The organism is Salinivibrio sp. VGrn1, from assembly GCF_009377995.1.
GTDB classification, from domain to species: domain Bacteria; phylum Pseudomonadota; class Gammaproteobacteria; order Enterobacterales; family Vibrionaceae; genus Salinivibrio; species Salinivibrio siamensis.
Map to the genome: position 1 here is coordinate 1 of NZ_SATA01000014.1, position 57,671 is coordinate 57,671.

The window sequence follows — 57,671 nt, forward strand, 5'->3', positions numbered from 1 at the left end:
CGGCGAGTGGAGCGTGGACGTGGCCGGCAGCGACCTGGCGGCGGACACCGAGTTCGAGGTGGTCGTGAGCTCGTCGGATGACGCGGGCAATACGGTAGACAGCACCGCGACCTCCACGCACACGGTTAACTCAGCACCTAATTCAGACGACATACCTGTGTCGACAGATGAAGATGTCGAATTAACGGGTAATGTGCTAAACGACGGTAATGCAACAGATAGCGATGGGGATTCGCTCACCGTCACTTCCTTCACCATTGCTGGTCAAAGCGAAACCCACGCCGCTGGTGAGCCAGTCATCACGATTGCTGATGTCGGTAAAATTACCATTGGCGAGAATGGAGATTATACCTTTACACCAGCAGAGCATTGGAGTGGTGACGTACCGGCTATCACCTACGTCGTTCAAGATGAATACGGCGATACCACGGAGGCAACGCTCGATATCAGTGTGACGCCGGTGGCTGATGACCCTGAGCTCTCACTGAGTACACTTGAGCTGGACTTTGTGTCCACGAATCTTAATGTCTCAACCTGGAATTCAGTTGACGTTGGCACGCCAAATGGGAACGGGAACGGTGTCGATGCTGAAACGCTATTGAATGCGATGAACAGTGCTGGGGAAGCAGACACTACATCGACAACCGAAGATGTCGCCGTTGATACCGAATCTGGCTTAGGCGGTGGTGAGGCGATGCTGACTTCAGGATTAATCTATCTAGAGGCAGGCAAAAGCTATAGCTTTGGCGGCTATGCGGATGATAGTGCTGCCATCGTCATTGGTGGAGAAGTGGTTGCCGAGGGTCGCTGGGGTAGTCAAGGTACCTCTCCAGGTGGTGCAAAAGGATGGGGGGAATTCAGCGGCGAATTTACGCCATCAGAAAGTGGCTACTATTCGTTAGACGTTTATACCCACAACCAGAATGGCCCTGGTGGCTTTGACATTGAGGTCGCCGTAGGCAATGGCGCGGCTATTGACCTAAACGCGAGCAACTTTAATCTCGCGCCAAATGCCGATGCGTTGGAAGATGGTGGCTTAGGTGTTAAGGGGTATCAAGGTGATGGAGACGGGGGTTATTACACCCTCAATGCTCCAGGAGAAGGGCAGGCGGGTGAGCCTATTAAGTTACCTGTCATCAGTGCCAGCCTTGTGGATCAAGATGGCTCTGAGGAGCTGACTCTCACGTTAGATAGTATTCCTGCGGGATCAACATTGTCCGACGGCAATCAAGAGATGGTTGTCGACAGTGGCTCTATCTCTCTTGAGGGATGGGACTTGTCTAACCTTTCTATTTCGGTGCCTGAGCAATTTGAGGGCGAGGTTAACCTTAAAGTCACGGCAACCAGCACAGAGACTGGAAATAGTGACACGGCGAGTGTGACGGAAGATATTCCAATTTCTGTACTGCCGATCTCGAACGGTTTGTCGGTGTCTGCTTCCTTGTCTGAATTTGCCGGCGGTTCTCATCCAGCGGATGGATTAATTGATTATGCTAAGGAGCATGACGGTGGAGCATCTGAAAAATACGCCCAAATCGTTATTGACACTGGCATCGGAGGTGGCTCTGTAACACTTACCGGTGGCGAAGGTAACGACCTGATTGTCGCAGGAACGGCAAATGGCGCTTATGTCTTATATGGATACGCAGGGATCCCTTCATCTAGCGGTGATAACGTCTTTGTGTCGCGCAACCCTAATGCGACAACAGCATATTATGGTGGAGATGGAAATGATGTCGCCTATCTACAAGGTAGATATGACGATTATCAACTGCTACTGCCGCAAAATAATGCTGTCTTGAGCTTGAAATACCAGGATAATTTAGGCTCGAGTCATAACTTTTATTCCGTGGAAACCATCTACTTTGCCGATGGTAAATATCAAGTAGATAACGGCGAGTTGACCAAAGTTGCAGATATTGTCCAACTGGATGTTGATGTGACGTTGAACGACAACGACGGTTCTGAACAAGTTACATCAGTGGTTATATCGGGCATCCCTGAAGGGGGGAGCGTACCAGGTGGCGAGCAGCTTGATTCGGGTGATTGGCAAGTGCCGATTGATGCACTGCAGCCAAATTCTGGCTCAGATGCTGGTTTCTCTGTCACGCTTGAGTTGCCTGAAGGAAGTGCGCCTGATTTATCAGTGACTGTTGGTGCGACAGAAGTCGATGAAAACGGCGATCCTGTCGATTTGCCTGAGTATGCCACTACCCAGCCGGGTATGACGAGCTTGCCGGCATCCTCTCCGAATGCTGATAACCAAGTGAGTGGTGGCTCTGGCGATGATGTCGTGATGGGAGATACCGGTGGCTTCACCATTGAAACGGTGCCAGGTCAAGCTTATAACATTGCCTTGATTATCGACCGCTCAGGGAGTATGGATGAATCGATCACCGGTAATGGTTACAGCGATCCAAGCCGCCTCGATGTAGTAAAAGAGTCACTGACGAAATTAGTGGATTTACTAGCGAACCATGATGGCCCGGTCAATGTGAACCTTGTTGCGTTTAACGGTGAGGCAACGGGTAACAGTTTTAATTTAGAATCCGACAGTGTTGATGAATTAAAGGCGCAAATTGCGCAAATGTGGGCAAAGGGTAACACCCATTATGATGAGGGCTTTAAAGAAGCGTCTGGATGGTTTGAAAGTGTCAGCCAGGCTAACACTGAAAACCTCGCCTTCTTCCTGACTGATGGTGAACCCAATAGCGATCCGTCAAACAACGCAGCGGCATTTAAGACACTCGCCAACTTGGCTAGTGTGAACGCCATAGGTATTGGCGATGGGATTTCGGCGACAACTCTAGAGCAGTTTGATAATACCTTGGCTGAGCCGGAAAAAGTGATATTTGACTTTAGCGATGGTTTAAATGGAACCTGGTCAGGTGATAACCGAGACGAAGTTAAAATATCGGGCGATCGTTTAAAGCTGGTCGATGATGATTATTCTTTGCGCGATAAAGGCAATCCTTACTGGGACAGCAACGACTTTTCGGCAACGCAAAACAGCACGATTACGTTTGATGTTGATATTGAACAATGGCCTTTGGGTGGAGCGAAAGGGTCACTCAGATGGCATATCCTCAATCGTGACACAGGAGAATGGGAACAGTCTGGGGTAGTTGATAGCACCCAAGAGACGGTTAGGATCGATGTAGAGCCAGGTGACTACAAACTACGGGTTGAGTATATCGACGCAGATGGGCCGTTCGAGTCCCATGCGACGATTAGCAATGTTGTATTCTCAGGCGTTGATATCGTCCACTCTGGCGACGAATTAGATATTGCGTTGCAAGGCGGAGAAACTATTCGTCATATTGCCGGTATGGGGAGTGACCAAGTCACTGGAAATGAAGGCGATGATGTGCTCTTTGGTGATTCGGTGAATACCGACAACTTACCGTGGGGGATTGACGGAAATCCAGAAAGACCTGCTGACCTACCCGATGGCGCGGGACTTGAGGGGCTGAAAGTCTTCCTTGAAGCGTCGCAGGGGCATGAGCCTTCTGACATCGAGCTGTATCAGTACATTAAAGATAACCACGCGTTATTTAATGTCGATGGGGATACCCGAGGTGGCGACGATACTCTCGAAGGCGGAGAGGGTAATGATATCCTCTACGGCCAAGGCGGTGATGACACCCTCATTGGTGGGCGAGGTGAAGACACATTAATCGGTGGTACCGGTAGCGATAAATTCCAGTGGTCTCTCGAGGATATGCCATCTTCTGCCGACGGAGATGAGTCAGAAACCGATGTGATCATTGATTTTGACAACCAAGGTGATTCACAAGATACCCTCGCGTTTGTCGATGATTTAACCCAGCTCATTAAAGATGGCCAGGTATCTATTTCATGGCAAACCACAGACAGTGGTGAGGCTGAGGGCACGTTAACTATCGGTATTGATGCCGACGGCGATAGCCAAATGGATCAACATATTGATATTGAAAGCCTGAGCGTCGTCACCAACGGTGGTCAACAAGAAGTCGTGATCAACACCTTGATTGGTGGTCAAGAAGGAGAGCTACGATTGACGCAAGGTGATGATCATGCTGAACTTTCAGTAGGAGACAGCCAAGACCTCGAAATCAAAGTGGATACGGCGGACTGGTAATTGCCATCAGGCAGCGGCTATCATGTCGCTGCCTGTTATTTTTCGGTCAAAAGAGAGACGTAAGTGACTGACCAATCAAGTAATAATCAATCCGTGCAATGGAAGATAGCCGCGGGTGAGCAGCCTACCGACGATCCCTTGCTGGATTGCTTGGTATTGCTTACCGAACACTATGGCACACCCTGCTCGGGCGATGCGTTAGTCGCGGGCTTGCCGATGACCAATGCGTTACTCACTCCGGATATGTTTCCGCAAGCGGCGGGTCGTGCGGGCCTTGCTGCGCGTTTGTCACGCCGTAATTTGGATAATTTAGGGCCACTGCTCTTACCCTGTGTGCTCTTGCTCGCCGATCAAAAAGCTTGTGTATTACGAGAGATCGATAATGAAGCGGGTACCGCGTTGATTCAGTTACCAGAAAATGGTGGCGAACAAACCATGCGGCTCGAGGCGCTCGAGTCGATGTATGTGGGTTACTGCTTTTTGATTAAGCGGCAATATCGCGGCGATCAATCGGTCGACTTGCACCTTCATGACAATAAAATCCACTGGTTTTGGCAAACGGTCAAAGACGCAGCACCTATCTATCGCGATGCGTTATTAGCCTCTGTGCTAGTGAACCTATTCGCGCTGGTCTCGCCGTTGTTCGTGATGAACGTCTACGACAAAATCGTCCCCAATTTGGCGTTTGAGTCCTTGTGGGTGTTAGCCAGTGGCGCGACGCTTGCATATTGTTTTGACTTTTTAATGCGCAAGCTTCGTTCGTATATGATTGATATGGCGGGTAAGAAAGTCGATATTATCGTCTCCTCTCGCCTGTTCGCGCGGCTGATGGGCACACCGCTTGTCAATCGAGGAAGCAGTGTCGGTGCAACCGCAAAGCAATTGGGTGAATTCGACTCAGTGCGCGATATGCTGACGTCAGCGACCATCACGACCTTGGTGGACCTCCCGTTTGCCGTCTTTTTTGTTGCCATTATCTATTTGGTGGCCGGGGATCTTGCGATCGTCCCTGTCGTGGCGGGTCTATTGATCTTAGGGTATACCGTCTCGGTGCAGCCTAAACTACGTGCGGCCATTGAAGAGAGTAACAAGTACGCGTCCGAACGCCATGGCCATTTGATCGAAAGCCTCTCGGCACTAGAGGGCGTTAAAGCCAGTGGTGCGGAAGGGATTGTGCAGCGTAGTTGGCAACAAATGACCGCGCATACAGCTAATTGGAACTTTAAAGTTAAACAAATCACCAATAATGTCTCTTACATTGCTACCTTTATCACCCAAATGATGGCAATCGCTGTGGTGATCCTGGGGGTATACCGGGTGGCGGACGGGGATATCTCCATGGGCGGGATCATCGCTGCAGTGATGCTTTCCAGCCGGGCGGTGTCACCGATGGCGCAAATGGCCAGCTTGCTCAATCGTTGGAATCAAACCAGTACGTCACTGCGGCAGCTAAATGCGATGATGGAGCAAGAGGACGAATTTGCTGACAAAGGACACTTGGTCAGTCGCAAGCGCTTAAAAGGCGAGCTCAGTGCGGATAATCTGGCTTTTAACTATCCAGAGACAGAAAAGCCTGCCCTATATCCGCTTAACTTTCGGATTCAACCGGGAGAGGTGATTGCCATCTTGGGGAAGAATGGCTCAGGAAAAACGACCTTACTGAAGCTGTTAGCGGGGCTTTTTCAACCTAACCAAGGTAGCTTACGGTTTGATGGTGTGGATAGTCGCCAGATACATCCATCAGACCTGCGTCGCAACGTGGGCTATTTGGCCCAAGATGTGACGCTGTTCCACGGCACTATTCGCGAAAACATCATGTTTGGAACACGCCAAGTGACCGAACACCAACTGATGCGTGCGGTTCAGCTGTCAGGCGTGAGTTTGTTTACTGCGCAAGATCATGAAGGTTTAGACAAACAAGTTGGGGAGCGCGGTGAAAGACTGTCTCGCGGCCAACGGCAAGCGGTTTCCTTGGCGCGAGCATTACTTAACGAGCCCCCCATGCTCGTCATGGATGAGCCGACGGCCAGCCTAGATGCACATGCCGAAAACCAGTTTATTAAAGCGATGGAAGTCGCGGCGAAGTCGCGCACCTTGGTCATGGTGACACACAATATGGCCCTCCTTAACATGGCGCAGCGTGTGATTGTGATGGATAAAGGTCGAATTGTAATGGATGGCCCGCGCGATAAGGTATTGAGCAAGCTCAATAAAGGAAGTGTGTAATGGGCAAAATGGTTAAAAAAACGAGTCAACCCACAGATCTCGACATGGTTGATGACGTTTATGGCGCCATGATGACAGACACGCCGCTCAAGTACAGAGCCGTCGTTTGGGTGGCTTTGCTCCTTATCGTCAGTTTTATTGTTTGGGCCGCTTTTGCTGAGCTTGATCGTGTGACGCGCGGCAATGGCAAGGTGATTCCGCCGTCTCATGTTCAGCTTATTCAGAGCTTAGATGGTGGCATCTTACAAGCCATGTATGTGGATGAAGGTCAACTGGTTGAAAAAGGGATGCCCTTGGCGCGTATTGATGATACGCGCTTTCGCTCTGATCTTGCCCAGCAAGAGCAAGAGGTGGATAGCCTACGCGCGTCAGTCACCCGCATGTATCATGAGCTTGAGAGTGTCACACTGCAACCTGCGAGCAAACCTTGGCAACAGCAAATCGATATTAGCATTCGTCCGATGACGTTTCCGGACACATTGACAAGCAGAAAGCCCAATTTGGTTGCACGGCAAAAATCGGAATACCGTAGCCGGCTTGAGAGTCTTAGTAACCAATTAGAAATCCAAGCTCGTCAAATTGTACAAAAAAAACAAGAGCTGGAAGAGGTCGCCTCTAAAATAAAGACCTTGACCAACTCGATGTCAATTATGCAGCGTGAGATCAATATCACACGTCCTTTAGTGGAAAAGAAGATTGTCTCAGAAGTGGAACTTCTCAAACTAGAAAGACAGATCAATGATATGGACGGTGAGCTAACCAACTTAAAGCTTTCGCGGCCAAAGATAAAAGCCTCATTGGATGAAGCGATATTAAAACGCCGAGAAGCGGCTTTGCAATTTATCAGTGAAACACGGGCTAAACTGAGTGAAACAGAGGCACGTTTATCACGATTAACAGAAGCGAAAGTGGGTGCTCAAGACAAGGTGAATAAAGCGGTTATCACCTCTCCGGTTGATGGTACGGTGAAAACAATACATATCAATACCCTCGGTGGGGTCGTTGAGCCGGGCGAAGATGTGATTGAAATTGTGCCAACAGAAGATCAGCTGCTCGTCGAAGTGAAAATTTTGCCAAAAGATATCGCCTTTCTTCATCCTGGCTTACCAGCGGTGGTGAAAGTAACCGCCTATGACTTTACTCGTTACGGCGGCCTGGACGGTACCGTCGAGCACATCAGTGCGGATACGACGCAGGATGAAGAAGGCAATAGCTTTTATTTAGTACGGATTAGAACGGAATCATCACACTTAACCAGGGAAGATGGCACGCCTATGCCGATTATACCCGGCATGCTGACGTCGGTGGATATCATTACCGGCAAGCGGACTGTGCTGGAATACTTACTTAATCCTATCTTACGGGCAAAAGAAAACGCATTGCGTGAGCGCTGAGAAATAGACTAATAGGAGCAATAACGTGCTGAATTTCTCGCATGTGGTCAAAAAAAAGCGTGTTGCGACGCTTATCCTGGCAATGAGCTTAAGCTCGCCGGCAGCCATGTCGCAAACCTTAGAGCAAGCGGTAGCGCGCTCTTTGGAATCTCATCCGCAGATCCGTCAAGCGTTTGCAAGGTATAAAGCCAGAGAACAGGCTATCGAGCAAGCCGAAGCCGGCTATTATCCCACACTGGATGCAACGGCAGGCGTGGGCTGGGAGCGCACCGATACCCCCGCGACACGTCGTGACACGACCACCGACGATGAGGTTGATTTGACGCGCCGTGAGCTGGGCGTGTCGTTGCGTCAGGTACTTTTTGATGGCTTTCGCACACAAAACGAGGTCTCTCGCACCGAGAATGAAGCTACTGCTGAACAGTGGGCACTGATAGCGACTGCTGAAGACAAGGCGTTGGAAGTGGCACGAGTGTATTTAGATGTACTTGTGGCTGATGAAGTGGTGACGTTGGCGGAGAAAAACTTGGAGAATCACCAAGAGATTTACGATGCCATTAAAGAGAGCAACGAAGGTGGATTTGCTAAAGCCAGTGATTTATCGCAGGTAACAGGGCGTTTAGCGCGAGCTAACGCTAATTTAATGTCTGCACGTAATAATTTAGCGGACGCGCGCAGTGCGTTCACTAAAATGGTGGGTGTAGCCCCTGAAGATCTTCACCTGCCGAGGCCTGATGAATCCATGTTGCCTTCGTCATTAGATGCGTTGCTGGCGCGCGCACTCGAGACACATCCAAGGCTACGCTCGGCACAAGCGGATATTGCGGCGGCGAATGCGGCTCGTGACGGCTCGCGTGCGGCTTACTTGCCTGAGTTCAATTTAGAAGTAGACGCTAACTGGAACGATAATGTGGGGGGAGAAGACGGTGCCGGCCCGCCAGATGTTGGCGGAGAGAATAACAATATCCAGGCAATGGTGCGTATGCGTTACAACTTGTTCAACGGTGGCGCTGACCGAGCGCGTGAACGACAAACGGCCTATCAAACCATTGAGGCGCGTGAAATCAATGAAATGGCGCATCGTGATGTTATTGAGGGCGCAAAGTTGGCTTGGAATGCTCGTACCTATCTTGAACAGCAACGCGATTTTATGCGTCAACATGTCGAGGCGGCGACCGATACGCGTGATGCCTATCGCGAAGAATTTCGCTTGAACGCCCGTACTTTGTTGGATGTGCTGGATTCGCAAAATGAGCTGTTTGAAACACGCCGAGAGTATCTGAGCAAAGAAGCGGACGAACGTTATGCGCAGTATCGTATTTTGAACGCAACAGGACAGCTTTTAGCCTCCTTACGGGTCGATGTGCCTGCAAGTTGGGATACAGAGTCTTTGACGGGCCAGGAGCGTGAACAATGAAACAGCTAAGCATCGTTTTAATCACTGGACTATTGCTTGGTGGCTGTGCCCCGCAAACTGTTGAACCTATGGAAGACACTGTGACGCAAACTCGTGATCTAACGGATAGCGATAAAGACGGCGTGATTGCCGCTCGCGATCAATGTGGTGACAGTGTTGAACAAGCCAAGGTGAACAATGAGGGTTGCCCAAGTCAGCGAATCGAGCAAGAGTCGTTTGAACTCAACGTTCAGTTTGCGACTGCGTCTGCTCAAGTTCGCGAAGATCAGTATGCAGATATTCGCCGTCTTGCTGACTTTATGCGTCGCTATCCCCAAGCAACCGTGACGATAGAGGGTCATGCGAGCAAGGTGGGCAATGCGTCTTACAATATGCAGCTGTCTCAACGCCGAGCGGAAGCCATTGCCAATGTGTTAGTGACACAGTTCTATATTGATAAAAACCGCGTAGATGCGCAGGGATTTGGGGAAACGCAACCGCTGATTGATGACGAGAGTGACCGAGCGAATGAACAAAATCGCCGTGTGATAGCGTCTGTGTCAGGCGAACATGGGGTAACAGAGAAACGATGGACTATATATTCGTCAGAAGAGCAATAGTTCAGCGAGATAACCTAAACATGAAAAGAGGCGTGGAATGACGCTCCATCAACGTGTGCTCTCGTTTGTCATCACCACTGCCGTGGTCATCCTTTTGGTGACCACGGCAGTGGTCTTTCATTTTGGTGTCGAACAGATAGAGCGAGAGCAGCAACAACACTCAGGTTTATTAAGCCAGTCACTCGCAGAGGCGTTACCTGTGGTGCTAGAGCAGGGCGATACGCAAAGGCTCAATAAACTGGTTTCTCACTTTATCACGATGCCTCAGGTGGAGAAGATTATTGTCAAACCTATGCTCTCGGGAGACCGTCAAGTGTGGGAGTCTGACTCACCGAGCCTGGACGCACCGGGATGGTTTACCCAACTGACGGGGCTCACAACCCGTACCCGCTCAGTCTCAGTGACTAATGGTTGGACTCAGTTAGCGCAATTGACCATAGCGATAGGGCCACAGCGAAACATTGAGACCCTGTGGAGTCGGCTTTTACAGCTGGTCCTAGGGTTAATGGCAGTGAGTGTACTGATAAGCTTAGGGGCGTCGGTCATGTTCCTTAGCGTGACTGCACCGCTGGGTGAGCTACGAAAACGGTTGAAAGCATTAGGTCATGGTGATTTTCATCCCGCGCGGGCTAGGACGCGTGTCAATGATTTGGTGGCCTTACAAAGTGCGTTTAACCTTGCCGGTCAGCAAGTTGTCAAACTTCAGCAATCGCAGCAAGAAGAATTGGCACGCTTGCGCGATAAATTGATGGTTGATCCTGTCTCAAGATTACCTAACCGAGGCTACTTCCAGCATCAGTTACAAAGTTACATAAAAGACGGCGTGGGTTGTACGCTTGTGCTCATCGAAGTCTCTTGGTTATCGCGACTGCGCGCACGTTATGGTTACCAATATCGTGATCAGTGTTGGCGCTTGCTGGGAGAAGCGTTAACACAAGGGGAGCTGGCACAAAGCCATCAATTAGTGGCGCGTCTAAGTCATAACGAGATCGCGATACTGCTGACGATTGATGAAGAGCGCATAGTGCGTCGCTACTTGAGGCAACTATTGCGCGCCATAAACCAAGAGCTGGAGCATATTGCTTTGCCTGCTAACCAAGGGTTTCATCTTGGTTTAGCGCAAACCCGTACGGATGATACGGCCAGCCTGATGGCCAAAGCGGATAATGCTTTACAACAAGCTAAGCGCCAAGGTGACGTCTATTTCTGGCCCTCTGACGAACAAGCTGACAGTCGTACTCGAGAGCAATGGCGGCAGATATTACTTGATGCGCTGAATAAAAATCCACTCGCGCTTTATGCCCAGCCGGTTCGCCATCGCGATAATCAACATAACTGGCACCAAGAGGTGTATGCGCATCTTTGGGTTGATGAGAGTTGGCTGGCCGCGGGGCAATTGTTGAACCGTATCTCGATGTACGCACTGGGTGAAGAGTTTGATAAGCATGTGTTGGCTCGGGTCGATGAATACGTAAAAGCCAACCCTGTTACGGATAAGTTAGCGGTCAACCTAACGTTAGAAAGTGTTAAAAGCCAAGCCTTCCATGATTGGCTGCAAAACTTTTTGTTGAAAACCTACTTGGCCAATAAATTGACATTTGAGGTGGCAGAAAGGACAGTGCATCAAGACCTAGAAGCTTGCCAGGCGTTGTTTCAACTCATTCGTGATCAAGGCTTTGAGGTCGGCGTGGACCACTTTGGGCGCGATATGGATAACGTCGAATACATAAAAAATGTTGAGCCTGACTACGTGAAGCTCGATATTGGTTTTGGCCAGCCGTCGAGTGATGTTGACGATGTGTTTATTCGTATGTTGGTGAATATTGCCGCGTCTCGGGAAATAAAGGTGATTGCCACGGGAATCGAGCAGTCAGAGCAGCATCAGTATTTTCATCAGTTGGGCTGCCAAGGGTACCAGGGATATATTCTTCCCCCCCTTCGCCTTGATAATGAGCACGAGTGTCGCGACTAAGTCAGTCGCTTTTCCATTATCCAAGCATCTTCACGGTGACCGTCGGCACAGCGGTAATATTGTTGCCGGCGGTGAACTACTTGGAAACCATGCTTTTGATAAAGTGCTTTGGCAGGTATGTTACTCTCTCGTACTTCTAGCCAAATACTGTCCGCCCCAACATGACGTAGTGTCGTTATCATCCCGTTTAAAAGTACCCATCCCCATCCTTGCCCCTGATAATCAGGATCGATGGCGATATTCAACAGCTCTCCCTCACCCGCGATACAACGTGCATAAAAATAACCGATGATGGTTGAGGGCGTAGTGGCCAAGCGCAGCACGTAGTGATAGTCAAACTGGCGAGGCGAAACCGCCAATTGTGACGCAGACCATGGAAAGAGGTGGGCGCGCTGCTCGATAGCGCTGATCCTCTCAATATCGTCATGATCGAGTGGGGTAATCTGGTAATCACTCATACTGACAAATCTGACGCCAAAGATCGCGCTTAGCCATCGGGTTATCGTGCATCTGCGCTAAAGGAAGTGAATACAAGCTCTTGACGCCATCGACAATGATCTCGGGCGAGTCAATATACCAACACCAGCTAAGATGATGATCACCCAACGCAGCCAAGGCGGCATGGGGGAGTTGACGAGCTTGATCAGCGCTTAGTTTGATACTTTTGAGAATATTGCCAAATAGCCATGCGTCTTGATCAGTGAGTACGTGATCGCAGACCAACAATAATTGGCAGTGGTCAGGCAATTGAGTCACCTCTTGCTCTCGGCCGTAGATTTCTGGGTGTCGCAATTGCCACACATCGAGATCCATGGCTTGTAAACGTTGGATATCCGTTAACATGGTTTGGTGACTCTTACGTTGAAGTCGCGGCGGCGAGTTGTTTATACCACCAAGTATCATCCGGGTTTAAGGGGGCAAATTCTGCCTTTTCGGCAACGTCACTGGGCGCAATTTTTAACAGGCTATAGCCCAGTTCAAACAAAGTAGACTCAGCCTCGTCTAACAGTGGCATCACCAAGTTTGCATCTGGGCTATGCCATAACGTAATTTCTTGGGTGTTATTGGCGGTTTGAGCGTCGGTGATGGCAATGTGCCCTAATATCTCTCCCATATCATCAGTTGCAAGGAGAGAAAGCGAGATCTGCCCCGTTTCGCGCAGCTGTTGGAGCTGATCGGCTTGCATGGGGCGCATTAGCGTCTCTCGCCACCAACCGTCTAGTCGAACCAGGTCGGCGGGCGCTTCTGTACGTATCATCATCACAGAGGTAGTGGTTATTAAATGGTGTAGCCAGAATAACGGATTCCCGATCCCGTGCAAGAGGAGACTGTCGTTTGTGTTTGATGCTTACGCAGCTAAATGCATAAATAGTCAGCAAATTGTGCAATATGGCGACACAGTCTCCCCTGTTTGCTGATTTTGAGTCCTTTATCTATTTTTACAGTAAAATATGCGGTATATAGTGAGAAAAGCTTGAACCCATGACGCGTGCCTCATAAAGTGCTACTGACAACAAAGTTAAAAGTGTCTAATATATGAGACGCTTGTCTCGACAATGAGATGGTCGAGAGTGATTCCCAGATGTGAGCTTTTCATGCCAATATCGTCGTTAAATGATTGGTTCTACTGCTTAACCGATAACAGTCCGTTTCTTTTTGCCATTCTCGACAGCAATGATTGCTATCTTTACGCCAACCAACGCTACAGCGAGCTGTCTGGCCTGGCCTTGCCGTCGTTAAAAGGGTTATCCGATATCGATACCCTAGGTGAGGCGTTTTATCAGTCGGTCAAACCGCATTATGACAAAGCCAGACGGGGTGAATGCGCCGAGGGAGAGGTGCTTCTTACTGACAACTACCATAGTGCTAGCTTTCACTTCAGTGTTGCACCATTACCAAATGTCGCTGATGAAAGTGGTAAGCCCTGCGTGATCTTTCATGCCGCAGATACATCCGAACGCCAAGTATTAGCCAGTGCGCTCGAAGAGGCGGAGGAAAAATACCACCATCTTAGTCAACTTATCGATGACGGCTGCTGCGTGGTTGAAGATGGCTGTATCTTATCAGCGAACCCTGCGGCGGCTGGGCTACTGGGCGTCGGTAGTATCGACGCGCTGATGGGTGAACCTTTATCAGACTATCTTGTGGTGGCAGAGGCAACGACCACCACTATTGACAGCCTATTGCGTGCGCCCCATGGGCAAGGTGTGTCGGTGGTGAGTGCAAAAAACAGCGCGCCGCTGACCGTGTGCCAATCACCGATCCATCTTTTGGGCAAAAAAGCGCATATGCTGCGCCTACAGCCGACAATCACTGACTCGTCGGTTAAGCGCTTAAAGCCCACCGAAAAAGAGGATGTCAGCAAAGTCGGTGAGCAACAATCCGCTTATACGGATGCATTAACAGGTCTTTATAACCGCTACGGGTTCAGTCGAGAGCTGGATAGGCTGATCAAGGCACAAACGCCATTGGCCATGTTGTACCTTGATGTCGATAATTTTAAAAATATCAATGATTCTCTCGGACACCATGTCGGCGATCGTGTGCTTCAGGATATTGCTCAGCGCTTACGCGCCTTGCTCTCGGCAGATACTATCATTGGCCACTTAGGCGGTGACGAGTTTGCGGTGTTGCTTCCTAAGCCTGCAACGAAAGATGCACCTGATCAGTTGGCTGACAAAGTGGTCGGGGCCATTAGTCAGCCTTTTGAATTGCATTATTTTAGTAAGTACTTGGCGTGTTCAGTGGGGATGGTGCGTTATCCCGACGATGGTAAAGACGCCCGCCAGCTGCTGCAAAATGCGGATACCGCGATGTATGAGGCCAAAGAGCAAGGTCGAAACCGTGTGGTCGCCTATCATGACAGCATGAGTAAAGAGGCACGGATGCGGCTGTGGTTGGAAATCGAGCTACAAAAGGCCTTACAAAATAACGGCCTGGAAGTGTGGTATCAACCTAAGGTCAGTGCCAGTGATTATCGTATCAACGGTGCTGAAGCCTTAGTGCGTTGGAAACACCCCGTTGAGGGCTATATCAGTCCTGGGCGTTTTATTCCGGTCGCAGAGCGCTGCGGACTGATTGAAGCGCTCGGCCGTCATGTGATGCGCGAGGTCTTCCAAAACGTGCGTCGCTGGCGTCAACAAGGCATATTGCCGGGACGGGTAGCGATTAACTTATCGCCAGAGCAATTTAGCAGCCCCAAGCTAACTGAGCACATGGAAAAGCTGATTAAAGCCACGGGGGCGAAACCAGAGAATATTACTTTTGAGTTAACGGAAAGCGCGGTGATGAAAAACGATGAGCATGCGCTTAATATGCTCAATGCGATAAAATCACTGGGCTTTGCCCTCTCGATTGACGACTTTGGCACCGGCTACTCATCCTTGTCTTACCTTGCCCGTTTTCCGCTTGATGAGCTTAAAATTGACCGCGCGTTTATTCACGATATGGATGCTTTGAGTAAACAGGTGACGCTGGTGGAAAGCATTATTCATCTCGGCCGAGCCATGGAAATGACCGTGGTGGCAGAGGGGGTCGAAACCCGCCAGCAGGCGTCAGTGCTCACTAACCTGCACTGTGACACGATTCAAGGGTATTATTTTCACTCGCCCATGCCTAAGCATGAGTTTGAAAAGCTATTGCTGAAAAGTAAGCCGAACAAGCAACCGCCACAGGCCTTGGCGCCCAGTGCGCAGACAAGCTAACCGGATACCTGTTGGTATTACTCAAGCATAAAAATAGAGCAGTGAGCCTGCTCTATTTTTATGCTTGAGGCGCTATCGAGTGAGGCGCTATGGTCGACGGTAGGCGAGTCGGTTGAGCTCAAGTAACGCATAGCGGTGTTCGACAAACTCATACACGTTGCCCGACATGGCAAGCTTATACAATGCCACGGCGCGATCGTTGTCGCCCTGGAATTGATAGCGTTTAGCAAGGTAAAAGTAAGCTTCACATAAACGTTCTGCTAGCAGTTCATTGTCTTCACCTTGCGAGGCAAGTTGCTCCAGCAGCTCACGTTCACTGAGCTTACCGAGGTACATATCGACAAGCTGCCAGCCCCAACCCGAAGCTTCTGCATTCGCTTTTCGCGTTGCCAGCGCTTGTTGTGCCTTGGTTTCCCCCTTCCAATCGCGTTCCACCAAATAAAGCCAAATGAGGCGATAAGGATCGTCGCGATCTTCTTGGTAGTGATGGAGTAAGTCTTGATGGGCCAGGCGATAGCGACCGCCGTAGTACAAGGCGATCCCACGATTACGCGCGGCATAGCTGTGGCTATTATCCAGCTCTAACGTTGAGTCAAAGGCCTCGTAGGCAGCATCATAGTGGCCGTTTTGAGTAAAATAGACCCCAAGAATATTGAACACATCAGGTTGATCCGGCTTTAGTGAGAGAGACTGGTTAAAGTCCAATCGTGCCAAATCGCGCATCCCCAAGCTGTCGTGCATCAGTCCACGCTCATAATGCAATTGGGCGCGTGCGTCGTCACTCAAATCATTGCGCGCAAGCAGCTGATCAATCCGTGCTAGGTGCACTTCCTGCTGCAGGGTAGGCTGTAAAGGGACGGCCATAGGAGGAAATGTCCACTGGCTGGTGCAGCCTGTTAATAGTAACAGCGCCAGTATCGCCAGAGGCTTGTAAAACACCGCCCGTGGCTGAATAAAAAAGGTCATGAAGGCGCATCTCCGTGTAAAAAAAAGGGGGCCTCAGCCCCCTTTATACCATGAATGACGATATGACTCTAAGCGTCAGTGCTTGGTGCTTCTTCTGCTGGCGCAGCATCAGCAGCGGGGGCTTTTTCTGCCGCCGCTTCTTTCATGCTCAAGCGGATACGACCTTGACGGTCAACTTCCAGCACTTTCACGTCCACTTCTTGGCCGATTTCGAGATAATCAGACACCTTCTCAACGCGTTGATCAGCGATTTGAGAAATGTGAACCAGACCATCTTTGCCGCCAATCACTGAGACGAAGGCACCGAAGTCAACGATACGCTGAACCTTACCGGTATAGATACGGCCCACTTCGACTTCTGCAGTGAGTGCTTCGATGCGTGAAATGGCATCTTTGGCGGCTTCACCGTCGGTGGCCGCAATTTTCACTGTGCCGTTGTCGTCGATTTCAATGGTGGTGCCAGTTTCTTCGGTAAGCTGACGGATCACGGCGCCACCTTTACCAATGACATCGCGGATCTTATCTGGGTTGATGCTCATGGTGTGGATACGAGGCGCGAACTCAGAGATATCGTCGCGTGCCGAGCCGATGGCTTGGTCCATCACATCCAGGATGTGTAAACGTGCGCCTTTAGCTTGGTTCAATGCGATTTGCATGATCTCTTTAGTGATCCCTTCGATTTTGATGTCCATCTGCAACGCAGTGACACCGTCATCCGTCCCAGCCACTTTAAAGTCCATGTCACCTAAGTGATCTTCATCACCCAAGATGTCAGAAAGCACAACGAAATCGTTGTCTTCTTTCACCAGACCCATGGCGATACCGGCCACTGATTTTTTCACCGGTACACCGGCATCCATCAGCGCCAAGGAGGTGCCGCAGACAGAAGCCATTGAGGAAGAGCCGTTGGATTCTGTGATCTCAGATACCACACGCAGTGTGTATGGGAATTCATCTTGGCTTGGTAGAACCGCTGCAATACCGCGCTTCGCTAGGCGACCATGGCCGATTTCGCGGCGCTTTGGTGAGCCAACAAAACCGGTTTCACCGACACAGTAAGGAGGGAAGTTGTAGTGCAGCATGAAGCCTTCTTGGCGTTCACCCATGATCGAGTCGATGGTTTGCGCGTCACGCTGAGTACCGAGTGTGGCGGTGACCAATGCTTGTGTTTCACCACGGGTAAACAAGGCGCTGCCGTGAGTACGTGGTAATACGCCCGTACGCACGTCGAGGGCACGAACCATGTCTTTTTCACGGCCATCAATACGGGGTTCACCCGCAATGATACGGCTACGCACGACTTTCTTTTCCAGGTCGCCAAGCATGCCTAGGATTTCACGCTCATCCAAGGTCTCGTCTTCGCCGAGTAGTGCAGCCACCACTTCCTGCTTCACCTGACCAATTTGCTCGTAACGGGCCATTTTTTCAGTGATTTGGTATGCTTGAGCCAGTGGACCTTGTGCCATTTCAGCCACACGGGTTTGTAGCGCAGCGTTAACTTCCGGCGCTTGCCAATCCCAAGTAGGCGTTCCCACTTCGGCGGCAAATTCTTTGATTGCGTTGATCGCGGTTTGCTGTTGCTCATGACCAAACATCACCGCTTGCAGCATTTGCTCTTCGCTTAGGCGGTCAGCTTCAGACTCTACCATCAGCACCGCACCTTCAGTCCCGGCCACAACGAGGTCAAGTTTACTCTCGTCTAGCTCTGCTGGGCTTGGGTTAAGCACGAGTTCATCATTGATGTAGCCGACGCGTGCAGAGCCGATAGGGCCGTTGAATGGGATGCCTGAGATGGCCAGTGCTGCCGAGGTACCTAGCATGGCAACGATATCAGGGCTAACCGCTGGGTTAACAGATACGACGGTTGCGATGACCTGTACTTCGTTTTTGAACGAGTCCGGGAATAGCGGACGGATAGGGCGGTCAATCAGACGTGCGGTCAGTGTTTCTGACTCAGAAGGGCGGCCTTCGCGCTTGAAAAAACCACCTGGGATTTTACCCGCGGCGTAGGTACGCTCTTGGTAGTTGACCGTCAATGGGAAGAAGCTTTGGCCTTCAGCCGCTTCTTTTTTACCGACGACAGAAACGAATACCGAGGTATCGTCCATGCTGACCATGACAGCACCATTGGCCTGACGTGCCATCACGCCTGTTTCCAATGTCACTGTATGATTGCCGTATTGGAATGTTTTTACGATTGGATTCACAGATTATTTCCTTGTTGCTAAGGGATAAACCCGTTGGTTTATCTCACTAAGTGTTGGCTTTCAGCTGCTCACCATCGCGACTAATGACAGCACGCTGCGCGGCTGTTTGGCCTTCGTGGGCGGTATGCTGTCAATAGTCGCGACCTTATGGTCGACGTTGTTGACTGTGTTACAGCTGAAAGTGGCGCTAATTATACACGTGCTTGGCCGATAACGACACCACGAGGCGGTCAAATGGCAACATTTGTGATGTGTTTGGCAAGCAATATTGACCCTAAAGGATGCAGATAACACGGCGAAGTCAGATTTGTGAATTGAAGCTGACTACAAGATCAGCGAAAATACGCCACCTTTGTGAATGACCTCCTCAGCTGGCGCCTGATTGCCGCCTGAAGCCAACAAGAAGATAACCTGCTATGTCAAATACACTGCTGCAACAGGAAGTTGATAAACGCCGCACGTTTGCGATTATCTCGCACCCAGATGCGGGTAAAACCACCATCACCGAGAAGGTGCTGTTATTCGGACGTGCCATTCAAACGGCAGGCACCGTGAAAGGGCGTGGCTCTAACCAACATGCGAAGTCTGATTGGATGGACATGGAAAAAGAGCGTGGTATCTCTGTCACCACCTCGGTGATGCAATTTCCTTACAACGACTGCTTAGTGAACCTGCTTGATACCCCAGGGCACGAAGACTTTTCGGAAGATACGTACCGGACACTGACTGCTGTCGATTCGTGTTTAATGGTGATTGATGCGGCGAAAGGTGTCGAGGATCGTACCCGTAAGCTGATGGAAGTCACCCGTTTACGTGATACACCGATCATCACCTTCATGAACAAACTTGACCGTGATATCCGCGACCCAATGGAGCTGCTTGATGAAGTAGAAAGTGAGCTCAATATTGCGTGTGCGCCGGTATCTTGGCCGATTGGTTGCGGGAAAGGTTTCCAAGGTGTGTATCACATTCATCGTGACGAAAGCATTCTATATCAGTCTGGTCAAGGCCATACCATCCAGGAAGCACGTATCATCAAAGGCTTGGATAATCCTGAATTGGATGATGCGATCGGTGCAGACATTGCGCAAGATTTGCGTGACGAGCTGGAACTAGTGATGGGCGCGTCTCATGCGTTCGACCATGAGCTGTTTTTAAGCGGTGAACTCACGCCTGTTTTCTTCGGTACCGCACTGGGTAACTTTGGTGTGGATCATATGCTGGATGGCTTGACTGAGTGGGCACCCAAGCCCATGGCGCGCCCGACCCATGACCGTGAGGTCAAGGCTGACGAGGAGAAGTTCTCGGGATTTGTGTTTAAAATTCAAGCCAATATGGACCCACGTCACCGTGACCGGATCGCGTTTATGCGCATTGTTTCCGGCAAGTATCAGCAAGGAATGAAACTGCGCCATGTACGTTTAGGTAAGCAAGTGAATATTTCCGATGCGGTGACCTTTATGGCAGGGGATCGGTCACGGGCTGAAGATGCGTTTGCTGGCGACATTATTGGCTTGCACAACCATGGCACCATTCAAATTGGTGATACCTTTACGCAAGGAGAAGATCTGAAATTTGCGGGGATCCCGAATTTTGCCCCAGAGCTTTTCCGTCGGATCCGCCTCAAAGATCCATTGCGTCAAAAGCAGCTGCTTAAAGGTTTGATTCAGCTGTCTGAGGAAGGTGCGGTACAGGTGTTCCGTCCGTTGCAATCGAACGACTTAATTGTCGGAGCGGTTGGTGTCCTCCAGTTCGATATGGTGGTAGCTCGCTTGAAAGCTGAATACAACGTGGATGCCTTGTATGAGCCGATTAATGTGGCCACCGCGCGTTGGGTGGAGTGCAAGGATGAGAAGAAGCTGGACGAATTTCAGCGTAAAAACCAAGCGAACTTGGCTTTGGATGGTGGCGACAACTTGACGTACATTGCGCCGACCATGGTTAACCTGAACCTTACGCAAGAGCGCTTCCCGGATATTGATCTCAGAGCGACCCGCGAACACTAATCGGTAAAGGGCGAAGACTGAGTCACCCCCGTGTGGCGAAAAACACGCATAAGGGAAAGATAACGCTCTCCAAGTTCGCCCCCATGCTATACTGCCGTCTGTGACCAGACGGCTTTTTAATGGCAAAAGGTTTACAAAGCAAGGATGCCAATAATGATGATTGCGCGTATTAAACGTTGGGTGGCAGGTTACGATGCCTGGTGTCAGCGAATGGGGCTGGGCGAGGATAACCGCCGAAGCTGTGTGCCTATCAAGCGTTCAGAAAATACGCCCCCCACACAAACGTCTCAGCATGATTGATACCCATTGCCATTTTGACTTTTCTCCGTTTCGAGACGCCCCGGAGCGATACTGGCAGGCGGCACGCGAAAGCGGTGTGATGCGGATGGTGGTCCCCGGTGTTAGCGAGAGTAACTGGTCAGCAGTGCTGTCGTTGACTGAACGCTTACAAGGCGTTTACGCGGGGCTAGGGCTGCACCCATGTTTTCTCGATGTTCACACTGACACCAGCCTAGATAAACTTGATCAGGCACTGGCCGCGCGTCCTGCGCGCTGTGTCGCTGTCGGAGAAGCCGGGCTCGACTTTTTTGTCGCGAACCAGGATGCCGCTCAGCAGCGCCAGCAAGCGCTATTGGAGGGGCAGCTTTGGCTCGCACGCCACTATGATCTCCCCATTATTCTGCATAGCCGCAAAGCGCATAACCAATTATTACGCACCGTTAAAGCCTACCCAGGCGTACGCGGGGTGTTACATGCGTTCAGTGGCAGTGAACAGCAGGGTAAACAGTTTATTGATGCGGGTTTGATGCTCGGGGTTGGCGGCACCGTCACCTATTCTCGCGCGCAAAAGACTCGCCGCGCCATTGCACAGCTACCTTTAGAGCACCTCGTCCTTGAAACCGATGCCCCCGACATGCCTTTGGCAGGATTTCAAGGAAAACCGAACACACCCTCTCAGGTATCACGGGTTGCTGATGTGGTGGCAGCGTTAAAAAGCTGTGACAGAGATCACCTGGTGGCTGAAACATCAGACAACGCTGAAAGATTGTTTGGCTTTGATTGAGCGGGAACGGGCAAAAGACAAACGTTTGCGGTTGCATAAGCTCACAAAACTAGATCAAAGTCATACTTATTGATGCATTACAAAATAGTTTTACAGCGAACTGTGATTGGAATATTACTTTAATGTGACTGTGATGCGTATAATCTCTCCCGGAAACCAAATTCCACTTTGTCGAGACGCCAACTTTTTACTTTGAGGATGCCAATACTATGAGCCTGCTGATGAGCGTGATCGGGATGGTTGTACTGCTAGGGATAGCTGTTCTTCTTTCCGATAACCGCAAAGCCATTAACCTCCGTACCGTGGGTGGCGCATTCGCTATCCAACTCTTTTTCGGTGCTTTCGTACTGTATGTCGATGTCGGACGCGACATTCTGTACGGCGCATCACAATACGTTGCTAACGTCATCGCATACGGTGACGAAGGGATCAGCTTCATCTTTGGTGGGCTGGTTTCTGACAAAATGTTTGAACTGTTCGGCGGTGGCGGTTTCGTCTTCGCACTGAAAGTTCTGCCAGTTATTGTCTTCTTCTCATCACTGATCAGCGTGCTTTACTACCTGGGTATTATGCAGGTTGTGATCAACGTGCTCGGTGGTGGTCTACAAAAAGCACTGGGTACCTCACGTGCCGAGTCTATGTCAGCAACCGCTAACATCTTTGTCGGACAAACCGAAGCGCCATTGGTGATCCGTCCATTCGTACCTCGCATGACACAGTCAGAGCTGTTCGCGGTCATGTGTGGTGGTCTGGCGTCGGTTGCTGGTGGCGTACTGGCCGGTTATGCCTCTATGGGTGTTCCGCTTGAGTACTTGATTGCGGCATCATTCATGGCCGCACCTGGTGGTCTACTGTTTGCGAAAATCATCAAACCTGAAACCGACGAGCCGGTCGAGCAGATGGCTGACGCGACCGCTGAAGGCGCAGAGAAGCCAGCGAACGTGATTGATGCAGCCGCAGGCGGCGCTTCATCAGGTATGCAACTGGCGCTTAACGTTGGTGCTATGCTACTTGCCTTCATTGGTTTGATTGCCCTGATTAACGGCATGCTAGGCGGTATCGGTGGCTGGTTCGGTTACCCAGACATCACGCTGGAGCTGATCTTGGGTTACCTGTTCGCCCCGTTTGCATTCCTTATCGGTGTGCCATGGGAAGAAGCGGTGGTCGCAGGCTCTTTCATCGGTCAGAAGATCGTGGTTAACGAATTCGTGGCTTACCTGAACTTCACGCAATACCTTGGTGAAGGTGCGCAAGTTGTTGCAGCAACAGGTATGGAAATGACAGAGAAAACCAAAGCGATTATCTCCTTTGCTCTGTGTGGTTTCGCTAACTTGTCGTCTGTGGCTATCTTGCTAGGTGGCTTGGGTGGTCTCGCGCCAAACCGTCGTCCAGAAATTGCACGCTTCGGTGTGAAAGCGGTGATCGCCGGTACCTTGTCTAACTTGATGGCAGCGACCATTGCGGGTCTATTTGTTACCTTAACCTTGGCGGGCTAATCGTCTTATCGCGATAGCACATCATGTTAATCAAAACGCCACACAGGCTGCCTGTGTGGCGTTTTTTATTGGGCTTACGTTATGAGTATGCTTCAACCACCCGTCCTTGCTGAGGGGTGTATACTCAGAGGTAGATACGAGCGAACAAAAAAGGTAACGATATGCAGGAAGTCCTTCTCGCCTTGGTGGCTGGTTTTTTGGTTGGCGTACTGTTTAGCGCGATAAAACTCCCCATACCCGCACCGCCTGTTTTATCCGGTGTGATGGGCATCGTCGGGGTGTATTTGGGCGGCGTCGGCTATCAGTGGATTGTGGCGCGTTTTTTCAGTTAGAAAGATTGGTTCCACCGCGCAACAGTGTATTTTTCAACATAAACGGTAAAATCTAGTTTTGCTGAAACGGCGTTGGTAAAATAAGTGAACGCCGTCAAAGTTTGCTGGCGCCACAATCCTTATTTTCCTCTCATGGTTAGCAACAAGGTGTGGCTAGCCCCAATCGGAAACGTCCAACGGCGGAACCGCAAGCACATGGGTGTTTGCACGCGGCAACAAGGATGGTTGGTTGAAGGCGGCGCGATGTCCAGCCTCAAACTTCATGGAGCCAAGTCCGCTGAGCAATGACCGGAAAACAGAACCGGTTGTTAATACAGTGGCCAACCCTATACCTGTTTGGCAAAAGAATGAGGACTGGAGATAACCAATGAACGAATTACAAACCGCGGCCCTACGCGCACTAAAACTGATGGATCTGACCACACTGAACGATGATGATACCGATGAAAAGGTGATCAGCCTGTGTCAGAACGCGAAAACCGCCGTTGGTAATACTGCAGCGATTTGCATCTATCCGCGCTTTATCCCTATCGCCAAGAAAACACTGCGCGAACAAGGCACGCCAGAGGTGCGTATCGCCACCGTGACGAACTTCCCTCACGGTAATGATGATATTGATATTGCGGTGGCAGAAACGAAGGCAGCCGTCGCTTACGGCGCCGATGAGGTTGATGTGGTGTTCCCGTATCGCGCGCTGATTGCAGGTGATGAACAAGTAGGTGCTGAGCTGGTCAAACAATGTAAAGCCGCGTGTGGCAGTGATGTATTGCTTAAAGTGATCATCGAAACCGGTGAACTCAAAAGCGAAGCACTGATCAAACGCGCCTCTGAGATTGCCATTGATGCAGGCGCTGACTTTATCAAAACCTCCACGGGGAAAGTGGCGGTGAATGCCACCCCAGAAGCGGCGGAGATCATGCTCAACGTGATTAACGATAAAGGCGTGGCTGAGACTGTTGGCTTTAAACCTGCGGGCGGTGTACGTACCGCTGAAGACGCACAGCAATACTTGGCAATGGCTGACCGTATTCTTGGTGAACAATGGGCTGATAGCCGTCACTACCGTTTTGGTGCTTCTAGCTTACTGGCAAACCTGCTGCACACCTTGGGCGAAGGTGAAAAAGCAGCTGAAGGCGGTTATTAACTGTCGATTGTCAATCGATACCCAGGGCAAGGTAGGCCTTGCCCATTTGCCGGTAAGGAGGAAGCATGATCTTACCTCAAGAGATTATTCGTAAAAAACGTGACAACCTTGCGTTGAGCAAACAAGAAATCTACGCGTTTATTCAAGGTGTCGCCGATGAGTCGGTCTCAGAAGGGCAAATTGCCGCGTTTGCGATGGCGATTTACTTTAATGACATGACCATGGATGAGCGAGTGGCACTGACCTGTGCGATGCGCGACTCTGGCATGACCTTAGATTGGTCTCACATGCAATTTGATGGCCCTGTGGTTGATAAGCATTCAACTGGTGGGGTGGGCGATGTCACCTCACTGATGCTGGGGCCCATGGTTGCTGCCTGTGGGGGATATGTGCCGATGATCTCAGGTCGCGGTTTGGGCCACACTGGCGGCACGCTGGACAAACTGGAATCCATTCCCGGTTATAACATCATGCCAAGCAACCAAGTGTTTGGTGATGTGACCCGCGATGCCGGTGTGGCGATCATTGGGCAAACCGGCTCATTAGCGCCTGCGGATAAACGTGTGTATGCCACCCGCGATGTAACGGCCACGGTCGACAACATATCTCTGATCACCGCGTCGATTCTGTCGAAAAAGCTGGCCGCAGGCCTGGATGCTTTGGTGATGGACGTCAAGGTTGGATCGGGTGCGTTCATGCCGACGTATGAAGACTCAGAGGCATTGGCCAAATCGATTGTAGGTGTGGCAAACGGTGCCGGCACTAAAACCAGTGCGTTGTTGACGGACATGAACCAAGTATTAGCATCGTCGGCCGGCAACGCATTAGAAGTCAAAGAAGCCGTTGACTTTTTGACCGGTCGTTACCGTAACCCACGTTTGTACAATGTGACTATGGCGCTATGCGCCGACATGTTGGTGGTCAGTGGATTGGCAACCGATGTGAATCAAGCAAAACAAAAACTGGATCAGGCACTGGATAGCGGTCGTGCTGCCGAGTGTTTTGCCAAGATGATCGCAGGACTAGGTGGCCCGGCAGATTTTGTTGAGTCGCCGGATCAATACCTCGCGACTGCATCTGTGATCAAACCTGTCTATGCCGAGCAATCAGGCATTGCCAGTGCCATGGATACACGGGCATTGGGCATGGCTATTATAGAAATAGGTGGCGGCCGTCGGGTTGCCAGCGATAAAATTGATTATGCCGTTGGGTTGAACGAAATGATTCGTCTGGGGCAACAAGTGGATGAGCACACCCCGCTCGCCATGCTCCATGCTCAGACTGAAGAGCAATGGCAACAAGCGGCGAATGCGGTGCGAGCCGCAGTGAAAGTCGCTGATGAGGCGCCGAGTGCAACACCAGACGTTTATCGTCGCATCAGCTTACAAGACGTCTAATGGAGGCGATCATGAAACGCGCAATTGTATTAGTTTTAGACTCATTTGGTATTGGCGCCACTGAAGACGCCGTCAAATTCGGTGACCAAGGTGCAAACACCTTGGGCCACATTGCTCAAGCGTGTGCGAAAGGCGAAGCGGATAATGCGGATCGTCAAGGCCCCTTGTCTTTGCCTAACATGACCAAGTTGGGCTTGGGTAAAGCGTGTGAAGAGTCGTCAGGTTACTTCCCAGAAGGCTTAGACTCACATGCAGAGATTATCGGTGCCTATGCGCACGCCAAAGAGCTATCTTCTGGTAAAGACACCCCATCTGGCCACTGGGAAATTGCTGGTGTGCCTGTGTTGTTTGACTGGGGCTACTTCTCAGACTTAACCAACAGCTTCCCGCAAGATCTGCTTGATCGCATTGTTGAGCGAGCGGGTGTACCTGGCTATCTTGGTAACTGCCATGCGTCGGGCACTCAAGTGCTGGACGATCTGGGCGAAGAGCATATGAAAACTGGGAAGCCGATTTTCTACACCTCGGCGGACTCGGTGTTCCAAATTGCGTGCCATGAGGAAACCTACGGGCTCGATAACCTGTATGAGTTGTGCCAGATCGTGCGCGAAGAGCTGGAAGACTATAACATTGGTCGCGTGATCGCCCGTCCTTTCATCGGGCCAGCGAAAGGCCAGTTTGAGCGCACCGGTAACCGCCGTGACTTGTCTGTCGAGCCACCTTCTCCTACCGTGCTCCAAAAGCTGGTGGACGAAAAAGGTGGTGATGTGATCTCGATTGGTAAGATTGCGGACATTTACGCGCACTGCGGTATCACCAAGAAAATCAAAGCCACAGGCTTAGAAGCGCTGTTTGATGCAACCAAAGACGCCATCAAAGAAGCAGGTAACAACAGCTTGGTGTTCACCAACTTTGTCGACTTTGACTCGGCGTACGGCCATCGCCGCAACGTAGCTGGCTATGCCGCGGCGTTGGAATACTTTGACCGTCGCCTACCTGAAATCATGGACATGCTTGAAGAAGACGATGTGTTATTGCTAACGGCTGACCATGGTTGCGATCCAACCTGGCCTGGCACTGATCACACCCGTGAGCATATCCCTGCACTGGTCTACGGCAAAAAAGTGCCAGCGGGCTCACTCGGTCGCCGCGAAACGTTCGCGGATATTGGTCAGTCCTTAGCGGAATACTTTGATGTATCACCAATGGATTACGGGAAGTCGTTCCTGTAACGCGTTGACCACTTCCCTAGATAAAAAGAGATGGCGAACTGCCATCTCTTTTTTTATCTCGGTTTATTGCCCTGATCGCCGTGTCTTTGCCGTTTTACCAATTTGCCGTTTTACCAAGATAAACGCGCAGAACGACGAGTGAGTATTGCCATCAATAGCGCCCCCAATAGGAGTGCGAGGCCGATGAGGAAGCGAAATTCGGTCATGTTCGATTGCAGCTGCTTTTTGGCTTCATTGATAACGGAGTGATGTTCAACGGTGAGGCGGAGAAAACCGACAATGTCGCCATCACGGCTGATTGGTGTCATCAGTTGCTGTCGTCCTTGGCTTTCCAACCCCAGCGGAGTGGTCAACCCAACGGCTGTTTCCAACGGTAAGGCGTTGGTTGAGCGCACGACAGGGCTGCCGTTGAGCTGATAGAAACTGGCATCGCGAATTAACGGCTCGGTTGCCAGCTCATCAGCCATGGCTTGTAAAGGCTGATAATTCTTATCCACTAAGGCATCATAGGCTTGCACACCCACTTGGCGGGTCATTAGCTGGGCTAATTGGTCCGTTTGCTGGTATAGCGCTTGGTACTGACGCTGGCTGAGTGTGGTGCTGTAAAGCATCAAAGTGGCAATAGTCCCCATGGTCATGAGCAAAAGACTCCACCAAGTCACCCGCCGTAGTGTTTTGCGCGAAATTGAAAACATACCTTCCTCAAAGCCAGATAAACAGAGTCAATTAGCACTGGAGCTTACTACGGTTTTTATGGTATCACAGCCTCATTGTGATTGATTCATTCACCAAGCTTGCTTGGAAACCGAAAGGAAAACATTGACCATGGATAAGGCCAAACCGTTGGCAATTCACCGTTCACCGCAACTCTACCGTCGCTTTCCTTCCATCACCACGCCGTTTTTCTCTCGCCACCGGCATGGCGGGTGGATTGTGTTTGCTAAAGCCATCGACCCCCGTCAGCTTGACGATATCCGTTTTTTTACTGGGGAGGCGCTAGAGGTCGTCGATGGATGGCGTGTCGGGCCGTATGAGGTGTTATTGATCCGCGGTGAATTGACGGCTGAACATCGCACCGTGATTGAGGCGCTCGAGCTCGACTGCGCGGACTTACAGGCCCTACCGGATTTAAGCAAACCTGGTTTGGCGGTGTTTGACATGGACTCCACCGCGATAGAAATAGAATGTATTGATGAGATTGCGGCACTCGCTGGGGTTGGAGACGCGGTGTCTGCGGTCACCGAGCGCGCCATGTTGGGCGAACTTGATTTTGAGGCAAGCTTACGTCAACGCGTGGCGGCGTTGAAAGGCGCTGACGCGGCGATACTTGAGACAGTGAAAGCGCAGTTGCCGTTGATGCCAGAAATGGCGAGCTTAGTGGCCAGTTTAAAAGCCCACGGCTGGTATGTGGCGATTGCCTCTGGCGGTTTCACCCATTTTTCTGATCATCTTCAACAGCAATTAGGCTTGGATTATGCCGTGTCGAACCAGCTTGGATGCCGTGATGGTCAACTCACCGGCGAGGTAGACGGGGCAGTGGTGGATGCGCAACGCAAAGCGGATGTGTTAACCATGTTGGCACAAAAGTACGATATCGCGCCAGAGAACACGTTGGCTGTAGGCGATGGCGCCAATGACTTGGCGATGATGGACGCTGCGGGTCTCGGCATTGCGTATCATGCGAAACCCAAAGTGAATGCGAAAGCGCAAGCTGTGGTCAAACATGCGTGGTTGGGGGGTGTGTTGTGCGTGCTCTCTGCCAGTATTCGAAATCGCATTAGTTGGCAGCCACGCTAATAGGGTAAAGGGTGTGGCACCCACTTGGTGTGGCACCCACTTGGTGTGGCACTCACTCGGTGTGGTACCCACTGGGTGCCATCCTCTCTTTGCTGTTGCCCCGGTCGATATCGTGCCGATTCATTCGTATGTCGCCTGCGGTTATCGTCCCAGGCGCATTAGCACTTCATCGGTCACATCGACCAACTCACCGTAGGCACACAAGGCAACAAATTCGTCTTCTAGCTGGCGTGCTTTGTGGGTATCGCGTTTGAGTAACGTGGATAACTGCGTGGCATCAATATCTTGTTCAGCATGGGCTAGCGGTGTCATCCGATTGCGTAGCACCGCGAATGCGCCGCCTTTTTGCGCCAACTGGATGAACTTACGCCTTGCGTCGTCTGATTCAAATTCACTATCGGCAAAGGTATGGACGGCGCGCACCTTATCATCTTGCATGTCTATCCAGACAAAGTATTCGCGCACCAGCTCTTTAAGAGGTTGCGAGGGGCGAGTGACTTCATGAGTGCGGGTGAGAATCTTGTCCCCGAACACCGGATAAAAAGACAGTTGGCGACCGCCGCCTGCGCGCTCGAGAAAACGGTGCAAACGGCTGGGTGGCAGGTTGATACCCACTGCGGGCACTGAGAGTACACCGTTGTCGCGCCGAATAAAGTAGGGTTGTACGGTTAAGCGCGTAAGCAATAATTGGTGCATGGCCCAAACCAAGGGAGGGTCGGGTAAACGCTCATCCAGCACGGTCAGTTTGTCGAGGTTGTGTTCAATCAAGCGGCGAAGGTACTGGCGACGACGGGTGTTGGGCGCTTCAGTGGTAAGCTTGAGTTGGATATTGTCTCGTTTGGGACTCACTCGAATGACTTGATACGGCATATCGACGAGAGGCGCACGAGGGTCAATATTGACAAACGCATCGAGTGATACAGACACCAAGTCATCTTTCGCACCTTGAAAAGGCTGCGCCAGTTTCAGGTTCAACCCACCCGAGGAAAAATCGACCAGTTTTCCCTTCAGCGCTCCTTGTTCTGAATGCACCAGTGATACCTCAGAGCGATAGGCATAACGTGGTTCACGACGTTGTGGTTGACGGTCAGAAGAGATGAGTTGGGCAAGACAAACTGGATTACGTTGGTGCAAAAAGCGTCGCAAGGCTTGACTGGATAACGACGGTTTGGGGTGGGTTAAATAACTCTCCTTGCTTTCGGTATGAGTCACATCTTGCACCAACGCGACATGAGTCAGGGTTTTGAGCGTATTCAGCCAATCAGGCGACACATCTTGTAGCCGTTCAATGTCACCCGCGTTAATGGCTGACATGGTCACCTTAAACACCCGCCATGAATGGCGCTTGGCACCCAGTTGCCAGAACAGGTGGCGCTCATCTTCGCTCATTTCGCTGGGCGAAGCGGAATAGAAAAAACGCTGTTTGTTTTTCTCTACATAAAAGCAATATAACAATAGCTGGCTGGTTGACGCCCCTTCCACTTGCAGCAGTGACAAGCGCTGTGCATCGAAAATATGATTAATGACAGGTTGATTGCGGCTGTCGTGCCAGTAATCCCATAGCTCTCGATTTTGCCGCGTTTGTAATACGTACTCTAACTTGTCTTGCGCAAAGTAAAGCGGTAGCACGCTGGTGTGATGCAAGAAGGATTGTTCATAGCTTTGCAGCTTGAGAGTGAGTAGCTTGTCCTCCCCATCTTGTTTGCCACGAAAGTCGGGCGAGGCCATTTCTGCATCGAGGGCCTGCTTAATCGCATCACTGCTGGTGTCAAGCCGTAAGCGTAGCCAAGCACTGCTGGTGGACTCTTTGTTTTGATCGACACCAATAATGCGATAACTCAGCCCTTGTTCCAGATCGGGGTCTTGATACTTTTGCGCCAGTGCTGTGAACCGAACGATGACTTCAGCGCTAGGCGGGTAATCGAATGCCGCGGGGACACGTACTCGGCAGCCTGAGTTAGACAAGTCGCTGGTGACCCCATGTACCTCATAGCCGGTATTCAGTGTTATTAATACTTGGGTAGCAAAATGGATGCGGCTTTCACTACGCGCTAAATAACGTCCAAAGGTGAGTTTCTCGGGTAATAATGCCGCCTGGGCGCTATCACTGACTGGGCCTTTTCCTTGTTGCTGCGTCTGCTTTTCTTGTTCGTGTTTGACGCGAAAGTTATTAGGGGTATTGTGCAAATCTTCCCACAACCCTTGAGTCATTTGCCCGTTGTATAAAGGCAAACGCTCGTAATAGCGGTTAATCGCGACATCATCCAGCCAATGCTTTTTGCCGTTGAGCTCGTATTGATGACACTCACCATCCACTTTGCCACGCAGGTCGATGGTACGGTTGCATGGCGTCATCAAACGTCTGATCTCCATTTTGATCAGAAGTTTGGCAGAGCTTGGCTCGTTGGCGGTTAGCTTATCGAGCAGCACCTCAAATTTTGGGGTTTGGGACATCGGAAGCAGTTGCTCAATCAGTCCCTGGTAATCATCCTGCTTCATGGCAAAGTCTGGTAAAGTATTGTCCTTGTATATTAACGGCACGCGTCGGAAAAAGTGTCGGAATAATTAATAAGATAGCAATCATTTTGTGAATTAGCTGACATCATACGTCTTGGAGAGCGAATGGCAAAAACAAAACGAGCCTACGTATGTAACGACTGTGGCGCGGATTTTCCCCGTTGGCAAGGGCAGTGCTCAGCCTGTGGCGCGTGGAATACCATTACAGAAGTAAGACTGGCAGCATCGCCCCAGGTCGCGCGCAATGAAAAGTATGCCGGGTATGCAGGTAGCGCAGAAGGACAAGTACAAACCCTGCAGGATATCGATTTACAAGAAGTGCCACGCCTGAGCAGTGGTTTTAAAGAGCTGGATCGTGTGCTCGGCGGGGGGATCGTCCCTGGTGCCGCTATTTTGATTGGTGGTAACCCAGGCGCGGGGAAAAGTACCTTGCTGTTGCAAACCATGGTGGGGCTCGCGCACCATTTGCCGACCTTGTACATCACAGGGGAAGAGTCATTACAGCAAGTGGCGATGCGCGCTGATCGGTTGGGGCTTGCCAAAGACCGCTTGAAGCTGTTGTCAGAAACGGGCGTAGAAACCATCTGCCAGGTGGCCAAAAAAGAACAACCGAAAATCATGGTGATTGACTCGATACAGGTGATGCATGTCGCGGATGTGCAATCCGCGCCCGGTAGCGTGTCGCAGGTGCGGGAATCTGCCGCAGCCTTGACCCGTTATGCCAAGCAACACAATGTGGCGATTTTCATGGTGGGGCATGTGACGAAAGATGGCACACTGGCTGGCCCCAAGGTGCTGGAGCACTGTATTGATTGTTCGATTTTGCTCGATGGCTCCAGTGATAGCCGTTTTCGTACGCTGCGCAGCCATAAAAACCGCTTTGGTGCGGTCAACGAACTTGGCGTGTTCGCGATGACTGGGCAGGGTTTAAAAGAGGTCAGTAACCCCTCCGCTATTTTCCTTTCACGTGGTGAGGAGCAAACCTCCGGTAGCTCGGTAATGGTGGTGTGGGAAGGCACTCGCCCTCTATTGGTAGAGTTACAAGCCTTGGTCGACTATTCACAATTGGCCAATCCACGCCGGGTGGCGGTGGGGCTAGAGCAAAACCGTCTTGCCTTACTTCTGGCCGTTTTACACAAACACGGCGGGCTGCAAATGTCTGACCAAGATGTGTTTGTTAATGTGGTTGGTGGGGTTAAAGTCACCGAAACCAGTGCCGATCTTGCCCTGCTGTTAGCGCTGATATCGAGCTTTAGGGATCGCCCGCTGCCGAGAGAGCTGGTGGTCTTTGGTGAAGTCGGCTTAGCCGGGGAGATCCGCCCTGTTCCAAGTGGGCAAGAACGTCTGATGGAAGCGGCAAAACATGGCTTTAAAAAAGCAGTCGTGCCCAAAGCAAACTTGCCGAAACAGCGTATTGAAGGGATGACGGTTTATGGCGTTAGCAAACTCTCCGATGCCCTGGATGTGTTAGAAGACTTGTAGTCGAGCGCAAGTACCATTGGCGAAGTGGTGGGCGATGGTACGGCCAGTTAACCGAACAAAGACGCTCGGTTTTATCATCGCGCGATGGCCTCCATTACATGGAGGCTTTCGTCGGTGTGGTTTGCACATCGGTCTCACGCTGCTGCGCGGTGCTCAGTGGCGGCTCAGCGTCTGGCATATTGGCGACTTGTACCTGAGTTTCGACCAAGTTTTCCACCACCGCGACTAAATGTCCCCAACTGACGCGCTTCTCGTTTTCGAGCAAGGTATCAAACTGCTCAGCACTCCACTTAATAAACCGGCGCGGGTTAAGCGCCCGTCCTAAAAAACGCACTTCGTAATGCAAATGAGGGCCAGTGGATAAACCTGTGTTGCCTGACCAAGCAATCAAGTCCCCTTTTTTCACGAATTGCCCACTGCGTACGTTGAACTTATCAAGGTGGGCGTAGAGGGTCATAAAGCCAAAGGCATGGTCTATTTTTACAAAGTTGCCATAGCCTTTGCGACGGCTGGGTCTGACATATTCCACCACGCCATCTGCGGGCGCATAAACTGGCGTACCAATGTCTGCGGTTAAGTCTAACCCCATATGGAATTTTTCTTTGCCAGTGACCGGATGCGTCCGTGAGCCATAACCGGAGGAGCGCCGATAACTCTGGATGGGTTTACCATTGGGGATGAGCTGTAGCATGGTATAGCGCACGGCAGAATTGATCGCCGCCACATCAAGCCGATGGGTCAGCGAGGCATCTTTGGCGACCGATTGTAGCCCTAACATATCTTCTACCGTCACAACGCGTTGGGTGAGAGCGGTTAGCTCGACATCTTTGTTTTCGATGGTTTGTGACAGCTCATCGCGTTTTTGTTGCAGCATGGCCACTTCGTTATTCAATGCAGCACGCTCTTCACGTAAACGGTTAACCGCGGCTTCAGCTTCAGTAGAACGCTCGGAGAGTAAATAGAGGCTGGCGAAGGTCACGGTGAGAACGGCCAGCAATACCAACGCCAACGTCTGCACTACCTTTTTGCGGGTAGGGCAAAGCGTATAATGCTTCACACCGTTTGGGTGTGAGATGGCGATGTGGATGTGATCTGTCATGACTGGTTACTGCTGGCCTGCGTTTGGTACCGCCCATGACGACACGGAACTAAGACTCGGGCTCCGTCATAGGGTCGGTCAACTGCGCTAGCTCGCGATGAAGGAGCTCATCGTTGCCAACGTTAAGTTCAACAAGCCTTTTTAAATGACTGGCACTATCAATGTCAATGTGATCAATATAAAGATGGAGGTAATTCTCGCAGTTATTGACGAGAATGCAGTCCATGTCTAATTCTACGTCAGAGTCATGCAGATAAAAGATCAGCGAAAACGTTGTCTGTTGTGGGTTGGCTTGCCAATTATCTGGGCGAGACAAAAGCACCCCTTTCAAAGAAAGGTCGAGTACATGTGCGTGCCACGACTGTTCATTTTGCTTGAGTATCGCGGGGGCACGATACATCACGCGGGAAAATTTTCTACGCTCTGGCATGATCGCATCTCCTCATTCCTTTGCTTAAAGTGTAGGCGATGCATGGCGGGCGACCTAATAATCTGTGTGGGCGTATCGATTCTGAAACATTTTTTGATGTCTTGGCGTTATTAAACGGATGGAATGCGGTTTGTGAGTGGGGAAGTTGGCCATATGACTGCGAGGGCGTGAGGCGCCTATTACATCGCCCCGAAAGAAAAAGGGCAGCGTTGGCTGCCCTCATGGGTGCGGCGTTACTTGGCAACGCGCTTGTATTTGATGCGGTGTGGCTCAGCCGCTTGTGCGCCCAGCGTTTTCTTCAACCAATCAGTGTATTCGGCAAAGTTACCTTCGAAGAAGTTCACTTGGCCTTCATCACGATAGTCAAGAATGTGGGTGGCGATACGGTCAAGGAACCAGCGGTCGTGCGAGATAACCATCGCGCAGCCTGGGAACTCAAGCAGAGCTTCTTCCAAGGCGCGTAGGGTTTCAACGTCCAGATCGTTGGTTGGCTCATCGAGAAGCAGTACGTTTCCGCCTGCTTTCAATAGCTTAGCCAGGTGGACGCGGTTGCGTTCACCGCCGGACAAATCGCCGATACGTTTTTGTTGATCGCTTCCTTTGAAGTTAAAGCGAGAGACATAAGCACGCGCAGGCAATTCAAAGTTATTGATGCGAATGATATCGGCACCTTCCGAGATCTCATCGTAAACGGTTTTGTTGTCGTCCATACTGTCACGGAACTGATCCACCGAGGCCAATTGCACGGTGTCACCAACCTCTACTGTGCCCGCATCCGGTGTTTCGGTACCACTGAGCATTTTGAACAGTGTTGATTTACCCGCACCATTGGGGCCAACGATACCGACGATAGCGCCTTTTGGAACGCTAAACGACAGATCGTCAATCAAGACGCGATCACCAAACGACTTGGTTAGGTTGTTAACTTCAATGACTTTATCACCAAGGCGTGGGCCCGGTGGGATAAATAGTTCATTGGTCTCGTTACGGCGTTGGTAATCGGAGGTGTTAAGCTCTTCAAAGCGTGCCATACGCGCTTTTGATTTGGCTTGACGGCCTTTCGGGTTTTGACGTACCCACTCAAGCTCTTTCTCAATGGTTTTCTGGCGGGCTTTTTCTTGTGAGGCTTCTTGCTTCAAGCGGACATCTTTTTGCTCAAGCCACGATGAGTAGTTGCCTTCCCAAGGGATGCCTTCACCACGGTCAAGCTCAAGGATCCAACCAGCAGCGTTATCGAGGAAGTAGCGATCGTGCGTAATCGCCACAACCGTGCCGGTATAGTCGACCAAGAAACGCTCTAGCCATGCCACTGATTCGGCATCCAAGTGGTTGGTTGGCTCATCGAGTAGCAGCATATCGGGCTTCTCGAGTAGCAAACGACAAATCGCCACACGGCGGCGCTCGCCCCCAGACAGGTTTTTGATTTGTGCATCCCACTCGGGCAGACGCAGGGCATCGGCCGCACGCTCTAACGCATTATCAAGGTTATGGCCATCTTTGGCTTGTATCAGTGCTTCAAGCTCACCTTGCTCTTGCGCCAAGGCGTCGAAGTCGGCGTCAGGATCGGCATAGGCCGCATAGACAGCGTCGAGACGCGTCAATGCATCCTTCACATCCGAGACCGCTTCTTCAACGGTTTCACGCACGGTTTTGTCTTCGTCTAGCGCAGGCTCTTGCGGGAGGTAGCCAATTTTAATGCCTGGTTGCACACGGGCTTCACCCTCAATCTCGGTATCGATACCGGCCATGATGCGCAATAGACTCGATTTACCGGCCCCGTTGAGGCCTAGCACCCCAATTTTGGCGCCTGGGAAGAAACACAAAGAAATATCTTTAAGAATTTGGCGCTTAGGTGGCACGATCTTGCTCACCCGCGACATGGTATATACGTACTCAGCCATTTCTGCTCACGCTAATTGTTGTGGTGTAAAAGACGCTATTCTAACGTTAACTTTGCCAAGTTTAACAGTGATTGTCATATTCGCTGGGTAATATAGCCCATGGGCGGCAAACCATTTGCCACAGCGCGAGGGAATTTGCTGATGGGATTGTTGTCTATTCGTTGTCACACAGTTTGGATGTGACACATTCGTCACGGTGTTAATTGATTAGGAGCGACCTTTAACATGGAACGATTCATCGCTTTGTCCGGGCCTTTGCGCAATGCATCTTACGCAGCGCGTCGTGGTGTCCGTGCCTTCTCCCGTTCACTGCGACCCGTACTTATTCTATGGGTTCTAGGGGCCGCTTTTTCTCCTTCTCTCACGCTGGCGTCGGCCAGTCCAGACAGTGGGCAAATGACGCCTGCACAGCGTCAATATGAGGCGGCCATTGATGCGATTGAGCGTGGTGAATTACGTCAATTTCGCCGCCTCAAAGCCAAGTTGCGCGATTATCCACTTTATCCATATTTAGATTATCGTGATTTTACTCGCAACCTTGCAGAAAAGTCGCATGACTCGGTGACGAACTTTATTCAGCGTTACACCACTATGCCGTTTGCTAATAGTTTGCGCGCCGATTACCTCACACTATTAGCAGATCGAAAAGATTGGGCAACCTTGGTCGCTTTCCAACCCGATGTGCCAAGGGGAGAGCGTTATCAATGTCAGTATTACTATGCTCACAGCCAAGTTGGTAACCGTGCGTTGGCGCGCAGTGGTGCCAAGTCTCTGTACTTATCCGGTCAATCGGTCGACAGTGCATGTGACCCCTTGTTTGATTACCTCTCCGAGCAAAAGCAACTCACTGGTGATTTAATCTTACAGCGGATGTTGCTGACCTTTGAAGGGCGCAATCGCAGTTTAATGCGTTACCTACAAGGACAACTTCCCGACACCCACCAAGCGACGGGAAAGCAAATCATTGATCTTTACGACAAGCCTGATCAAGTCGCTGACTTTTCCAAGCGAAGCAAAGTGACCCCCTTTAACCAAACGCTTACTCGTCTCGCGTTTGAGCGACTGGCGCGCAAAGACGAAGCACAAGCCATTCGTCATTTCCGCCGCACCGTAGAAGGGCAACATTACGATAAGGATGAACGACAAGCCATTGCCGATTATCTTATTGGCCAATTGATGAATGACGATGAGCCTGCATTGGCTGCGTGGCGCGATCGTATGCTGAGACAAAGCGACGATGATGGTCTGCTCGAGCGACGGTTTCGCTTGGCGCTGGTGGAGGGTGATTGGCACGTATTGAATCAATGGCTTTCACTGCTCAGTGATGAGGCGAAACAGTCATTAAAATGGCGATATTGGCAGGCGCGAATTCAATTAGAGCTTGGCGACAGTCACGCGGCGAACCAGGCGTTTGAAACCATGTTGGGTGAGCGTAATTTTTACAGTGTGGCTGCCGCTCAGCACCTGGAAAAGCCGATTCATATCCCTTCGCGTACCGCCGTGTTAAAAGAGGCGGGACTGATGCCTGTCAATGATGTGCTGGCGCGAGTCGATGAGCTGATTGCGCTTGATAAAATCTACGCGGCTAAGCGCGAGTGGTATTATGTGTTGCAGCGCGCCAGTGATGAGCAAATTGCGCTACTGGCCGCCTATGCCAATAAACAGCATTGGTATCATCTCGCGGTACAAGCCACCATCGCTGGAAAAATGTGGGATCACTTGTCGTTGCGTTTTCCGCTTGCCCATCAGTGGTGGTTTGAATTTTTCAGTCGCGAGCGCGGGGTGGATAAAACCACATTGATGGCGCTATCACGCCAAGAAAGTGCTTTTTTCACTCGTGCGGTCTCTCACGTGGGTGCAAGAGGATTAATGCAATTGATGCCGCGTACGGCACGTGAAACCTCTCGTCGATTAGGGTTCGATTATCAAGGGCCGGCCAGTCTTAGCGATCCTGGCGTGAATATTCGCTTGGGCAGTGGCTACTTGAAAATGATGCTTGATCGCTTCGATAGCAATCGCGTTCTCGCTTTTGCGGCATACAATGCCGGACCACATCGAGTGAGTCGTTGGCTGGCACGTTCGAAAGGGCACATGGATGCCATTGCCTTTATCGAGTCGATCCCGTTTTATGAAACGCGCCATTATGTGCAGAACGTGTTGATGTTCGATATTTACTATCGCCAACTTTTAGGTGAGCCCGTGCAATTTTTGCGAGCCCACGAGTTGGCACAGCGTTATTAATGTTACAATCGCGACCATCACGTAAAGAGCGAGAGGAACCCATGTCGCAATCGCCTGCATTTTCTGGTTGGCAAGATGTTATCGCGCTAGTGCGCCGTGCTGGACAAGATGATAATGATGATGCCTTGTTGACGGCGTTACTGACCCCCGATGAGCGAGATACCTTGGTGGCCCGGATTAATATCTTGCATGAGTTGTTAGAAGGAAGAATGAGTCAGCGCCAGTTGAGTCAATTGCTAGGCGTGGGGATCGCGACCGTGACACGCGGCTCTAATGAGTTAAAGCGGATGGATGACGAAACCAAAAACTGGCTGGCTGATTTATTGAAACGTGAAGCTGAACAGTCCACCTCATCGACCTAATCAACAAAGCCTTAAATAGACAAACAACGGCGCCACAGGGCGCCGTTGTTATTGGTGTTAGCGATACAAGTGTGGGTGCATAAACGGAATCAGCGCCATGATTAGCGCTTGATGGTAAACGCTTGAACGTGTAAGCCGATGCCCGGTGAGCATGCCAATGGCTCCCCCTTTTTGTTTTACATTTTCAGTGGCAAACATTCTGTCCATCACATCGCCAAGCTCTTCGCCTTGATGGAGAGCGTCTAACGCCTCTTGCGGCAGAGGCAGTGAGGCTGAGCACGCCTCGCCTTGCGTTGTCCCATCATCTATCACCATCCAAGCAAAGGTATGTTGGCCGTCTAAGCCGGCTTCTACTCCGACGTAAAAGTCTCCGTCATACTCCGCTTTGGCGTGACGAACGCGGTTACAGGCACCGGCATAGGTCTCTTGCGCGGTCATTGGTTGCTCTGCGACACCACTGGCAACGGAAACGCCCGTAAAGGTGAAAAGGGTATCGGGAAAAGCGTCACGAAAGGCGGCTTCAACGGCGGATAGTTTCGCGGGATTTTTGGATGTGACGATCACCTGGTTCATGCGCCCAGCGCTCCTTTTTATTCTGATAGGCGCGCTGCAGTATACGCCAACGGAGAGGTAAACGCAGCATTCCCCAAACACGACTAGCGTCCGTCGCTTGGCCGACTTCGTTTAGACCAATTCGCATGCCTTGATGCCCTTTACGTGGCTGTGGCACATAGCTATTAAACCAGCGATCCCAGCACGATAAATTAAAGCCGTAGTTAGCGTTACACTCATGAAACCGGGTGGAGTGATGCACGCGGTGCATATCTGGCGTGACGATAACGCGACGCAGCCAAGCGTCTAGACGCTTGGGGAGGCGCACATTACTGTGATTGAACATTGCCATCCCGCTGAGTAGCGTTTCAAACACGATCACGGCGACAACAGGTGCACCCAGTAGCGCGACTAACACGCACTTAATGGCCATCGACAGCCAAATTTCCACCGTGTGGAATCGCGCGCCTGTCGTGACATCAATGTCCATATCGGCATGATGGACTAGGTGCAGCCGCCACAACCATGGTATCTGGTGGAAGAGTTTGTGTTGGTACCAAATCGCCATATCCATCACAACTAATGTGACGAGAACCGCGATCCATTCAGGGAGCGAAAACTGATTAAAAATACCAAAACCAGAGGCGGCGGCAAGACTGGCCGCGCCCACCGCAGAAACCGGGGCGAGTACACGTAGCGTAAGAGTATTAAATACAGTCAGTAAGATATTACCGGACCAGCGTTCTCGCCGCGTCCGAGTCAGTTTGCGTTTTGGCCAGCGCCACTCGGCGACAAGCATCACCACAAGGACGGCAACGAAAAGGCTGAGTCTAAAGCCGGCTTCGTGCGCTTCAATCCAATTCATAAGTACTCCTTATCCGCTTGTAGTTTACGCGATAAGTACGTGTAACGTTTCATTTCACGGCGAAAATAGTGGGTTGGATCCTCAGCGATTGGGCAACTAATCTGTTTACTAGCCGTGCTGTATTTCTCCGCGCTAACTGACCAAGCAACGCGAACTAGGAGGGAGTGTGTCACCGAGCTTGCATGATGTATACCTTGCCCGCCAAGCGATACAAGCCGTGGCGGCGCGCACACCGCTTGTTTATTCCCCGATGCTGTCTCAGCGTTATCATGCCCAAATCTGGCTCAAGCTCGAAACAAGTCAGCCGACGGGTGCGTTTAAGTTACGAGGCGCGACCTATGCATTGAGTCGGTTGCCCAAGGCGCTGCGTGAGCGTGGTGTGATCACCTGCTCGACAGGCAACCATGGCCGTGCACTTGCCTATGCGGCCAAGCAGCTTGGGATCCCGGCGACCGTATGTCTCTCTTCGTTGGTGCCTAACAATAAAGTGGACGCTGTTAAAGCAATGGGCGCGCGAGTGTGGGTAGTGGGTCGCTCGCAGGATGAAGCCGAACAAGCCGCGCTTGAGGCCGTTTCGCGTGATGGTTTGTGCTATATCCCTCCCTTTGACCATCCCGATATTATTGCCGGCCAAGGGACCATTGGGCTTGAGATCCTCGAAGATGCGCCAGATGTTGATGTGATTGCTGCGGGCTTGTCGGGGGGCGGCTTGGTGGGAGGAATTGGCTTAGCGGCGCGTACCATCGCCCCATATATCGACCTGATTGGCATTTCCATTCGAGACGGGGCCGCAATGCATGAAAGCATCATAGCGGGGAAGCCAGTAGCTGTGCCTGAATCTGAATCGTTGGCAGATAGCCTCGGGGGAGGCATTGGCCTTAATAACCAATATACCTTTGCCCTGGTGCCCCAAGTGATGACGCAACATTATCAAGTGGATGAAGCGTATATCGCCCGTGCAATGATCGATATGTGGCAGTGCGAAAATAGGTGGGTAGAAGGTGCCGCGGTAGTGGGATTGGCCGCTGCGCGTCAACACCAGTTAGATTGGCAGGACAAGAAAGTGGTGATCGTGGTCAGTGGAAACAATGTGTCAACCGACACCCTAGCAGCGGTCACAGCATTAAGTGAGCAGGTGTGTCCTTAGCTCGTCGTTGAATCTTGATGCGTGTCAAAGGAGCCCGTATGCAGTTATATCACCGTCAGCAAATCGAATCTGTCGCCACGTTTAATCGGCACAGTCTCAGCGTGATTGAAAATGCGTTCAGTGCTTTAGGGCGTGGCGAGGTAACTATGCCACCAGTGTTAAGCATGGCCATTCACGAGCACAACGGCGAAGTTGATGTGAAAACCGCTCACATTCAAGGTGCTGAGCGGTTTGCGATTAAAGTCAGTCCCGGCTTTTTCGACAATCCGTCGATAGGTTTGCCGAGCCTCAATGGTTTAATGGTGGTTTTCTCGGCGTCTACCGGTGTAGTGGACGCCGTGCTGTTTGATGAAGGGTATCTCACGGATGTACGCACGGCACTCGCGGGGGCGTTAGGTGCCAAGTATTGCGCGCGTGATAATGCCAAAACGGTCACTGTATTAGGCGCGGGCACGCAAGCAAGGTTGCAAGTGGTCGCGCTGAAACTGGTTAGAGAAATAGACACGGTTCATGTTTGGGCGCGAGACAGTGCACAAGCAAAGCGGTATCAAGCGGAGGTTGAAGCTCAGCTGGGGGTGCGAGTGCTCCTCCACCAAGATGTGGCGCAGGCTTGTCAACAGGCCGATATTATTGTTACCACGACGCCGGCTAAACAGCCGATTTTGCATTGGCAAGATATTCCTCAGGGTGCCCATGTCACGGCAATGGGCTCGGATAGCGCAGAGAAGCGCGAGCTTGATCCTCATATTTTACACAATGCGGATTGGGTGCTGGTGGATAGACGTGCTCAGTCGGAGGTGCTGGGTGAGCTTAAAGGGCTGGCACTGTCACGATGTGTGGAAGAATTAGGAAACACAGTGGCATCGGGGCGTCCCATTGCGCGAAGTGATGCGGCGATCACCGTGTGCGATTTAACAGGGACAGGGGTACAGGATACCGCGATTGCAAATTATGTGGTCAGTGAATTGTGTAAGACGGAGGGGTGACCCAGTGATTGATGCTGTCTTATAAAACAAAAAGGTATAACTTATTACATAATAAGTGTTTTCCACTTCACATTCCTTGCATGCCTATGTAACAAAGAGGTTAATTTTTGCAGGTTTTGTTCAACTAATCAGATCTTGTGCTCTAAAAATTAGGCATAAGATCACGTTTCTTGTAATAGCCTGTTTCTATTGAGGTTGTTTCTTTTTACTAATGATGGGTCTCTCATAATTGAGACACGTCTAGTTAGTGTAAAAAGGAATGATAAATGCACAAACACAGCTCTCTTGCGCTGATTATCGGCGCACTATTTCATACCTCAGGGGTATGGGCGATGGCCCAAGTGCCAGATCCTGTCGATCCTCCTACCGATCCAGACCCACAAGCTTGTGTCTCACTGGTTGGCAATAATAGCATCGATGGCAGCCGTACCAGTGAAGAGCGTTGCTTGCCCGGTGACGATCCCTTTACGGCCGAACAATGGCATTTGCTTAACCGTGGTCAAAATGCCTTTGCTCGCGAAGGAGGCCAACCTGGCAATGACCTCAACGTATGGTTAGCCCATCGTCAAGAAGTGCTTGGACAAAACGTTAACGTCGCCGTCGTCGATGATGGGTTAGAAATTGCGCATCCCGATCTGGCCGCTAACGTCCGCGCTGGAAAGTCCTATGACTTTGTAGAGCGTGATGATGATCCTACACCGGAGGGGTGGAGCAGTCGCAATACTGCCCATGGTACGTCGGTCGCGGGGATTATCGCGGCGGTTCGTGATAATGGTATTGGTGGGATGGGGGTTGCACCGCTTGCTAACCTGCAAGGCTATAACTATCTCGAATACCAAAGCCAGAATGCGTGGGAAATCAGCCATGGTCGCGAAGGCTACTCGGATGATGTCCGCGTGTTTAACCAAAGCTATGGCGGCTCTGGTATCCGTAGTTATCCTTACAGTGATGATCCGATGAGTTATGATGGCCGTCAAAACGCCCAGTACAAAAAAATGAGCACGGAAGCCTTTGGCGGACTTGGCGCAGTTTTCATCAAATCAGCGGGAAATGGTTATAAGCGTACCTCATTTAATCGTGAGCGCTTCCGTCCAGCGGACGATAACCATGGGTTACCGTGGCAAAACAGCAACCAATCATCCAGTAATGCGAATTACTGGAACGTGACGGTGAGTGCGTTGAATGCCGATGGTGAGCGTTCATCCTATTCCTCAGTAGGCAGCAGCGTCTTCTTGACCGCGCCGGGGGGCGAGTATGGGACCGATAAACCGGCGCATATCACCACAGATTTGACCGGTTGTACCATGGGCTATAACCGCGACGATCGTATTCCTTATGATTCACACGATCTACACGGTGGGACAGAGATAGACAACACCTGTGATTTCAACAGTGTGATGAATGGTACGTCTTCTGCAGCGCCAAATACCTCAGGGGCATTTGCGTTGATGATGTCAGCCTATCCAAATCTGTCGCAGCGCGATATTCGCCACTTATTGGCGACAACCGCGACACGCGTGGATGCAGACGATGCCGATGTTCTTTTAACCTATCAAACGGCACTTGGTGGCGAGCGCACGGTGACTGGCCTAGAAGGTTGGAAGCAAAATGCCGCGGGGCGCTGGTATAGCCCAACCTATGGATTTGGTTTGATTGATGTTAATGCGGCACTCGAAGCCGCGAAGACATATCAGCCACTTCCTGCACAAGTGTTCACCGATTGGGCGTGGTCATATCACAACCAAGAGGGTGATACCGGGTTAGCGATTGCGGATGCCGGGTCGGTGGCGACAGCAGACAGTGTGCAAGTCGCTGATAACCTCACTATCGAGGCGGTACAAGTGCGGACTTCGATCGAACACAGCCGTATGTCTGATCTGCTCATCGAGTTAGAGTCGCCCGCAGGGACTCGGAGTGTATTGATGTCTCCACGCAATAGCATGCTATCGAATACGCTAGATAGCACCTACCCAGAAGGCTTTACTGACCACTTGATGCTCAGCCATAAGTTCAATGGTGAAGTATCGCAAGGGCAATGGACACTCTACGTCACAGATACAGACGGCAAGACGCGTCAATACAGCCTAGGGGGTGAGGTGAAGTCGATGGCGAATAACAGCGTGAATGGTAAATTGACGCAATGGTCACTGCGTGTCATTGGTCACCGTGGTTAATAGGAGACGAAGTATGAAAAAATTAATGATAGCCCTCGCCGTCATGGGTATCAGCCTTGGTGTAAGCGCAGGCACGGTACAGCTAAATGGCAAAGATTATGTGGTCGTCGAAACCGACAGCAACGCGCGTAATATGAGTGGCGAGCAAATGGGTGTCATGGTCGGCGATAAAGTCGCTGTATCGGCACAAAGCACACCATTAACGGTCACTGGCTCGATTTTGGTCAAAGTCAGTGAGGCAAGCGCTAGCCAGCTCGCACAAAAATACGGCCTCGACTTTGTCAGTTACCTTGATGGCGTGGCGTTGCTGGAAGCGACCCCAGGCACCAATGTTGCTGAGTTAGAAAAAGCGTTGAACCAAGAGTTAGAGACCCCTGTTAACCTTGAGCTCAATCCGCAAAATCAGCGTCCCCAATAAGCAAAAATAGTGCTTATCAACAAGCCCGTCTTTTTAGGCGGGCTTTTTATCATTGTCTGTCCCCATTTTGTAGCGAAAAGTGTGGCCAAACTTTCCAACCAACCATTTTGTTACTAGATATTCCAGATTGTTCATAATTTTTACATGAGCCCAGTCTGACAGCTTGGTATGCTTTATCGCTTCTTGGCGCCAAAAAAATAGACAAATCATCATTATGCAGCTGCAATGCTGCCAGTAGGGAAAAGACAATGTGGAAAACCCTTAGACATTCTTTGCCATTGCAAATTGCGGTGGCGGCCGCACTAGCTTGGCTGGTGGGCACGGTATTCGGCCCCATTGAAAACGCAGAGCAGACCACTTGGTATCCACTGCTTATGCTCGCCAAGGTCAGTTATATCGGTCTACTCAAAGCCGTGGTCGGTGTGATGGTATTGCTCTCGCTACTGGAAGGGATCAGTAATATTGGCAATGTGGTTCGCCTTAAGCGCCTTGGTGGTGCAACACTTTTGTTTTACGGTTTTACCACTACCATCGCGATCACCATTGGTCTTGGCGCAGCGCTGATGATGCCCGAGTGGCAACCGCTCACCAATGCACCGCCTGTGGATGAGAGCATTAGCTTTATCAACCAAGAGGCTGCGGGAGCCGGAGCCATTGCCACCAAACTTATCAATATGGCGTTGGTGAATCCATTTGCCGCGGTGACTCAGGGTAACCTTTTGGCGATTGTGGTGTTCACCATTTTGTTCGGCATTTCGCTGATTGTCGCACTGCCAGAGTCGCACCCATTATTCGAGACCATTCGCGGGCTGAATAAAGGCATTAACACTATGGTGGCAGGGATTATCAAGCTGGCGCCGTTTGCGGTGTTTGCAATTGTTTTCCAATTCTCCCATCAAGGGGATAACGATCTATTTGGCCAGTTATTCAGTTTCGCCGCCCTGGTGTTTGGACTTACGATGGTTCATGCAGTGATCGTGTTGCCGCTTATTGCACGCGTTGCTGGTGGCATTGGCTTTGTGAGCCTGTTTCGCGCCATTTCTGCACCGCTGGCGATGGCGTTTGCCACCTCATCCAGTGCTGCGACACTGCCCGTCTCGATGCAGGCTGCCAAAGACGAGCTCAAGGTTACCCCGTCGACCGCGAGCATGGTCTTGCCGTTAGGCGCGGTGATGAACATGGATGGCACCGCGTTATTTGAAGGCATTGCTGCAGTGTTCTTGGCACAACTGTTCGGGATTGATCTGTCAATGACCGGCATTGTGATGATCTTCATTATGGCGATGGTTTCGTCGGTAGGCGCGCCGGGCATGCCGTCAGGCTCGATGTCGGGTATGCAGTTGGTGTTGCTGGCTGCGGGTATTCCACTGGAAGCCATTGCTATTTTGCTGATCATTGAGCGCCCACTCGACACCTTCCGTACTGCGGTCAATGTGCAAGGCGATTTGATTGGTGCCACGGTGATTGATAAGTGGCAAAAGCGTGCGAGTTAATCTTGCGGTTGTGTAAACACTGCAGGCAAAAGGCAGTGAATTTGCCTGCAGTGTATCGCGCTTACTTGATGGTGAAGCCTAAATAAGCTTCGAACTCATTATTGTCAAACGCGTTACGATCTTTAGCTGTACCTTTGGCATCCGTATAATTCCAACTTAATACCTCATAGGTTACCCCAGCATGCCAAGAGAAGTTATCATTAACTTGCTTTTTAAACTCGAGCTGAGGTTGGATGTGTACATCTGCCGTCGTTAGGTCTCTTTCTGGGAGATGATCGGCGTAAAGCATCGTCTCAACATTAAATGACACGTTGTCGGCAAGAGGAAGAGAGTAAGTCAAATAATCCTCGGTGCCAATTTGATATTGATATTCGTCGGCAGGTTCGTGGTAATAGTTGAAGTTATACCAAGCGAGTTCGAGGTTCCAGTGCTCAGACAGATCGCCGAATAGGTAAAAGTTGGTTTCGACGCCACTTTTATTTTTCAAACTCTCATCATTATTATTGCCAAGCTGTGCCCATAATTCGATGCCGAATGAAAAATCTTTTCCACCAAGAATAATATCTTTACTAAAATAAGGCTGAAGGACATATTTCTTTGTATCCGAAGAGTCAGAGCCATTGCTGGCTTGCCATGATGCATCATAATAAAAAATGTAGTTCATTAATGCGTCAAAACTTCCCAGGGGGCTTATCCCTTGCGCAACGGCAAACTTTGTATCCCAACCCTCTTTCCTTGCTTCTCCTTCTTTTCTAATGAAATCTTTATCTACGTCAAAAACAAAGCGGTAGTTATCACTGAGTTTATAAGCCCCTTTACCGATCGTGACTTCAGTATAAGTGTTACCATTTTCAAAATCATTAATCTTGACTTCACTGGTCAGTGAACCCAATTCACCGGCAAAGCCAGTGGTGCTGGCAAGCATGATTGCAGCGGCAATCGCTGTTTTTTGGATAGTATTACTCACTTTAAAGTATCCCTTCTTTAAAAAAACATCTGAGTACTGTCGCGTTTTAATTATTCCTCGTGCACGCATTACGCCATTGAACATAACGATATACGTATCGGCTTTTTTATCCGATAAAAAACACTTAGCGACAGTCTATTCCTTGACGTTCGCTTATCTATTAGCGATGTAAGCGTCATCCACTTGTGTCGAGTGAATGTGGATTTATGCTAGCAATGCGTCAGTAACATGACAACGGTGTTAATAATGAGTTAAGTGTCAATTAGTATTTTTGCTCTATTTTTTCTGCTGGAAGTCGCACCAATCACCATTCAGGTTTTGTTCAGCTCGAATAAATGACCAATATAAGGGATAAAAAAAGTACTAACCCCTATGTGATTGAATTTTTAGTAATCGATTACTCGACAAGTGCTCTTTTTAGTAGTGATAAGCATCGTTTGTGAATTTTTATTCATTTATAGCAGTAAAGAGAGTAGGCGGGTCTCTTTATAGTTAGGAGTTATATAAAAATGGAAAGCATAATTATCCAGGGATTAATCAGGCCATAGTGGAAGCAGGCTGAAGAGTAAGAGTGGTGATATTGTGTAGTTATCACTTCACGCGGATGAGGAGGGAGCCAAGAATTTGCTGCCTACGGTATCCATGGCACCTGCCCCGTCACTCGCACCGGTAACAAGTATCGTCCCGTCTATCGGTTGGGCATCAAGTAAGGCTTGGACACAGAGCATGGCGGTTAAGCCAGTGGTACCTAACATCATGACTTGCTTGAGAGTAACGACGTACCACTTTCCCAGTTTGTATCACAGGTATGTAGCTCACTGGCATACAAAGCGCTTAACGCTCAAGCTATAAACTTAAAAAAGGCCGGTAAATCAGAGATTTACCGGCCTTTTCCAAACGTTTGGTGGAGCTGGCGGGAGTTGAACCCGCGTCCAGAATCAGTCTAACCAATGGCGCTACATGCTTAGTTTGTCTTTAATCTCGTCAGTGTGCTGCGGACAAACACGCCACACAAAGACATACCCAACTTAGTTTTAACGCTTCAGCTCTTGGGTCAAAGCATCCACGCGATCCTGTTTGGTTTTGACTATCCTGAATCCCCGTCCTACAGGCGGAGGCTAGGGAGGATAGGCACTCAACAGGTTATTAAGCTGCTAGTGCGTAGTTTTCGTCGTTTGCGACTATTTTTTTGCGGCTTTTTACGAGGCCAACCGCCCCTCGGCATGCTCCACGGGCCTTCTCAATCCTGTCGAATCCTGAATCAGCCCCAGAGTGTGAGCGGCAGAGTCTAACAGATTGATCTGCCGCGTCAACGATTAACGCGCTGCGTTTTTCATGATCCTGGACTTTTGACGTTGCCAGTCTCTGTCTTTCGCTGTATCGCGCTTATCGTGTAACTTCTTACCTTTTGCCAACCCTATCTTCAGTTTAGCAAAAGATTGTTTCCAGTATAAAGACAGTGCCACCACCGTGAAACCGTCTCGATTTACCTTGCCGAGCAAGGTATCAAGCTCACGCCGTTTAAGCAATAGCTTACGGGTGCGCTGCGGATCGGCCACCACGTGCGTGGAGGCGACATTAAGCGGGGTAATGGTAGCCCCGAACAAGAAGGCTTCCCCGTCTTTTAACAACACATAGCTTTCACTGATATTGGCTTTACCTGCTCGGAGTGCTTTCACCTCCCAACCTTGTAGCTCAAGCCCTGCCTCGAAGTCATCTTCAATGAAGTATTCAAAGCGCGCTTTTTTATTCAGTGCAATGGTGTTGCTGTTTGCTTTGTTCTTTGCGTTTTTCTTAGCCATAGTGTGCGCATTATAAAGGCGATATATCGAAGAATGAAAGGATTATCGCACTCAGTGGGAGAAAGAGTCTGACTTTATCCGCGATGTGGGTTGTGAGCATTGGTCTCAATCAGTCTCGATGGTATTATTTCGCGGTTAACTTGCAAGGAGTCCCTATGCCGCAAATCATCCGCTCGGCTTTAGTGCCGTACAGTGCTGAGCAAATGTTTGCCTTGGTGAACGATGTTGAATCCTATCCTGCTTTCTTGCCTGGGTGTGTGAGTACCCGTCTCATTGAGCAGACAGACACCACCATGGTTGCGTCGTTAGATGTGGCAAAAGCGGGCATAAAGAAAACATTTACCACTAAGAATTATCTGGTGGATAACAGCCGAATTGATATGACGCTGGTGGATGGACCATTTAAACGCTTGAGTGGTGGCTGGAAATTCACGCCACTATCAAGCGATGCGTGTAAAATCGAATTAGATCTCGAGTTTGAGTTTACTAACCGCTTGGTTGAAGCTGCCTTTGGCCGTATCTTCAGCGAGTTAACCAGCAGTATGGTGAAGGCGTTTACAGAGCGAGCGAAAGAGATTTATGAGTGAAGAGACATTGCTGCATGTTGAAGTGGTTTACCCGTTGCCTAATGAGCAGCGCATCTTCAACTGCGTGGTGAAGCCCGACTCGACGGTGGAAGATATTATTCGTCAATCAGGTGTCTTAAGCGCCTATCCGGAGATTGATCTTGCGACCAACAAGGTTGGGGTATTTAGCCGACCGGTGAAACTAGACGCGCAAGTGCGCGACGGGGATCGCATTGAGATTTACCGGCCGCTGCAAGCCGACCCGAAAGAGATCCGCCGTCGCCGCGCCGAACGCGCGAAACAAGAGGGGAAAGCCGATCCTGTCACCGGGGGCCGTGTTGATTCCCAGCGCAAACGCTCGTAACGGGGCAAAAAGAAAGGCGCCGAGCGGCGCCTTTACTAAAGGATGAATATATAGCGGCATCAGAGTGCCGGATGCATCACCGTTACTGAACGGCTTCGAAAAATTGCTCGCCCGGCTCGAAATCACCGTCCATGTTGACTAATTGGTTATTATCGTCAAAGGAGAGGACCAGATCTTTTTGTGTCGGCGCTTCATGGCCAGGTTGTTGCCATTGCACAAAGTACCAAGTGTTGGGGTAGCCTGACTCAACGAGCATAGGAGGGCCGAGAAGGAACTTAACCTGCTCTTTGGTCATGCCAAATTTCAAGGCGTCCACGGCCTTTTCTTCAATGTAATTTCCTTGGTTTATATCCACTCGATAAACCAGTTTTTCGGCATAAGAGCAGCCCATCATGGCAATCGCCATCAGAGAGGCAACGGCGGCTTTAGTCCAACCCATAGTTAATATCTTCACTGTCTTTTGATGGCAAATCACGTCTTTCGAAGACGCTTAGCAGTTCGTGCCTGCTGGCTTTCGCGCCCCGAGTATAATCAAGCAGAGAATATATGTAAAAAACCTGCTAACGACCAGCGTTTGGACGATGATAATGTGAAAAAGTTCGACGTGTGTAAGGAAATAACCGAGAAAAGCAGAGCTAGTGCACTTTTCTCGGTTTGAATGTCACATTCAACGCTGTTTTGACTTGGCAGAATCAAGCGGCCACTAGAAGATCTTCCGCGTTTGCGAGGGTGCGATCAGTGATTTCACTGCCGCCCAGTAACCGCGCAAGTTCACTAATTCGTGCCTGATAGTCGAGCGGGTACATACGGGTCGTGGTGCTGCCTTTCTCTGTGTCTTTGGCAACAAACATTTGCTGATGGCCACAGCCTGCGACTTGCGGCAAGTGGGTGACGCACATCACTTGGGTGGAGTCGCCAAGTTGACGCAAGAGTTTGCCCACAATCGCTGCTGTAGGTCCACTGATCCCTACATCAACCTCATCAAAGATAAGGCTTGGTGTTTCAACCTTCTGGGCAGTGATCACTTGAATGGCGAGCGAGATCCGAGAGAGCTCGCCGCCGGATGCTACTTTAGCCAGTGGCTGTAAAGGCTGACCTGGGTTCGTCGACACAAGAAACGCCACAGCATCGCCACCCAGTGGGCTGAGGTGGGTTTCCGCTCTATTCTCGACTTGGATCTCGAAGCTACCATGTTCCATGCTCAGCTGGTGCATGCTTTGCGTGATCAGTTTGTTCAATTCTTTGGCATAGCGGCGGCGGCTTTTGCTTAATTTCTCAGCGGTGTCGAGGCAGTCAGCAAACTGCTTGTCCACATCGGCTTGCAATTGCTCAATCGCCTCATCGTTATGTCCCAGTTTCTCCAACTCTTGAATCAATTGTTGATGCGTTTCATATAATGCATCGGGCTGCACCTGATGTTTACGCGCCAAACTCATGATAGTGCTCATGCGCTGATCTAGATACTGAAGGCGTTGAGGATCCATATCGAGTTGATCAAGATAACTGCTCACTTCTTGACTCGTCTCTTGCGTTTGGATCCGCGCCTCTTCAAGCATCTCAGCGAGCGGTGAAAAGTGATTGTCCATCGCGGCTAATTCACTTAAACGCTGTTGAGCGGCGGTCAATAAACTTAGGGTGTTAGTTTCTTCGCCTTCACTGAGTAGATCCACTACCGCCTGACTGGTCATGGCGATATCACCACTGTTCGATAAGCGCTTGTGTTCTTCTTCAATGTGTTGGTATTCCTCTTCACCCAATGCGAGTTCATTGAGTTCACCCACTTGATATTCCAATAGCTGTTGCTGAGCATCAATGTCATCTTTTTTCTTGATCAATGCTTTTAGCTCATTTTTAGTACGGCGCCAACGCTGATAGCGTGTCGCCATTTTATCCAGCAAAGACTGGTGACCGGCGTATTGATCCAACAAGGTAATCTGGTGTTCGGGACGTAACAGCTGTTGATGCGCATGCTGACCGTGGATATTAATCAATAACTGCCCAAGCGCTTTTTGTTGTGAGGCGGGAACCGGGTTTCCGTTAATGTATGCGCGTGAACGGCCTTCTTTGGTGATCACACGCCTTAGAATGCAATCGTCGCCGTCTTCGAGTTCGTTATCTTGTAGCCAGCGACGCGCGGCACTGTTTTGCTCTAAGGTGAAACTGGCAGAAATCTCTGCGCGCTTTTCACCCGGGCGCACCATATTGGCATCGGCACGATCGCCAAGGCACAAACCCAGCGCATCGATAGAAATGGATTTACCCGCCCCGGTCTCACCGGTGATCGCCGTCATGCCTTTACTAAACTCCAGCTCCAAGGATTTAACGATGGCAAAGTTTTGAATGGTTATATCGGCTAACATAGTAAACACCTGTATCTATCAACAACTGTGTATAGATACAGTATATACTGTTTTTTCATCCAGTGAATACTGTTTAGCAAGAATTGTTGTGAATGCGATGAACAGCACAAAAATTGTGCATGAAAAAAGCAGGAAGACCTGCTCTTTATCGGATGCGGAGAATAAGAATAAGTATAAGGAAGTGGCTAGCTTAAAATAGCTTAGAAGACCAACCCAGTTTTTTACGTAAGGTGTTGTAATAATTATAGTCTTGAGGATGAATGAGCTTGAGAGTGGCCGGGCTTTTGTAAATATGTACCTCATCACCTGGGTTGACTGGCAAAGAGACCTGACCATCACAGCTCACTTCCAACGTGCCGCGGTTATCTGGGGAAACCAGTAATTTTATACGGCGGTTGCCATCGACGACCAGCGGGCGGCTTGACAGTGTATGCGGAAACATAGGCACGAGCGAAATCGCGTTGAGGCTGGGAGATAAAATGGGGCCACCGCCGGACAAGCTATAGGCTGTTGAGCCTGTGGGGGTCGAGATAATAATCCCGTCTGAGCGCTGAGAGAAGGCAAACTGCTCGTTAATGTACACCTCAAATTCAATCATGTGCGCGACTTGCCCGGGGTGAAGCACTGCTTCATTCAATGAGGCGTTATGACTTTTTACCTGATCATGGCGATGGATTTCGGTTTCAAGCAAAAAACGGTCTTCGTCCACGTAATCGCCGTTTAATACCGCTTCTAGCGCATGTTCGAAGGCTTCGGGATCTAAGTCGGTGAGAAAGCCGAGGTTACCGCGGTTTACCCCGATCACCTTGATATCGCAGCGAGACAATACGCGGGCAGCACCTAACATGTTACCGTCCCCGCCGATCACAATGGCCAAGTCAGCGTGTTGGCCAATGCTGACCAGATCCAAATAATGTGCATCCGGCAAACCCAGGTTAGTGCTTAAACGTGTATCGATACACACGTCATAATCGCGCTCGATAAGCCAATGGTAGAGGCCTATGTGTGTGTTAACCGCTTCCGGGTTACGAGGTTTGCCAATTAAGGCAATGCGCTGGAATGGTGTCGACATAATTAGGATCTCATCGTTATTTGAGCTCAGTATAACGCGGGAAAAAAGCGATTGTCGTGATTTGCGTTATGTGGGCGGTTGAATCACAAAGATTCATCCCCATAATACTTCCGTCAATCAAGTTGAATAGTCCCAGTGGCGTGCTGGGCAATGCCATTTGTGTCGGAGTGATCATGAGCGAAGAACAGAAAGTGAAGCAAGAGCAGGAAGCGATGAAAAACGCGCAAGCTGCTGAAGCCAAAGGTACAGAGCAGGCCGCTGAGCAACAAGCAAGTAGTGGTGCAGACATTGAGCATGAGGAAACCGCAGCCATGATTGCACGTATCACCGAACTTGAAGCGGCGCTCGAGGCGAGCGAAGCCAAGGTGCAAGAGCAGCAAGACAGTGTGCTGCGTGCCCGTGCAGACGTGGACAACATGCGTCGTCGTACCGAGCAAGAAGTGGATAAGGCGCGCAAGTTTGCCTTAGAAAAATTCGCCGGTGAGCTTTTACCTGTGATTGATAACCTTGAGCGTGCCGTGGAGATGGCCGACAAAGAAGACGAATCAATCAAGCCAATGGTGGAAGGGGTTGAGCTGACGCTGAAAACCATGATGGATACCATCGATAAGTTTGGGTTGAAAGCGATCGACCCGCAAGGTCAGCCGTTTGACCCTGAATTGCATCAGGCCATGACCATCCAAGAAAGCGCGGAGCATGAGCCAAACACCGTGATGATGGTGATGCAAAAAGGTTATGAGTTAAACGGCCGTGTTGTGCGCCCAGCCATGGTGATGGTGTCTAAAGCGCCGCAAGGTAACGTAGAAGAAAAAGCCTAACGAGGGCGCTGAAGAAGGCACTTTGCCGAACTCGATTCGGTGTTTTTTTTGCCTTCTCCCCTTGAAAAGCATTTGGCTGCCCTTATTTAAACGGCAGCACTAAATAAAAATTGCGGTGAGGGGGTTGAACCTCTCACAGTTACCCCCACATAAGGGGTAACGCATTAAAGCCACAGAACGAATTTCGGAGAGCACCAGATGGGTAAAATCATTGGTATTGACTTGGGTACAACCAACTCATGTGTCGCCGTACTTGACGGTGAAAAAACGCGCGTCATTGAGAACGCAGAGGGTGATCGTACAACACCATCGGTTATCGCTTACACACAAGATGGTGAAACACTTGTCGGCCAGCCTGCGAAGCGCCAGGCAGTGACAAACCCAGAAAACACCCTGTTTGCTATCAAGCGTCTGATCGGCCGCCGCTTCGAAGATGAAGAAGTGCAGCGTGATATCAGCATCATGCCTTACAAAATTGTTAAGGCAGATAACGGTGACGCTTGGGTTGAGGCGAAAGGCCAAAAAATGGCTGCGCCACAGGTGTCTGCTGAAGTCCTGAAGAAAATGAAGAAAACCGCTGAAGATTTCCTCGGTGAGGAAGTGACTGGCGCGGTAATTACTGTCCCTGCTTACTTTAACGACTCACAGCGTCAAGCAACCAAAGATGCTGGTCGTATCGCAGGCCTAGAAGTTAAACGTATCATCAACGAGCCAACAGCTGCGGCACTGGCTTATGGTCTAGACAAAAAAGGCGGCGATCGCACAATCGCTGTGTATGACCTAGGTGGTGGTACCTTCGATATCTCTATCATCGAAATCGATGAGGTAGATGGCGAGCAAACGTTCGAAGTATTGGCAACAAACGGTGACACGCACCTTGGTGGTGAAGACTTCGATAACCGTTTGATCACCTACTTGGTTGACGAGTTCAAAAAAGAGCAAGGTATCGACCTACGTCAAGACCCGCTAGCGATGCAGCGTGTCAAAGAAGCGGCTGAGAAAGCGAAGATTGAACTGTCTTCAGCACAGCAAACAGACGTGAACTTGCCTTATGTGACGGCGGACGCAACCGGTCCTAAGCACATGAACATCAAAGTTACGCGTGCCAAGCTAGAATCACTGGTTGAAGAGCTGGTTCAGCGTTCACTTGAGCCAATGAAAGTGGCACTGGCTGATGCGGAGCTATCAGTTGACGAAATCACTGACGTTATCTTGGTCGGCGGTCAAACTCGTATGCCAATGGTACAGGCCAAAGTGGCAGAGTACTTCGGTAAGGATGCACGTAAAGACGTGAACCCTGATGAAGCCGTTGCCATGGGTGCCGCGGCACAAGGTGGCGTACTGTCTGGTGATGTAAAAGACGTACTGCTGCTTGACGTGACCCCGCTTTCACTGGGTATCGAAACCATGGGCGGTGTGATGACCAAGCTGATTGAGAAAAACACCACGATCCCAACCAAGGCGAATCAGGTGTTCTCGACGGCAGAAGACAACCAAAGCGCGGTAACGATCCACGTGATTCAGGGTGAGCGTAAGCAAGCCATGCATAACAAATCACTGGGTCAGTTCAACCTTGAGGGCATCCAGCCTGCGCCACGTGGTGTGCCACAAATTGAAGTAACCTTCGATTTGAACGCCGACGGTATCTTGAACGTGTCTGCTGCTGATAAGCAAACGGGTCAAGAGCAGAAGATCACTATTCAAGCGTCTGGCGGTCTGAGCGACGAAGACGTTGAAAAGATGGTTCAAGAAGCAGAAGCGAATAAAGAAGCGGACAAGAAGTTCGAAGAGCTAGTGACTGCGCGTAACCAAGCTGACCAGCTGGTTCACGGTACACGTAAGCAAATGGACGAAGCGGGTGACAAACTGCCTGCGGAAGACAAAGAGAAGATCGAAACCGCCATTTCTGAGCTAGAAACCGCGCGTAACGGTGAAGATAAAGAAGACATCGACGCGAAGGTTCAAGCACTGGTTGCCGCTTCATCAAAATTGATGGAAATCGCGCAGCAGCAAGCTCAAGATGAGCAGGCGCAGCAAGACGCCGGTGCTGATTCAGCAAAACAAGACGACGATGTTGTCGATGCTGAGTTCGAAGAAGTTAAAGACGACGACAAGAAATAAGCGAAAGCACTGTCGTTAATAAGCACGGGCGTAGGGGAGCAATCTCCTTCGCCCGTCGTTTTATCAAACAGTGAATTGAACGTCTTTGTTTTGTTGACGTAAACAGGTGCAGTCAGACCATGTCTAAAAGAGATTTGTATGAAGTGCTCGGCTTAAGCCGCGATGCAAGCGAGCGCGATATTAAAAAAGCCTATAAGCGGCTGGCGATGAAATATCACCCAGACCGCAACAAAGGCGATGATGCCGCCGACCAGTTTAAAGAAATCAAGTTGGCCTACGAAGTGCTGACCGACCCGCAAAAACGTGCAGCCTATGACCAATATGGTCATGCCGCCTTTGAGCAAGGTGGTATGGGAGGCGGCGGCTTCGGCGGCGGAGGCTTCGGCGGAGGTGCTGACTTTAGCGATATTTTTGGTGACGTATTCGGCGATATATTCGGCGGAGGTCGTCGTGGTGGTCAGCAACGCGCGCAACGTGGTGCCGATTTACGCTACAACATGGAGCTTACCTTGGAAGAGGCGGTCCGTGGCGTCAGCAAAGAGATCGAAGTGCCTACTTATGTCGGGTGTAAAACCTGTGATGGCAGTGGGGCGAAACCGGGCTCGAAAAAACAAACTTGTGGGACTTGTAACGGGATCGGCCAAGTGCAAATGCGCCAAGGTTTCTTCGCGGTCCAACAAGCGTGTCCAACGTGTCATGGTAGCGGGACCATTATTAAAGACCCTTGTAATAGCTGCCACGGCCAAGGTCGCGTAAAAGAAACCAAGCACCTAAATGTGAAAATTCCTGCAGGTGTCGATACGGGCGATCGCATTCGCTTATCTGGTGAGGGAGAAGCCGGTGAAAACGGTGCTCCGGCGGG

46 protein-coding genes, 1 other RNA gene and 1 pseudogene (1 of these 48 running past the window's edge) are annotated in these 57,671 nt (G+C 50.5%); 29 read left to right on the top strand and 19 right to left on the bottom strand.

Annotation, left to right across the window (positions count from 1 at the left end):
* Positions 1 to 19: 19 nt before the first annotated feature.
* The 6 genes from EHW56_RS14620 (at position 20) to EHW56_RS14645 (ending at position 11,728) form a co-directional block, all read left to right on the top strand.
* A complete protein-coding gene (locus EHW56_RS14620; protein WP_152800434.1) occupies positions 20 to 4,120 on the top strand; it encodes a VWA domain-containing protein in 4,101 nt (1,366 codons plus the stop codon).
* Between the two features lie 63 nt (positions 4,121 to 4,183).
* The gene (locus EHW56_RS14625; RefSeq protein ID WP_077639208.1) at positions 4,184 to 6,346 is read left to right on the top strand and encodes a type I secretion system permease/ATPase; all 2,163 of its coding nucleotides are present in this window, start codon (positions 4,184 to 4,186) and stop codon (positions 6,344 to 6,346) included.
* On the top strand, positions 6,346 to 7,740 hold the full coding sequence (locus EHW56_RS14630; protein ID WP_227486567.1) for an HlyD family type I secretion periplasmic adaptor subunit: 1,395 nt from the start codon (positions 6,346 to 6,348) through the stop codon (positions 7,738 to 7,740). Before EHW56_RS14625 ends, EHW56_RS14630 begins: the two co-directional genes overlap by 1 nt.
* 25 nt (positions 7,741 to 7,765) lie before the next feature.
* Complete coding sequence (locus EHW56_RS14635; RefSeq protein WP_370517166.1) at positions 7,766 to 9,157, top strand: TolC family outer membrane protein; 1,392 nt, start codon at positions 7,766 to 7,768, stop codon at positions 9,155 to 9,157.
* Positions 9,154 to 9,756 carry an OmpA family protein gene (locus EHW56_RS14640; RefSeq protein WP_046075127.1) on the top strand — a complete coding sequence of 201 codons (603 nt, stop codon included), beginning with the start codon at positions 9,154 to 9,156 and terminating at the stop codon, positions 9,754 to 9,756. The genes EHW56_RS14635 and EHW56_RS14640 overlap by 4 nt, the downstream gene beginning before the upstream one ends.
* 37 nt (positions 9,757 to 9,793) lie before the next feature.
* Positions 9,794 to 11,728, top strand: coding sequence for an EAL domain-containing protein (locus EHW56_RS14645; protein WP_152796342.1), 1,935 nt, complete (start codon positions 9,794 to 9,796; stop codon positions 11,726 to 11,728).
* Here the strand turns inward: EHW56_RS14645 and rimI are convergent.
* Genes rimI through EHW56_RS14660 form a run of 3 tightly spaced genes read right to left on the bottom strand, consistent with a single transcriptional unit; the run spans position 11,725 to position 12,989 of the window.
* On the bottom strand, positions 11,725 to 12,186 hold the full coding sequence (gene rimI / locus EHW56_RS14650) for a ribosomal protein S18-alanine N-acetyltransferase (protein ID WP_152796340.1): 462 nt from the start codon (positions 12,184 to 12,186) through the stop codon (positions 11,725 to 11,727). The genes EHW56_RS14645 and rimI overlap by 4 nt on opposite strands.
* Positions 12,179 to 12,571: a DNA polymerase III subunit psi gene (locus EHW56_RS14655; protein ID WP_172970063.1), complete on the bottom strand. Its 393-nt coding sequence runs from the start codon at positions 12,569 to 12,571 to the stop codon at positions 12,179 to 12,181. The genes rimI and EHW56_RS14655 overlap by 8 nt, the downstream gene beginning before the upstream one ends.
* A 13-nt stretch (positions 12,572 to 12,584) precedes the next feature.
* On the bottom strand, positions 12,585 to 12,989 hold the full coding sequence (locus EHW56_RS14660; protein WP_152796338.1) for a GNAT family N-acetyltransferase: 405 nt from the start codon (positions 12,987 to 12,989) through the stop codon (positions 12,585 to 12,587).
* Positions 12,990 to 13,323: 334 nt separating this feature from the next.
* Between EHW56_RS14660 and EHW56_RS14665 the strand changes: the two genes are divergently transcribed.
* Entirely contained in the window at positions 13,324 to 15,432 is a 2,109-nt protein-coding gene (locus EHW56_RS14665) for a bifunctional diguanylate cyclase/phosphodiesterase (RefSeq protein WP_152800064.1), read from the top strand.
* Between the two features lie 87 nt (positions 15,433 to 15,519).
* On the opposite strand, the gene nlpI is transcribed toward EHW56_RS14665, so the two are convergent.
* Positions 15,520 to 16,398, bottom strand: coding sequence for a lipoprotein NlpI (gene nlpI / locus EHW56_RS14670; protein WP_046075133.1), 879 nt, complete (start codon positions 16,396 to 16,398; stop codon positions 15,520 to 15,522).
* A gap of 68 nt (positions 16,399 to 16,466) precedes the next feature.
* The gene (pnp, locus tag EHW56_RS14675) at positions 16,467 to 18,605 is read right to left on the bottom strand and encodes a polyribonucleotide nucleotidyltransferase (protein WP_077578323.1); all 2,139 of its coding nucleotides are present in this window, start codon (positions 18,603 to 18,605) and stop codon (positions 16,467 to 16,469) included.
* A 416-nt stretch (positions 18,606 to 19,021) separates the two neighbouring features.
* On the opposite strand from pnp, the gene prfC reads away from it, so the two are divergent.
* The 8 genes from prfC to EHW56_RS14710 all read left to right on the top strand — a co-directional run bounded on the left by prfC (position 19,022) and on the right by EHW56_RS14710 (position 27,275).
* The gene (prfC, locus tag EHW56_RS14680) at positions 19,022 to 20,611 is read left to right on the top strand and encodes a peptide chain release factor 3 (RefSeq protein ID WP_046075135.1); all 1,590 of its coding nucleotides are present in this window, start codon (positions 19,022 to 19,024) and stop codon (positions 20,609 to 20,611) included.
* A gap of 153 nt (positions 20,612 to 20,764) precedes the next feature.
* Positions 20,765 to 20,911 (top strand): hypothetical protein, encoded by a 147-nt coding sequence (locus EHW56_RS15355; protein ID WP_158075476.1) that lies wholly within the window; start codon positions 20,765 to 20,767, stop codon positions 20,909 to 20,911.
* The gene (locus EHW56_RS14685; RefSeq protein WP_046075136.1) at positions 20,904 to 21,674 is read left to right on the top strand and encodes a TatD family hydrolase; all 771 of its coding nucleotides are present in this window, start codon (positions 20,904 to 20,906) and stop codon (positions 21,672 to 21,674) included. Before EHW56_RS15355 ends, EHW56_RS14685 begins: the two co-directional genes overlap by 8 nt.
* A gap of 209 nt (positions 21,675 to 21,883) precedes the next feature.
* On the top strand, positions 21,884 to 23,170 hold the full coding sequence (locus tag EHW56_RS14690; protein WP_046075137.1) for a NupC/NupG family nucleoside CNT transporter: 1,287 nt from the start codon (positions 21,884 to 21,886) through the stop codon (positions 23,168 to 23,170).
* A gap of 161 nt (positions 23,171 to 23,331) precedes the next feature.
* Positions 23,332 to 23,502, top strand: a complete 171-nt coding sequence (locus tag EHW56_RS14695; protein WP_046075138.1) for a XapX domain-containing protein — start codon at positions 23,332 to 23,334, stop codon at positions 23,500 to 23,502.
* Between the two features lie 367 nt (positions 23,503 to 23,869).
* Positions 23,870 to 24,646: a deoxyribose-phosphate aldolase gene (gene deoC, locus EHW56_RS14700; RefSeq protein ID WP_046075139.1), complete on the top strand. Its 777-nt coding sequence runs from the start codon at positions 23,870 to 23,872 to the stop codon at positions 24,644 to 24,646.
* A gap of 65 nt (positions 24,647 to 24,711) precedes the next feature.
* A complete protein-coding gene (gene deoA, locus EHW56_RS14705; RefSeq protein WP_046075140.1) occupies positions 24,712 to 26,043 on the top strand; it encodes a thymidine phosphorylase in 1,332 nt (443 codons plus the stop codon).
* A gap of 11 nt (positions 26,044 to 26,054) precedes the next feature.
* Complete coding sequence (locus tag EHW56_RS14710; RefSeq protein WP_077486525.1) at positions 26,055 to 27,275, top strand: phosphopentomutase; 1,221 nt, start codon at positions 26,055 to 26,057, stop codon at positions 27,273 to 27,275.
* A 110-nt stretch (positions 27,276 to 27,385) separates the two neighbouring features.
* On the opposite strand, the gene EHW56_RS14715 is transcribed toward EHW56_RS14710, so the two are convergent.
* Positions 27,386 to 27,970 carry an AhpA/YtjB family protein gene (locus EHW56_RS14715; RefSeq protein WP_152800062.1) on the bottom strand — a complete coding sequence of 195 codons (585 nt, stop codon included), beginning with the start codon at positions 27,968 to 27,970 and terminating at the stop codon, positions 27,386 to 27,388.
* Between the two features lie 130 nt (positions 27,971 to 28,100).
* On the opposite strand from EHW56_RS14715, the gene serB reads away from it, so the two are divergent.
* Positions 28,101 to 29,072: a phosphoserine phosphatase gene (serB, locus tag EHW56_RS14720; RefSeq protein WP_152800060.1), complete on the top strand. Its 972-nt coding sequence runs from the start codon at positions 28,101 to 28,103 to the stop codon at positions 29,070 to 29,072.
* Between the two features lie 141 nt (positions 29,073 to 29,213).
* On the opposite strand, the gene EHW56_RS14725 is transcribed toward serB, so the two are convergent.
* The gene (locus EHW56_RS14725; protein WP_046075144.1) at positions 29,214 to 31,571 is read right to left on the bottom strand and encodes a PilZ domain-containing protein; all 2,358 of its coding nucleotides are present in this window, start codon (positions 31,569 to 31,571) and stop codon (positions 29,214 to 29,216) included.
* A gap of 123 nt (positions 31,572 to 31,694) precedes the next feature.
* Here EHW56_RS14725 and radA point away from each other — a divergent pair, with 123 nt between their 5' ends.
* Entirely contained in the window at positions 31,695 to 33,071 is a 1,377-nt protein-coding gene (gene radA, locus EHW56_RS14730) for a DNA repair protein RadA (RefSeq protein ID WP_046075145.1), read from the top strand.
* 94 nt (positions 33,072 to 33,165) lie between these two features.
* Here radA and EHW56_RS14735 read toward each other — a convergent pair whose 3' ends face one another.
* The 3 genes from EHW56_RS14735 to ettA form a co-directional block, all read right to left on the bottom strand.
* On the bottom strand, positions 33,166 to 34,170 hold the full coding sequence (locus tag EHW56_RS14735; protein WP_077606451.1) for a M23 family metallopeptidase: 1,005 nt from the start codon (positions 34,168 to 34,170) through the stop codon (positions 33,166 to 33,168).
* A gap of 49 nt (positions 34,171 to 34,219) precedes the next feature.
* Positions 34,220 to 34,600 (bottom strand): PilZ domain-containing protein, encoded by a 381-nt coding sequence (locus EHW56_RS14740; RefSeq protein WP_046075147.1) that lies wholly within the window; start codon positions 34,598 to 34,600, stop codon positions 34,220 to 34,222.
* 233 nt (positions 34,601 to 34,833) lie between these two features.
* On the bottom strand, positions 34,834 to 36,501 hold the full coding sequence (ettA, locus tag EHW56_RS14745; protein ID WP_077458796.1) for an energy-dependent translational throttle protein EttA: 1,668 nt from the start codon (positions 36,499 to 36,501) through the stop codon (positions 34,834 to 34,836).
* Positions 36,502 to 36,726: 225 nt separating this feature from the next.
* Here ettA and sltY point away from each other — a divergent pair, with 225 nt between their 5' ends.
* Together sltY and trpR are read left to right on the top strand one after the other, a co-directional pair.
* The gene (gene sltY, locus EHW56_RS14750; RefSeq protein ID WP_227486566.1) at positions 36,727 to 38,742 is read left to right on the top strand and encodes a murein transglycosylase; all 2,016 of its coding nucleotides are present in this window, start codon (positions 36,727 to 36,729) and stop codon (positions 38,740 to 38,742) included.
* Positions 38,743 to 38,783: 41 nt separating this feature from the next.
* Entirely contained in the window at positions 38,784 to 39,104 is a 321-nt protein-coding gene (gene trpR / locus EHW56_RS14755) for a trp operon repressor (protein WP_046075150.1), read from the top strand.
* A gap of 57 nt (positions 39,105 to 39,161) precedes the next feature.
* Here trpR and yjjX read toward each other — a convergent pair whose 3' ends face one another.
* Together yjjX and EHW56_RS14765 are read right to left on the bottom strand one after the other, a co-directional pair.
* A complete protein-coding gene (gene yjjX, locus EHW56_RS14760; RefSeq protein ID WP_046075152.1) occupies positions 39,162 to 39,677 on the bottom strand; it encodes an inosine/xanthosine triphosphatase in 516 nt (171 codons plus the stop codon).
* The gene (locus EHW56_RS14765; RefSeq protein ID WP_152800058.1) at positions 39,625 to 40,521 is read right to left on the bottom strand and encodes a sterol desaturase family protein; all 897 of its coding nucleotides are present in this window, start codon (positions 40,519 to 40,521) and stop codon (positions 39,625 to 39,627) included. Before EHW56_RS14765 ends, yjjX begins: the two co-directional genes overlap by 53 nt.
* Before the next feature lie 166 nt (positions 40,522 to 40,687).
* Here EHW56_RS14765 and eutB point away from each other — a divergent pair, with 166 nt between their 5' ends.
* From eutB to EHW56_RS14790, 5 genes are all read left to right on the top strand, one after another.
* The gene (gene eutB / locus EHW56_RS14770) at positions 40,688 to 41,668 is read left to right on the top strand and encodes a hydroxyectoine utilization dehydratase EutB (protein ID WP_172970062.1); all 981 of its coding nucleotides are present in this window, start codon (positions 40,688 to 40,690) and stop codon (positions 41,666 to 41,668) included.
* Positions 41,669 to 41,706: 38 nt separating this feature from the next.
* On the top strand, positions 41,707 to 42,654 hold the full coding sequence (locus EHW56_RS14775) for a cyclodeaminase (RefSeq protein ID WP_152800435.1): 948 nt from the start codon (positions 41,707 to 41,709) through the stop codon (positions 42,652 to 42,654).
* Between the two features lie 266 nt (positions 42,655 to 42,920).
* The gene (locus tag EHW56_RS14780) at positions 42,921 to 44,828 is read left to right on the top strand and encodes a S8 family serine peptidase (RefSeq protein ID WP_216644457.1); all 1,908 of its coding nucleotides are present in this window, start codon (positions 42,921 to 42,923) and stop codon (positions 44,826 to 44,828) included.
* A gap of 13 nt (positions 44,829 to 44,841) precedes the next feature.
* On the top strand, positions 44,842 to 45,246 hold the full coding sequence (locus tag EHW56_RS14785; protein ID WP_046075156.1) for a hypothetical protein: 405 nt from the start codon (positions 44,842 to 44,844) through the stop codon (positions 45,244 to 45,246).
* Positions 45,247 to 45,494: 248 nt separating this feature from the next.
* Entirely contained in the window at positions 45,495 to 46,739 is a 1,245-nt protein-coding gene (locus EHW56_RS14790) for a dicarboxylate/amino acid:cation symporter (protein ID WP_152800056.1), read from the top strand.
* Between the two features lie 61 nt (positions 46,740 to 46,800).
* Here EHW56_RS14790 and EHW56_RS14795 read toward each other — a convergent pair whose 3' ends face one another.
* The 4 genes and pseudogenes from EHW56_RS14795 to smpB form a co-directional block, all read right to left on the bottom strand.
* On the bottom strand, positions 46,801 to 47,706 hold the full coding sequence (locus tag EHW56_RS14795; protein ID WP_152800054.1) for a hypothetical protein: 906 nt from the start codon (positions 47,704 to 47,706) through the stop codon (positions 46,801 to 46,803).
* A gap of 641 nt (positions 47,707 to 48,347) precedes the next feature.
* Positions 48,348 to 48,473 (bottom strand): annotated as a pseudogene (locus EHW56_RS14800) (oxidoreductase); the annotation flags it as partial.
* A 135-nt stretch (positions 48,474 to 48,608) separates the two neighbouring features.
* Positions 48,609 to 48,975, bottom strand: a transfer-messenger RNA (tmRNA) gene (gene ssrA / locus EHW56_RS14805).
* 47 nt (positions 48,976 to 49,022) lie between these two features.
* Positions 49,023 to 49,508 carry an SsrA-binding protein SmpB gene (gene smpB, locus EHW56_RS14810; protein ID WP_046075179.1) on the bottom strand — a complete coding sequence of 162 codons (486 nt, stop codon included), beginning with the start codon at positions 49,506 to 49,508 and terminating at the stop codon, positions 49,023 to 49,025.
* A gap of 155 nt (positions 49,509 to 49,663) precedes the next feature.
* Here smpB and EHW56_RS14815 point away from each other — a divergent pair, with 155 nt between their 5' ends.
* Entirely contained in the window at positions 49,664 to 50,095 is a 432-nt protein-coding gene (locus EHW56_RS14815) for an SRPBCC family protein (protein ID WP_152800052.1), read from the top strand.
* Entirely contained in the window at positions 50,088 to 50,438 is a 351-nt protein-coding gene (locus EHW56_RS14820) for an RnfH family protein (RefSeq protein WP_046075181.1), read from the top strand. The genes EHW56_RS14815 and EHW56_RS14820 overlap by 8 nt, the downstream gene beginning before the upstream one ends.
* A gap of 82 nt (positions 50,439 to 50,520) precedes the next feature.
* Here EHW56_RS14820 and bamE read toward each other — a convergent pair whose 3' ends face one another.
* The 3 genes from bamE to nadK all read right to left on the bottom strand — a co-directional run bounded on the left by bamE (position 50,521) and on the right by nadK (position 53,870).
* The gene (gene bamE, locus EHW56_RS14825; RefSeq protein ID WP_046075182.1) at positions 50,521 to 50,877 is read right to left on the bottom strand and encodes an outer membrane protein assembly factor BamE; all 357 of its coding nucleotides are present in this window, start codon (positions 50,875 to 50,877) and stop codon (positions 50,521 to 50,523) included.
* A 253-nt stretch (positions 50,878 to 51,130) separates the two neighbouring features.
* Complete coding sequence (recN, locus tag EHW56_RS14830; RefSeq protein WP_152800050.1) at positions 51,131 to 52,798, bottom strand: DNA repair protein RecN; 1,668 nt, start codon at positions 52,796 to 52,798, stop codon at positions 51,131 to 51,133.
* A 190-nt stretch (positions 52,799 to 52,988) separates the two neighbouring features.
* Positions 52,989 to 53,870: an NAD(+) kinase gene (gene nadK, locus EHW56_RS14835; protein ID WP_152797301.1), complete on the bottom strand. Its 882-nt coding sequence runs from the start codon at positions 53,868 to 53,870 to the stop codon at positions 52,989 to 52,991.
* 173 nt (positions 53,871 to 54,043) lie between these two features.
* On the opposite strand from nadK, the gene grpE reads away from it, so the two are divergent.
* From grpE to dnaJ, 3 genes are all read left to right on the top strand, one after another.
* On the top strand, positions 54,044 to 54,688 hold the full coding sequence (grpE, locus tag EHW56_RS14840; protein WP_152797303.1) for a nucleotide exchange factor GrpE: 645 nt from the start codon (positions 54,044 to 54,046) through the stop codon (positions 54,686 to 54,688).
* Between the two features lie 198 nt (positions 54,689 to 54,886).
* Positions 54,887 to 56,809: a molecular chaperone DnaK gene (dnaK, locus tag EHW56_RS14845; protein ID WP_046075186.1), complete on the top strand. Its 1,923-nt coding sequence runs from the start codon at positions 54,887 to 54,889 to the stop codon at positions 56,807 to 56,809.
* Positions 56,810 to 56,928: 119 nt separating this feature from the next.
* On the top strand, positions 56,929 to 57,671 hold the 5' portion of the coding sequence (gene dnaJ, locus EHW56_RS14850) for a molecular chaperone DnaJ (protein ID WP_046075187.1). It continues 406 nt past the right edge of the window; the window shows 743 of its 1,149 coding nt (coding positions 1-743); it begins with the start codon at positions 56,929 to 56,931; the stop codon falls past the right edge of the window.

Bases quoted from the DNA above. Each gene is read 5' to 3' on its own strand.
- EHW56_RS14630 (WP_227486567.1), top strand. From the start codon at position 6,346: ATGGGCAAAATGGTTAAAAAAACGAGTCAACCCACAGATCTCGACATG.
- EHW56_RS14640 (WP_046075127.1), top strand. From the start codon at position 9,154: ATGAAACAGCTAAGCATCGTTTTAATCACTGGACTATTGCTTGGTGGC.
- EHW56_RS14645 (WP_152796342.1), top strand. From the start codon at position 9,794: ATGACGCTCCATCAACGTGTGCTCTCGTTTGTCATCACCACTGCCGTG.
- rimI (WP_152796340.1), bottom strand. From the start codon at position 12,186: ATGAGTGATTACCAGATTACCCCACTCGATCATGACGATATTGAGAGG.
- EHW56_RS14655 (WP_172970063.1), bottom strand. From the start codon at position 12,571: ATGTTAACGGATATCCAACGTTTACAAGCCATGGATCTCGATGTGTGG.
- EHW56_RS14660 (WP_152796338.1), bottom strand. From the start codon at position 12,989: ATGATGATACGTACAGAAGCGCCCGCCGACCTGGTTCGACTAGACGGT.
- EHW56_RS14665 (WP_152800064.1), top strand. From the start codon at position 13,324: ATGCCAATATCGTCGTTAAATGATTGGTTCTACTGCTTAACCGATAAC.
- nlpI (WP_046075133.1), bottom strand. From the start codon at position 16,398: ATGACCTTTTTTATTCAGCCACGGGCGGTGTTTTACAAGCCTCTGGCG.
- prfC (WP_046075135.1), top strand. From the start codon at position 19,022: ATGTCAAATACACTGCTGCAACAGGAAGTTGATAAACGCCGCACGTTT.
- EHW56_RS15355 (WP_158075476.1), top strand. From the start codon at position 20,765: ATGATGATTGCGCGTATTAAACGTTGGGTGGCAGGTTACGATGCCTGG.
- EHW56_RS14685 (WP_046075136.1), top strand. From the start codon at position 20,904: ATGATTGATACCCATTGCCATTTTGACTTTTCTCCGTTTCGAGACGCC.
- EHW56_RS14690 (WP_046075137.1), top strand. From the start codon at position 21,884: ATGAGCCTGCTGATGAGCGTGATCGGGATGGTTGTACTGCTAGGGATA.
- EHW56_RS14695 (WP_046075138.1), top strand. From the start codon at position 23,332: ATGCAGGAAGTCCTTCTCGCCTTGGTGGCTGGTTTTTTGGTTGGCGTA.
- deoC (WP_046075139.1), top strand. From the start codon at position 23,870: ATGAACGAATTACAAACCGCGGCCCTACGCGCACTAAAACTGATGGAT.
- deoA (WP_046075140.1), top strand. From the start codon at position 24,712: ATGATCTTACCTCAAGAGATTATTCGTAAAAAACGTGACAACCTTGCG.
- EHW56_RS14710 (WP_077486525.1), top strand. From the start codon at position 26,055: ATGAAACGCGCAATTGTATTAGTTTTAGACTCATTTGGTATTGGCGCC.
- EHW56_RS14715 (WP_152800062.1), bottom strand. From the start codon at position 27,970: ATGTTTTCAATTTCGCGCAAAACACTACGGCGGGTGACTTGGTGGAGT.
- serB (WP_152800060.1), top strand. From the start codon at position 28,101: ATGGATAAGGCCAAACCGTTGGCAATTCACCGTTCACCGCAACTCTAC.
- EHW56_RS14725 (WP_046075144.1), bottom strand. From the start codon at position 31,571: ATGAAGCAGGATGATTACCAGGGACTGATTGAGCAACTGCTTCCGATG.
- radA (WP_046075145.1), top strand. From the start codon at position 31,695: ATGGCAAAAACAAAACGAGCCTACGTATGTAACGACTGTGGCGCGGAT.
- EHW56_RS14735 (WP_077606451.1), bottom strand. From the start codon at position 34,170: ATGACAGATCACATCCACATCGCCATCTCACACCCAAACGGTGTGAAG.
- EHW56_RS14740 (WP_046075147.1), bottom strand. From the start codon at position 34,600: ATGCCAGAGCGTAGAAAATTTTCCCGCGTGATGTATCGTGCCCCCGCG.
- ettA (WP_077458796.1), bottom strand. From the start codon at position 36,501: ATGGCTGAGTACGTATATACCATGTCGCGGGTGAGCAAGATCGTGCCA.
- sltY (WP_227486566.1), top strand. From the start codon at position 36,727: ATGGAACGATTCATCGCTTTGTCCGGGCCTTTGCGCAATGCATCTTAC.
- trpR (WP_046075150.1), top strand. From the start codon at position 38,784: ATGTCGCAATCGCCTGCATTTTCTGGTTGGCAAGATGTTATCGCGCTA.
- yjjX (WP_046075152.1), bottom strand. From the start codon at position 39,677: ATGAACCAGGTGATCGTCACATCCAAAAATCCCGCGAAACTATCCGCC.
- EHW56_RS14765 (WP_152800058.1), bottom strand. From the start codon at position 40,521: ATGAATTGGATTGAAGCGCACGAAGCCGGCTTTAGACTCAGCCTTTTC.
- EHW56_RS14775 (WP_152800435.1), top strand. From the start codon at position 41,707: ATGCAGTTATATCACCGTCAGCAAATCGAATCTGTCGCCACGTTTAAT.
- EHW56_RS14780 (WP_216644457.1), top strand. From the start codon at position 42,921: ATGCACAAACACAGCTCTCTTGCGCTGATTATCGGCGCACTATTTCAT.
- EHW56_RS14785 (WP_046075156.1), top strand. From the start codon at position 44,842: ATGAAAAAATTAATGATAGCCCTCGCCGTCATGGGTATCAGCCTTGGT.
- EHW56_RS14790 (WP_152800056.1), top strand. From the start codon at position 45,495: ATGTGGAAAACCCTTAGACATTCTTTGCCATTGCAAATTGCGGTGGCG.
- smpB (WP_046075179.1), bottom strand. From the start codon at position 49,508: ATGGCTAAGAAAAACGCAAAGAACAAAGCAAACAGCAACACCATTGCA.
- EHW56_RS14815 (WP_152800052.1), top strand. From the start codon at position 49,664: ATGCCGCAAATCATCCGCTCGGCTTTAGTGCCGTACAGTGCTGAGCAA.
- EHW56_RS14820 (WP_046075181.1), top strand. From the start codon at position 50,088: ATGAGTGAAGAGACATTGCTGCATGTTGAAGTGGTTTACCCGTTGCCT.
- bamE (WP_046075182.1), bottom strand. From the start codon at position 50,877: ATGGGTTGGACTAAAGCCGCCGTTGCCTCTCTGATGGCGATTGCCATG.
- recN (WP_152800050.1), bottom strand. From the start codon at position 52,798: ATGTTAGCCGATATAACCATTCAAAACTTTGCCATCGTTAAATCCTTG.
- nadK (WP_152797301.1), bottom strand. From the start codon at position 53,870: ATGTCGACACCATTCCAGCGCATTGCCTTAATTGGCAAACCTCGTAAC.
- grpE (WP_152797303.1), top strand. From the start codon at position 54,044: ATGAGCGAAGAACAGAAAGTGAAGCAAGAGCAGGAAGCGATGAAAAAC.
- dnaK (WP_046075186.1), top strand. From the start codon at position 54,887: ATGGGTAAAATCATTGGTATTGACTTGGGTACAACCAACTCATGTGTC.